Origin of the sequence: Microbulbifer sp. 2205BS26-8 (assembly GCF_030731025.1) — a bacterium.
Taxonomy (GTDB): domain Bacteria; phylum Pseudomonadota; class Gammaproteobacteria; order Pseudomonadales; family Cellvibrionaceae; genus Microbulbifer; species Microbulbifer spongiae.
In genome coordinates this window covers 57,672-114,905 of the sequence record NZ_JAVAMR010000005.1, presented here as the reverse complement: position 1 = coordinate 114,905, position 57,234 = coordinate 57,672, and the positions used below count along the sequence as shown (strand labels likewise).

Annotated in this window: 58 protein-coding genes and 2 pseudogenes (2 of these 60 running past the window's edge); 14 read left to right on the top strand and 46 right to left on the bottom strand. The window is 54.0% G+C overall.

Going from position 1 to position 57,234, the window contains the following annotated elements; translation table 11 throughout:
* Positions 1-160, bottom strand: the beginning of a protein-coding gene (locus Q5Y71_RS03180) for a glutamine--tRNA ligase/YqeY domain fusion protein (protein WP_306040012.1). It extends 1,514 nt beyond the left edge of the window; 160 of the gene's 1,674 nt are visible here — the first part of the coding sequence; its start codon is at positions 158-160; its stop codon lies off the left edge, out of view.
* A gap of 209 nt (positions 161-369) precedes the next feature.
* On the opposite strand from Q5Y71_RS03180, the gene Q5Y71_RS03175 reads away from it, so the two are divergent.
* The 5 genes from Q5Y71_RS03175 to Q5Y71_RS03155 all read left to right on the top strand — a co-directional run bounded on the left by Q5Y71_RS03175 (position 370) and on the right by Q5Y71_RS03155 (position 6,661).
* Positions 370-879 (top strand): peptidylprolyl isomerase, encoded by a 510-nt coding sequence (locus tag Q5Y71_RS03175; protein WP_306040010.1) that lies wholly within the window; start codon positions 370-372, stop codon positions 877-879.
* A gap of 36 nt (positions 880-915) precedes the next feature.
* Positions 916-1,641, top strand: a complete 726-nt coding sequence (locus Q5Y71_RS03170) for a UDP-2,3-diacylglucosamine diphosphatase (protein ID WP_306040009.1) — start codon at positions 916-918, stop codon at positions 1,639-1,641.
* Positions 1,642-1,818: 177 nt separating this feature from the next.
* Positions 1,819-2,970 carry a saccharopine dehydrogenase family protein gene (locus Q5Y71_RS03165; protein WP_306040007.1) on the top strand — a complete coding sequence of 384 codons (1,152 nt, stop codon included), beginning with the start codon at positions 1,819-1,821 and terminating at the stop codon, positions 2,968-2,970.
* A 258-nt stretch (positions 2,971-3,228) separates the two neighbouring features.
* Positions 3,229-4,908, top strand: a complete 1,680-nt coding sequence (locus Q5Y71_RS03160; RefSeq protein WP_306040005.1) for an FMN-binding glutamate synthase family protein — start codon at positions 3,229-3,231, stop codon at positions 4,906-4,908.
* A gap of 40 nt (positions 4,909-4,948) precedes the next feature.
* Positions 4,949-6,661, top strand: a complete 1,713-nt coding sequence (locus Q5Y71_RS03155; RefSeq protein WP_306040004.1) for a thiamine pyrophosphate-dependent enzyme — start codon at positions 4,949-4,951, stop codon at positions 6,659-6,661.
* Positions 6,662-6,763: 102 nt separating this feature from the next.
* Here Q5Y71_RS03155 and Q5Y71_RS03150 read toward each other — a convergent pair whose 3' ends face one another.
* The 17 genes and pseudogenes from Q5Y71_RS03150 to Q5Y71_RS03070 form a co-directional block, all read right to left on the bottom strand.
* Positions 6,764-7,099 carry a hypothetical protein gene (locus tag Q5Y71_RS03150; protein ID WP_306040002.1) on the bottom strand — a complete coding sequence of 112 codons (336 nt, stop codon included), beginning with the start codon at positions 7,097-7,099 and terminating at the stop codon, positions 6,764-6,766.
* A 12-nt stretch (positions 7,100-7,111) separates the two neighbouring features.
* On the bottom strand, positions 7,112-7,645 hold the full coding sequence (locus Q5Y71_RS03145) for a DUF3524 domain-containing protein (protein ID WP_306040051.1): 534 nt from the start codon (positions 7,643-7,645) through the stop codon (positions 7,112-7,114).
* A gap of 40 nt (positions 7,646-7,685) precedes the next feature.
* A pseudogene (gene tnpA, locus Q5Y71_RS03140) lies at positions 7,686-8,121 on the bottom strand (IS200/IS605 family transposase).
* 141 nt (positions 8,122-8,262) lie between these two features.
* Positions 8,263-8,550, bottom strand: a complete 288-nt coding sequence (locus Q5Y71_RS03135) for a DUF3524 domain-containing protein (RefSeq protein WP_306040001.1) — start codon at positions 8,548-8,550, stop codon at positions 8,263-8,265.
* A gap of 113 nt (positions 8,551-8,663) precedes the next feature.
* The gene (locus tag Q5Y71_RS03130; protein ID WP_306039999.1) at positions 8,664-9,545 is read right to left on the bottom strand and encodes an NAD(P)-dependent oxidoreductase; all 882 of its coding nucleotides are present in this window, start codon (positions 9,543-9,545) and stop codon (positions 8,664-8,666) included.
* 4 nt (positions 9,546-9,549) lie between these two features.
* Positions 9,550-10,347, bottom strand: coding sequence for an undecaprenyl-diphosphate phosphatase (locus tag Q5Y71_RS03125; RefSeq protein ID WP_306039997.1), 798 nt, complete (start codon positions 10,345-10,347; stop codon positions 9,550-9,552).
* 3 nt (positions 10,348-10,350) lie between these two features.
* Complete coding sequence (gene tsaB / locus Q5Y71_RS03120) at positions 10,351-11,052, bottom strand: tRNA (adenosine(37)-N6)-threonylcarbamoyltransferase complex dimerization subunit type 1 TsaB (RefSeq protein WP_306039995.1); 702 nt, start codon at positions 11,050-11,052, stop codon at positions 10,351-10,353.
* A 320-nt stretch (positions 11,053-11,372) separates the two neighbouring features.
* Positions 11,373-12,152 carry a hypothetical protein gene (locus tag Q5Y71_RS03115; protein WP_306039993.1) on the bottom strand — a complete coding sequence of 260 codons (780 nt, stop codon included), beginning with the start codon at positions 12,150-12,152 and terminating at the stop codon, positions 11,373-11,375.
* A gap of 265 nt (positions 12,153-12,417) precedes the next feature.
* On the bottom strand, positions 12,418-13,416 hold the full coding sequence (gene hemH / locus Q5Y71_RS03110; RefSeq protein WP_306039991.1) for a ferrochelatase: 999 nt from the start codon (positions 13,414-13,416) through the stop codon (positions 12,418-12,420).
* Between the two features lie 168 nt (positions 13,417-13,584).
* On the bottom strand, positions 13,585-14,238 hold the full coding sequence (adk, locus tag Q5Y71_RS03105; protein WP_306039990.1) for an adenylate kinase: 654 nt from the start codon (positions 14,236-14,238) through the stop codon (positions 13,585-13,587).
* 187 nt (positions 14,239-14,425) lie between these two features.
* A complete protein-coding gene (mazG, locus tag Q5Y71_RS03100; protein ID WP_306039988.1) occupies positions 14,426-15,256 on the bottom strand; it encodes a nucleoside triphosphate pyrophosphohydrolase in 831 nt (276 codons plus the stop codon).
* Between the two features lie 13 nt (positions 15,257-15,269).
* A complete protein-coding gene (gene relA / locus Q5Y71_RS03095; RefSeq protein ID WP_306039986.1) occupies positions 15,270-17,519 on the bottom strand; it encodes a GTP diphosphokinase in 2,250 nt (749 codons plus the stop codon).
* 488 nt (positions 17,520-18,007) lie between these two features.
* Positions 18,008-19,495 (bottom strand): ATP-binding protein, encoded by a 1,488-nt coding sequence (locus Q5Y71_RS03090; RefSeq protein WP_306039983.1) that lies wholly within the window; start codon positions 19,493-19,495, stop codon positions 18,008-18,010.
* Complete coding sequence (locus Q5Y71_RS03085) at positions 19,476-20,183, bottom strand: response regulator transcription factor (protein ID WP_306039982.1); 708 nt, start codon at positions 20,181-20,183, stop codon at positions 19,476-19,478. The genes Q5Y71_RS03090 and Q5Y71_RS03085 overlap by 20 nt, the downstream gene beginning before the upstream one ends.
* Positions 20,184-20,283: 100 nt before the next feature.
* Positions 20,284-21,018 (bottom strand): spondin domain-containing protein, encoded by a 735-nt coding sequence (locus Q5Y71_RS03080; protein ID WP_306039980.1) that lies wholly within the window; start codon positions 21,016-21,018, stop codon positions 20,284-20,286.
* Positions 21,019-21,040: 22 nt separating this feature from the next.
* Positions 21,041-21,742: a spondin domain-containing protein gene (locus tag Q5Y71_RS03075; RefSeq protein ID WP_306039979.1), complete on the bottom strand. Its 702-nt coding sequence runs from the start codon at positions 21,740-21,742 to the stop codon at positions 21,041-21,043.
* Between the two features lie 252 nt (positions 21,743-21,994).
* Positions 21,995-22,873: an MBL fold metallo-hydrolase gene (locus Q5Y71_RS03070; protein ID WP_306039977.1), complete on the bottom strand. Its 879-nt coding sequence runs from the start codon at positions 22,871-22,873 to the stop codon at positions 21,995-21,997.
* Positions 22,874-22,971: 98 nt separating this feature from the next.
* Between Q5Y71_RS03070 and Q5Y71_RS03065 the strand changes: the two genes are divergently transcribed.
* From Q5Y71_RS03065 to Q5Y71_RS03055, 3 genes are all read left to right on the top strand, one after another.
* Positions 22,972-23,301 (top strand): helix-turn-helix transcriptional regulator, encoded by a 330-nt coding sequence (locus Q5Y71_RS03065; protein ID WP_306039975.1) that lies wholly within the window; start codon positions 22,972-22,974, stop codon positions 23,299-23,301.
* A 324-nt stretch (positions 23,302-23,625) separates the two neighbouring features.
* On the top strand, positions 23,626-25,383 hold the full coding sequence (locus Q5Y71_RS03060; RefSeq protein WP_306039973.1) for a SulP family inorganic anion transporter: 1,758 nt from the start codon (positions 23,626-23,628) through the stop codon (positions 25,381-25,383).
* Between the two features lie 462 nt (positions 25,384-25,845).
* Positions 25,846-26,106 carry a DUF3081 family protein gene (locus tag Q5Y71_RS03055; protein WP_306039972.1) on the top strand — a complete coding sequence of 87 codons (261 nt, stop codon included), beginning with the start codon at positions 25,846-25,848 and terminating at the stop codon, positions 26,104-26,106.
* 8 nt (positions 26,107-26,114) lie between these two features.
* Here the strand turns inward: Q5Y71_RS03055 and Q5Y71_RS03050 are convergent, their stop codons facing one another.
* The gene (locus Q5Y71_RS03050) at positions 26,115-26,729 is read right to left on the bottom strand and encodes a tRNA-(ms[2]io[6]A)-hydroxylase (protein WP_306039970.1); all 615 of its coding nucleotides are present in this window, start codon (positions 26,727-26,729) and stop codon (positions 26,115-26,117) included.
* A 746-nt stretch (positions 26,730-27,475) separates the two neighbouring features.
* Between Q5Y71_RS03050 and Q5Y71_RS03045 the strand changes: the two genes are divergently transcribed.
* Positions 27,476-28,324: a DUF5996 family protein gene (locus Q5Y71_RS03045; protein ID WP_371876988.1), complete on the top strand. Its 849-nt coding sequence runs from the start codon at positions 27,476-27,478 to the stop codon at positions 28,322-28,324.
* Between the two features lie 135 nt (positions 28,325-28,459).
* Here the strand turns inward: Q5Y71_RS03045 and Q5Y71_RS03040 are convergent, their stop codons facing one another.
* The 6 genes from Q5Y71_RS03040 to Q5Y71_RS03015 all read right to left on the bottom strand — a co-directional run bounded on the left by Q5Y71_RS03040 (position 28,460) and on the right by Q5Y71_RS03015 (position 32,175).
* A complete protein-coding gene (locus tag Q5Y71_RS03040) occupies positions 28,460-28,984 on the bottom strand; it encodes a hypothetical protein (RefSeq protein WP_306039968.1) in 525 nt (174 codons plus the stop codon).
* A gap of 63 nt (positions 28,985-29,047) precedes the next feature.
* Complete coding sequence (locus Q5Y71_RS03035; protein WP_306039967.1) at positions 29,048-29,974, bottom strand: serine hydrolase; 927 nt, start codon at positions 29,972-29,974, stop codon at positions 29,048-29,050.
* 94 nt (positions 29,975-30,068) lie between these two features.
* Complete coding sequence (locus tag Q5Y71_RS03030; RefSeq protein WP_306039966.1) at positions 30,069-30,443, bottom strand: hypothetical protein; 375 nt, start codon at positions 30,441-30,443, stop codon at positions 30,069-30,071.
* Positions 30,436-30,990 (bottom strand): sigma-70 family RNA polymerase sigma factor, encoded by a 555-nt coding sequence (locus Q5Y71_RS03025; protein ID WP_306039964.1) that lies wholly within the window; start codon positions 30,988-30,990, stop codon positions 30,436-30,438. Before Q5Y71_RS03025 ends, Q5Y71_RS03030 begins: the two co-directional genes overlap by 8 nt.
* A gap of 11 nt (positions 30,991-31,001) precedes the next feature.
* Positions 31,002-31,691: a DUF6249 domain-containing protein gene (locus tag Q5Y71_RS03020; RefSeq protein WP_306039962.1), complete on the bottom strand. Its 690-nt coding sequence runs from the start codon at positions 31,689-31,691 to the stop codon at positions 31,002-31,004.
* Positions 31,692-31,869: 178 nt separating this feature from the next.
* On the bottom strand, positions 31,870-32,175 hold the full coding sequence (locus Q5Y71_RS03015; RefSeq protein ID WP_301418583.1) for a hypothetical protein: 306 nt from the start codon (positions 32,173-32,175) through the stop codon (positions 31,870-31,872).
* 446 nt (positions 32,176-32,621) lie between these two features.
* Between Q5Y71_RS03015 and Q5Y71_RS03010 the strand changes: the two genes are divergently transcribed.
* Both Q5Y71_RS03010 and Q5Y71_RS03005 read left to right on the top strand, forming a co-directional pair.
* Positions 32,622-33,239: a LysE family translocator gene (locus Q5Y71_RS03010; RefSeq protein ID WP_306039961.1), complete on the top strand. Its 618-nt coding sequence runs from the start codon at positions 32,622-32,624 to the stop codon at positions 33,237-33,239.
* Between the two features lie 311 nt (positions 33,240-33,550).
* The gene (locus tag Q5Y71_RS03005; protein ID WP_306039960.1) at positions 33,551-33,850 is read left to right on the top strand and encodes a YebG family protein; all 300 of its coding nucleotides are present in this window, start codon (positions 33,551-33,553) and stop codon (positions 33,848-33,850) included.
* Positions 33,851-33,987: 137 nt separating this feature from the next.
* Here the strand turns inward: Q5Y71_RS03005 and Q5Y71_RS03000 are convergent, their stop codons facing one another.
* The 3 genes from Q5Y71_RS03000 to Q5Y71_RS02990 form a co-directional block, all read right to left on the bottom strand.
* Positions 33,988-34,383, bottom strand: a complete 396-nt coding sequence (locus Q5Y71_RS03000) for an MAPEG family protein (protein ID WP_306040047.1) — start codon at positions 34,381-34,383, stop codon at positions 33,988-33,990.
* Positions 34,384-34,596: 213 nt separating this feature from the next.
* Positions 34,597-35,898, bottom strand: coding sequence for an amidohydrolase family protein (locus tag Q5Y71_RS02995; protein ID WP_306039958.1), 1,302 nt, complete (start codon positions 35,896-35,898; stop codon positions 34,597-34,599).
* Positions 35,895-37,310, bottom strand: a complete 1,416-nt coding sequence (locus Q5Y71_RS02990; protein WP_306039955.1) for an amidohydrolase — start codon at positions 37,308-37,310, stop codon at positions 35,895-35,897. The genes Q5Y71_RS02995 and Q5Y71_RS02990 overlap by 4 nt, the downstream gene beginning before the upstream one ends.
* Before the next feature lie 300 nt (positions 37,311-37,610).
* Between Q5Y71_RS02990 and Q5Y71_RS02985 the strand changes: the two genes are divergently transcribed.
* Positions 37,611-39,242, top strand: a complete 1,632-nt coding sequence (locus Q5Y71_RS02985) for a response regulator (protein ID WP_306039953.1) — start codon at positions 37,611-37,613, stop codon at positions 39,240-39,242.
* 101 nt (positions 39,243-39,343) lie between these two features.
* Here Q5Y71_RS02985 and Q5Y71_RS02980 read toward each other — a convergent pair whose 3' ends face one another.
* Genes Q5Y71_RS02980 through Q5Y71_RS02950 form a run of 7 tightly spaced genes read right to left on the bottom strand, consistent with a single transcriptional unit; the run spans position 39,344 to position 44,391 of the window.
* Entirely contained in the window at positions 39,344-40,510 is a 1,167-nt protein-coding gene (locus tag Q5Y71_RS02980; RefSeq protein WP_306040045.1) for a glutathionylspermidine synthase family protein, read from the bottom strand.
* A gap of 3 nt (positions 40,511-40,513) precedes the next feature.
* Positions 40,514-41,134: a DUF1190 domain-containing protein gene (locus Q5Y71_RS02975; RefSeq protein WP_306039951.1), complete on the bottom strand. Its 621-nt coding sequence runs from the start codon at positions 41,132-41,134 to the stop codon at positions 40,514-40,516.
* 12 nt (positions 41,135-41,146) lie between these two features.
* Positions 41,147-41,563, bottom strand: a complete 417-nt coding sequence (locus Q5Y71_RS02970; RefSeq protein ID WP_306039949.1) for a DUF350 domain-containing protein — start codon at positions 41,561-41,563, stop codon at positions 41,147-41,149.
* Between the two features lie 15 nt (positions 41,564-41,578).
* Positions 41,579-42,232, bottom strand: a complete 654-nt coding sequence (locus Q5Y71_RS02965) for a YjfK family protein (protein ID WP_306039948.1) — start codon at positions 42,230-42,232, stop codon at positions 41,579-41,581.
* Positions 42,217-43,275 carry a potassium channel family protein gene (locus Q5Y71_RS02960; protein ID WP_306039946.1) on the bottom strand — a complete coding sequence of 353 codons (1,059 nt, stop codon included), beginning with the start codon at positions 43,273-43,275 and terminating at the stop codon, positions 42,217-42,219. The genes Q5Y71_RS02965 and Q5Y71_RS02960 overlap by 16 nt, the downstream gene beginning before the upstream one ends.
* A gap of 19 nt (positions 43,276-43,294) precedes the next feature.
* Positions 43,295-43,990: a PspA/IM30 family protein gene (locus Q5Y71_RS02955; protein ID WP_306039945.1), complete on the bottom strand. Its 696-nt coding sequence runs from the start codon at positions 43,988-43,990 to the stop codon at positions 43,295-43,297.
* A complete protein-coding gene (locus Q5Y71_RS02950; protein WP_301418560.1) occupies positions 43,987-44,391 on the bottom strand; it encodes a DUF2170 family protein in 405 nt (134 codons plus the stop codon). Before Q5Y71_RS02950 ends, Q5Y71_RS02955 begins: the two co-directional genes overlap by 4 nt.
* Positions 44,392-44,539: 148 nt before the next feature.
* Between Q5Y71_RS02950 and Q5Y71_RS02945 the strand changes: the two genes are divergently transcribed.
* Entirely contained in the window at positions 44,540-44,854 is a 315-nt protein-coding gene (locus Q5Y71_RS02945; RefSeq protein ID WP_306039942.1) for a DUF6471 domain-containing protein, read from the top strand.
* A gap of 148 nt (positions 44,855-45,002) precedes the next feature.
* On the opposite strand, the gene Q5Y71_RS02940 is transcribed toward Q5Y71_RS02945, so the two are convergent.
* The 8 genes and pseudogenes from Q5Y71_RS02940 to Q5Y71_RS02905 all read right to left on the bottom strand — a co-directional run bounded on the left by Q5Y71_RS02940 (position 45,003) and on the right by Q5Y71_RS02905 (position 53,774).
* On the bottom strand, positions 45,003-45,305 hold the full coding sequence (locus Q5Y71_RS02940) for a hypothetical protein (RefSeq protein WP_306039940.1): 303 nt from the start codon (positions 45,303-45,305) through the stop codon (positions 45,003-45,005).
* 67 nt (positions 45,306-45,372) lie between these two features.
* On the bottom strand, positions 45,373-46,413 hold the full coding sequence (locus Q5Y71_RS02935) for a C-terminal helicase domain-containing protein (protein WP_306040043.1): 1,041 nt from the start codon (positions 46,411-46,413) through the stop codon (positions 45,373-45,375).
* A gap of 63 nt (positions 46,414-46,476) precedes the next feature.
* Positions 46,477-47,316: pseudogene (locus Q5Y71_RS02930) on the bottom strand (AAA domain-containing protein); the annotation flags it as partial.
* Between the two features lie 27 nt (positions 47,317-47,343).
* Positions 47,344-48,117: a hypothetical protein gene (locus Q5Y71_RS02925; RefSeq protein ID WP_306039938.1), complete on the bottom strand. Its 774-nt coding sequence runs from the start codon at positions 48,115-48,117 to the stop codon at positions 47,344-47,346.
* A gap of 78 nt (positions 48,118-48,195) precedes the next feature.
* Complete coding sequence (locus tag Q5Y71_RS02920; RefSeq protein WP_306039936.1) at positions 48,196-48,747, bottom strand: DUF1524 domain-containing protein; 552 nt, start codon at positions 48,745-48,747, stop codon at positions 48,196-48,198.
* 241 nt (positions 48,748-48,988) lie between these two features.
* Entirely contained in the window at positions 48,989-52,099 is a 3,111-nt protein-coding gene (locus Q5Y71_RS02915; RefSeq protein WP_306039934.1) for an efflux RND transporter permease subunit, read from the bottom strand.
* A gap of 42 nt (positions 52,100-52,141) precedes the next feature.
* Positions 52,142-53,107 (bottom strand): efflux RND transporter periplasmic adaptor subunit, encoded by a 966-nt coding sequence (locus Q5Y71_RS02910; RefSeq protein WP_306039932.1) that lies wholly within the window; start codon positions 53,105-53,107, stop codon positions 52,142-52,144.
* Between the two features lie 139 nt (positions 53,108-53,246).
* Complete coding sequence (locus Q5Y71_RS02905; protein ID WP_306039930.1) at positions 53,247-53,774, bottom strand: TetR/AcrR family transcriptional regulator; 528 nt, start codon at positions 53,772-53,774, stop codon at positions 53,247-53,249.
* Positions 53,775-53,945: 171 nt separating this feature from the next.
* Here Q5Y71_RS02905 and Q5Y71_RS02900 point away from each other — a divergent pair, with 171 nt between their 5' ends.
* Positions 53,946-54,326 (top strand): YchJ family protein, encoded by a 381-nt coding sequence (locus tag Q5Y71_RS02900; RefSeq protein WP_306039928.1) that lies wholly within the window; start codon positions 53,946-53,948, stop codon positions 54,324-54,326.
* A 198-nt stretch (positions 54,327-54,524) separates the two neighbouring features.
* On the opposite strand, the gene Q5Y71_RS02895 is transcribed toward Q5Y71_RS02900, so the two are convergent.
* From Q5Y71_RS02895 to uvrC, 3 genes are all read right to left on the bottom strand, one after another.
* On the bottom strand, positions 54,525-55,484 hold the full coding sequence (locus tag Q5Y71_RS02895) for a lipid A deacylase LpxR family protein (protein WP_306039926.1): 960 nt from the start codon (positions 55,482-55,484) through the stop codon (positions 54,525-54,527).
* A gap of 535 nt (positions 55,485-56,019) precedes the next feature.
* Positions 56,020-56,586 carry a CDP-diacylglycerol--glycerol-3-phosphate 3-phosphatidyltransferase gene (gene pgsA / locus Q5Y71_RS02890; RefSeq protein ID WP_301418540.1) on the bottom strand — a complete coding sequence of 189 codons (567 nt, stop codon included), beginning with the start codon at positions 56,584-56,586 and terminating at the stop codon, positions 56,020-56,022.
* A 104-nt stretch (positions 56,587-56,690) separates the two neighbouring features.
* Positions 56,691-57,234: the 3' end of an excinuclease ABC subunit UvrC gene (gene uvrC, locus Q5Y71_RS02885; protein WP_306039923.1), read on the bottom strand. The gene runs 1,271 nt beyond the window's last position; only the last 544 of its 1,815 coding nucleotides appear in the window; its start codon lies off the right edge, out of view — the gene reads right to left on this strand; its stop codon occupies positions 56,691-56,693.

The window sequence follows — 57,234 nt, the reverse complement described above, 5'->3', positions numbered from 1 at the left end:
CCAGACCGAAGTTCAGACAGATAGATTTGGCATGGCCAATATGCAGATAACCATTGGGTTCCGGCGGAAAACGGGTCGCTACCTGGGTTACCCGCCCCTCTGCCAGGTCTTCGCGGATAAGGTTCTGTAAAAAGTGAGCAGGCTTGCGCTCGGATGTCATAGGTTTTCCGTTACAACTGTGCGAATGTCAGCGGCGCATTATAGCCTAGTTGTGGCACAGAATATCCGATTTGAACGGGCGAGTGTCGATGAACCACATCAATAGTGCACACTTTTTAAGCAACCCTTACAGATATCTCGGCTTGACGTTTTACAGCCCCGGACTACAGGGTATCATGCCGCCCCAAACCAACCGTTATAGGGCATTTTATGATCACCCTGCATACCACCCACGGAGACATCACTATCAAATTGGATTTTGACAAGGCTCCAAAAACGGCAGCCAATTTTCTACAGTACTGTCGTGACGATTTTTATACGGGAACCATTTTCCACCGGGTGATCGACAACTTTATGATCCAGGGGGGCGGTATGACCCCCGATATGGAGCAGAAGAAAACCCGAGAAACCATCGAAAACGAGGCCAACAACGGCTTGAAGAACGACGTGGGTACCCTGGCCATGGCCCGCACCATGGACCCGCACTCCGCCAGCTCCCAGTTCTTTATCAACGTCAAAGACAACGACTTCCTGAACTTCCGCAGTCAAGACGCCCAGGGTTGGGGCTATTGTGTTTTCGGTAAAGTTGCCGATGGCATGGACGTGGTCAACAAAATCAAGAGCGTAAAAACCGGCAGCAAGGGTTTTCACCAGGATGTACCGCTTGAAACCATCGAAATCACCGGTGTCAGCCTCTCCGAAGACTACACCGATAAGTAATTCTACGGGTCACCGGGGACCTTAAGGCGGGGAACATTGTCCACTTATTTGATTTCTGATCTGCACCTCGATACGGGCCGCCCCAGGATCACCAGGGCCTTCTTTGATTTTCTGCGCGGTCCGGCCGCCGGTGCCAGCGCCCTGTATATCCTCGGCGACTTCTTCGAAGCCTGGGTCGGCGATGACGACGATGCCCCCCTGGTCGATGAGGTTGTACGTGAACTCAGCCGTTACAGTGGCAGCGGTGTTGAAGTGTATCTGATGCACGGCAACCGCGACTTTCTCCTCGGCGTCGATTTTGCCCAGCGCGTCGGTGCGGTATTGCTGCAAGACCCCACAATACTCTCCCTCGCCGGTCATCGGGTCTTGTTGATGCACGGCGACAGCCTGTGTACCCGAGACGAGGCATATATGACATTTCGCCGTCAGGCCCGCGACCCCAACTGGCAACAGGCGCTGCTGGCCAAGTCGCTGGAAGAGCGCCGCGCCATCGCGGCACAAATTCGCGCGGTTTCCAAGGCTATGAACAGCCGCAAGGCCGTGGACATCATGGATGTCACCCCTGAAGAAGTGGAAAGAATGATGCGCAAATACCATGTGGACATACTGATCCACGGCCATACTCACAGGCCCGGGCGCCACCACCTCACCCTTGACACCAAGCCGGTAGAACGCATTGTGTTGGGGGATTGGGATAAGTCTGGGTGGTGCCTGAAGGCAGGCAAAGATGCCCTTGAGTTAATGCGCTGGCCTATCGCCTGAACCAACACCACAGCCCACACAAAGAGTACCGGCTCCCATTTACGAGTTTCACTTGCCGAAAGGAAAGATCGGCCAGAGACAGCAGCGCCGTTCGGGACAAAGACAGATTTTCTTGATTTTTCACCTTGGACCATTGCATGATCAACGCCTACCTCGGGGGAGAGGAGTGCGACCCAGGTGATCAATAACCTGAACAAGCGTGTATTGATACTCGGCGGCTACGGCAGGCTTGGCGCACGCATTGCACAAATGTTGAGTGTTGAGCCAGAGATACAACTGATTATCTCCGGCCGCAACAAAGCGCTGGCCGACCGATGCGCGAAAAAGCTTGGCGGCATCGCTGAAGGGCTGCGTCTGCAGAGGGACGCCATCAACCTCGCCGCACAGCTCAAAGCCTTGCACCTGGACCTGCTGATCCACTGCGCCGGCCCCATTCAAAATGACTCCGACAACCGCGTTGCCAAAGCCTGCATTGAATCTCGCACGCCTTACATTGATATCTCCAATGCACGCCGCTCTGTCTGCGATTTTCACCGTTTGTCTCCTGCCGCCGAGGCTGCGGGTATTGCCATGGTGTCCGGGGCCGGTACCCTACCGGCATTGAGCTCCGCCGCCCTTGCCGAGATACAGAGGGAATTGCCGATTATCCACTCGGTGGAGATCGCCGTCGCACCGGCACACTACACAAACTGCGAGTTGGGCACAGCTGGAACAGGTTTAAAATCCCTGGGGCAGAGCTTTCCACAGCTGCAAAAAGGCCGCTGGCACGAGTCATTTAGCGGCAAGCACCTGCGCCCAGTGACCCTGGCGCACCCAGTGGGCAAACGCTGGCTAAGCGACTCTGATGCGCCAGATCTCGAACTCTGTCCCCGGCACTTCCCGCAACTGCACAGTGCGCGTTTCGCAACCGGCCTGGAACCGCGCACTGTGCAAGTCTGCCTGTCTGCCTGTGCCCACCTGATCCGCCAGCACCTACCGTTACCCACTACTCAACTGGCTGTACTCGGGTGCAAACTCAGTGCGCACTGGCCGGGCGGCAGCCCGCACAGCGGTATGGTCGTGCGTGCCGGTGGAGAAAACAGGCAGGGCGAAAGCACCACCAAGCAGTGGCAGATTCTCGGCTTAAACGGTGATGGTGCCTGGATATCTGCAGCACCGGCAGTGGCTCTATCCCGTCAGTTTTTACAGGGAAATGCGCCAAAAGCCGGTGCACAGGCCTGCTGGCAACTCCTGGACCTGGATGACATCCTGATGGAGTTGAACAACTTTTCTGTGGTGACTGCGCTGGAGACCTTGACCCGGGAACGCCTGCCGGCACTTACCTGCTAGGGGATTGTTCAACCGCCCAGCTGGTATTCCCTCCCCTGTGCCATTCACAGCCTTGAAACACCGCCACAATTGCGCGGTGCCGCCCGCAACAGCTCAACACCGGCGGATGCTCGTCAGTGCCACCATCGGCCGACAATCTATGTGGCTGCCAGATTAACGACAGCAAATCCCAGCGCAATCGCGGCAAAGTCGTCGCGAATGATCTAGGTTCAGTATCAGAACTCCCGGTAACGCCAACAACACGGCAACTGACCCCCTATGATGATATCCAATGCTTGGCAGGCCTTCTCCTGCAGGAACGGACTCAAACGTGCCATTATTCCACTGAGTGCCCTGTTCCTGACACCCTTTTTCCTGATACTCACGGTGACAGTAAGTAGTTGGTGGCTGATTGCCCTGGGGGGAAGCCTGACACTGTTGATCCTGGGCATTTACGATATATTCCAGCGCCAGTGGACACTGACCCGCAACTATCCGGTAGCCGCACGTATCCGCTGGATGTTCCTGAATTTGCGCCCCTATTTCCGCGCCTATATCGTCGAAGGCGATGAGGAGGGCCTGCCGTTCAGCTACGAGGCCCGTCGCCTGGTCAATGCCCGCGCCGATGGCTTCTCTGATATGCACCCCTTTGGAACCGAACTGGATGTCCAGGCCCCCGAGAGTACGTGGCTGACACACTCTATTACCCCGGCAGACAAAGTGGATGTGGGAGCGTGCATCAAGGTTGGGACAGAGCAGTGTTCGCAACCCTACAATGTCTCGCTGCTCAATGTCTCCGCGATGAGTTTTGGCGCACTCTCCGCCGTCGCCGTTGAGGCCCTCAATAAAGGGGCCGCGATTGGCGGTTTTTACCAAGATACCGGTGAGGGGGGCATCAGCCCCTACCACCGCAAGCATGGCGGCGATCTGGTATGGGAGCTGGGCTCCGGCTACTTTGGCACCCGCAATCCCGATGGCAGCTTTAACCCGGATCTCTTCCGCGAAGCCTGCGACGACCAGGTGAAGATGACGGAAATCAAACTCAGCCAGGGTGCCAAACCCGGTCATGGTGGGGTGTTGCCAGGGGTAAAGGTCACACAGGAAATCGCATCCACGCGAAAAGTAACACCCGGGATGGATTGTGTGTCTCCGCGTGCGCACTCCATGTTTTCCACCCCCATAGAACTGCTCCAGTTTGCCGACCAGATGCGCTCACTCTCCGGAGGCAAACCAGTTGGCATTAAACTCTGTGTGGGTCATATTTATGAAGTGATGGCCATTATGAAAGCCATGTGCGAAACCGGGATTTTACTCGACTTTATTGTAGTCGATGGGTCCGAGGGTGGTACAGGTGCTGCACCGCTGGAACTCTCCAACCATGTGGGTATGCCGCTTCTGGAGGGCCTGATCGTGATGCGCAACGCCCTGGTGGGGGCGGGCCTGCGCGATAAGGTCCGTCTCGCTGCCAGCGGCAAACTGTTCTCTGCTTCCGGCCTGGCGGCGTGCCTCGCAGTCGGCGCCGACTGGTGCAATGCTGCGCGGGCATTCATGTTTTCCATTGGCTGTATACAGTCACAGCGCTGCCACACCGACACCTGCCCCACCGGCGTCACCACCCAGGACCCCCGCCGCCAGCGCGGACTGGTAGTGGAAGTCCAGAGTAAGCGCGCAGCGGCATTTCAGGCTAAAACACTGGAGGCCCTGGGCAATATTGTCGCTGCCGCCGGCCTGAGTAATCCGCGCGACCTAAAACCCTACCACCTGTATCACAACCTCAGCAGCGGCGACTCAAAGCCCATCCACCATATTTGGCATTTTATCGATGAGAAATCTCTGATCGAGGCGCCCGAAGAAACGCCCTACGGACAGTGGTGGCTAGCCGCACAGGCGGACTCATTCCTACCCACCGTCAGGCTCGACATGGGATTGAAACAGTCGATTCGACGCAGTCCGTACTGAACACCATTTCTCTCTAACTGCCCCTTCTGCGGAGAACACTATGCTGACGGTCTCAGAAATCATCGCTGACACCCTGGTAAAAGCCGGCGCGAAACGCTGCTACGGTATTGTCGGCGATACCATCAACCATTTCACCTCGGCCGTACGACACTCCAAACTCGAATGGATCCACGTCCGTCATGAAGAGGTGGGCGCTTTCGCCGCCGGGGGCGAATCCTACTTGAGTGGCGAATTAAGCGTCTGTGCCGGCACAACCGGCCCCGGCAGCCTGCACTTTATCAACGGCATTTTTGAAAGCCACAGAAACGGTGCACCGGTGCTACTGATCGCTTCGAACATCGACCGCTCTGAACAGGGGCTGGGATACCCACAGGAAGTCGATCAGAAAAAACTCTACGAGCAGTGCTCCGTGTTCTGTGAACCCATTGCCCATCCGGACCAGGCTCGACGAATCGTGAGCCAGGCCGCTCAGGCTGCACTCAACCACCGCGGTGTGGCGGTAGTGGTGGTCAATGGCGACATGTTTAAAATAAAATCAAAGGACAGCATACCCTGGTCGGTCCACAGGCCACGGTGGCTGACACGTCCGGAAGATACAGCGCTGGACGCCCTGGCGGACAAACTCAATCGGGCGAAGAATATCACCATTTACGGTGGCATCGGCTGCCGCTTTGCCCACGATGCCGTGGTCGAGCTCGGCCAACAATTGGCAGCGCCGATAGTCCACACCACCCGGGCCAAAGAATTCCTAGACTACGACAATCCCTGCAATGTGGGTATGAACGGTCTCATAGGCAACCCGGCCGGATACCATGCCGTGATGACCTGCGATCTGCTGCTGTGCCTTGGCTCCGACTTCGCCTACACGCAGTTTTACCCGGAAAAGGCCACCATTATCCAGGTGGATATCGAGGCCTCCCACCTCGGCCGCCGCACTGCCGTGGACATGGGGCTGGTAGGCGATATCAACACAACGGTGTCAGCCCTGCTGCCGCGCCTGAAGCCCCACAGCGATAAGACATTTCTGGAAAGCCTGCGCGCGCGCTACAGCAGTGATCTGAAGCAGTTGCAGAAACGCGGCAACGAGCCAGACCCCAGCTTGATCCATCCCCAGTTTGTTGCCCAGACCCTGGACAAACTGGCTGGTGATGATGCGGCCTTCACCGCAGACGGTGGTTCACCAATGGTATGGATGTTGCGCCACCTACATGCCAACGGTAAGCGCGCCTTCCTCACTAGTCTGTCTCACGGCACTATGGCCAATGCCTATCCGCAAGCGCTGGGTATGGCCAAGGCATACCCCGGTCGCCAGGTGATCGCCCTGTGTGGCGATGGCGGCCTGACCATGCTGATGGGAGATCTGCTCACACTGGTGCAGGAAAAGATTCCTGTGAAGCTGCTGGTATTTAACAACCATTCTCTCGGTTTCGTGGAAATGGAACAGCGCATCGAGGGAATGCTGGACAGCTACACCGAGTTAAAAAATCCGGACTTCGGTCGCCTGGCGGAAGTCTGCGGTTTTTGGGGGGAGAAGGTGGACAAAGCCGGTGATCTGTCCGAGGCCATGCAACGCTGGCTGGCCGCAGAAGGACCCGCCCTACTGGATGTCACCGTGAACCGTATGGAATTGGTTATGCCGCCATCAATCAAAGCACAGCAGGTATCGTCCACAGCACTATTTGGCCTCAAAGCCATACTCAGTGGACGCGGGGACGAAGTGGTCGACCTGCTGAAAGACAATTTCCTGCGCTAACCCTGCTTAGGAAAAGGCATCCATACCATACCGTACTTGCATCGGTTCCCCCCTGCCGGTGACGACAGCCGTAATCGCGCCATTTCCACTGAGATACCCGCACTACTGAGCGGGATTGTTTGCTTCCAGGGGGTCTGTGTCAATCGTCGGCACATCGCCTTTCGCGCTTGCACACGGTGCTCTTGTTTTATTCCGTAAGTGCTCTTTCCGAGCCAGGCGATACAGGCAGTCGCTGTATGCCCGCCACTGCTGCTTCCAGGAAAACGCCTCAAATTCCACCTTTGGCAAAGGCCTGTGTTCTCTGACCTGAACGGCCAGGGATGCCAGTTTGACAAGCGCATCGGTAACACCGATATAGCGCAAGGAGTTGGGGTAGTATTCAGGGTAACACTGTTCATCCGGAACCAGTGGCGTGCACCCGGTTATCGCGGCCTCCATCACTGCCAGCCCCTAAACCTCATGTTGGGCAGTGGAGAGAAATACGTGGCTGTTTCTGAGGATATCGCGGTAGGTCTCCGCGTTTTGTACATATCCTACCACCAACAGGTGTTGGGCAAAATCCCGCTGAATGCGCATTAGTGCCTCGGGGCAGCTGTGGAAGGATTGGCCCATCAGGTTGAGCAGGAAATCCACCCCTTTCGATTTCAGCCCCCGCAGAATACACAATAGGCGTTCGGGGCCCTTGTCATATTCCCAGCGCGCAGCCCACCTGATAACCAAAACTCCTGGGGGAATTGCCCCCTGATAGCCCTGAGTCCAGCGATACTTCCGGGCCACACTGGGCTCTGGGGTGGCATTGCGGGCAGCGATAAACAGGGAATCTTCCAGGGGCACCGGCAGTACCCGGGATTTGCGCTCCATTTCTTCGCAGGCGCCCATCGGCACACCATCGGGGAAGCGCTTTAATAGCCTGGCGGCACCGTCGATCATGGTGCGGCGGTTAAATTCAGAGTTAAACGACTCCCGGCAAAGCCGGGAGCTTATAGGGTGACGCCCTCAAAGGGCTTTATTTGCACCCAAGGCACTATAGCCCCAGCATCATTTGATCTCGACGAACATCCTCCTGCTCTTGATTACGGATATATGCTCTAACCAGTTCCTCATCCAGACCTACTGTAGAGACAAAATAGCCTCTCGCCCAAAAATGCTCTCCTGCAAACTTTCTCTGTTTCCCCTTAAAGAAAGCGCCTGGCTATCATAATGGCACTTTTACCTTTCAAATATCCTACTACATTCGATACCGAATACTTCGGTGGGATACTGATACACATATGCACATGATCTGCCATTAAATGTCCTTCTTCTATCTTGCAACCCTTTCTACCAGCCAACCCATGGAAGACCTCCCCCAAGCCCTTGCGCAGATTGCCATATATCAACTTTCTTCTACGTTTTGGGATAAACACTACATGGTATTTACAATCCCAACTTGTATGCGTCAAACTTTTATAGTCTCTCATAGGTACACCCTTCTACTTCTTGGTCGAAATAGAAGGCTACTAGACCGTAGCAACGGTCGAACCTATTCAAGTCCCCCCGGCATAGCCGGGGGTTTACCTAATGATTAAATTAAAAAGCAACAAGTTTCCTGCCAGCGCCGTTTAGATATTCAGTATTTGCGGCTCTATGGATCGGGTGATATCGGCGCTTGCCAGGTAGGCAAACTGATTTTCATGAAAGTAGACAACAACAGGCACCCCGGCTATTTCCGGTACCAGCCCGCGCAAAGCACTGAGATCTGCCATCGAAGTGGCAATTATCAGGTCCCAATCCTGTCGCAAAGTCCGCGCAGCACCCCCTCTGGCCCAGGTGAGACTGTTGCCACGGATACGCCAACTGAAATAAGGCAGCAACCAGACCCTTGCGCCAGCGCCTATGGCTGTGGGCATCGTAGGCAGAGAGCAGGAGCGTTTTCATCGGGAGTCAGCAACAACTGTGCAGCATATAACCCGGGTCGGCCATACAAACACCCGGCCCGGGAACGAACGGCAGAATAAATAGATCATTCGAAGGGGCGTATCTTCATCAGTCGTGCAAAGAGGCTGGAAGTATCCCAGCGGGAGCCCCCGATGGCCTGTACCTCACTGTAAAATTGATCCACCAGGGCGGTCAGCGGCAACAGGGCACCGTTGCGCCGGGCCTCATCCAGGACAATTGCCAGGTCTTTGCGCATCCAGTCGACGGCAAATCCATGCTCGTATTCCCCCGCCAGCATGGTTTTCGAGCGATTTTCCATCTGCCAGCTCTGCGCGGCGCCCTTGGAAATCACACTGACAACTTCCCCCGCGTCGAGCCCCGCTGCCTTGGCAAAGTACAGGCCTTCGGCAAGCCCCTGGACGACGCCGGCGATACAAATCTGATTGACCATCTTGCACAGTTGTCCACTGCCTACCGGGCCCATCAACTTGACCGCATCTGCATAGCAATTGATCAAAGGGAGAACGCGTTGATAATCCGCTTCCTGACCACCCACCATCACCGTTAAGCCCCCCTTTTGTGCACCTGCCTGGCCACCGGATACCGGGGCATCGAGATATCCAATCTCCCGATCACGGGCGCAAACAGCGAGTGATCGGGTGATATCTGCGGATACGGTAGTGTGATCCACCAGCAGTGTACCCTGCCCCATAGCAGCAAGAGCGCCCTGCTCTCCGCGCACCACTTCGGACAAATCATGGTCATTTCCCACGCAGGTAAAAACCACCTCTGCACCGCGCGCGGCTTCCCCCGGGGTTGCAAAACCCCGACCAGTGTATGCACGCAGCCACTGATCTGTGCGGCTGAGCGTGCGATTATATACCCGTACACAGTGGCCTGCCCTCGAGAGATAGCCTGCCATGGGATATCCCATGACCCCGAGGCCAATAAACGCTACCGTTGCCATAAAACTACCTCCAGATCACCCAAAGTAGGAGTGCCCCCAGCGCCAGGCGATATATTGCGAAAGGTGCCATGCCTATGCGACTGATCAATTTGAGAAAGAAATGAATACATAAATACGCGCTGATACCGGAGAGCACCGCGCCGAGCAGTATGTCGCGCCAGGGCATGGTATCCAGTGCGAGCAAATCCATGGCAAGCCACAGACCACTCAGTGTAATGACCGGGATCGACATCAGAAAGGAAAACCGCGCAGCCGCTTCTCGCTTCATGCCCAGCATCAATCCAGCCGTCATGGTAATACCGGAACGGGAGGTTCCGGGAATCAGAGCAATCGCCTGCGCCATCCCGATCAACAGGGCTTTCTTCCAATTGAGCTGTGCGAGCGAATTCCTTCTGGCTCCCCGCACATCCGCCCACCAGAGCAGTATCCCAAAACCGATCATAGCAGCAGCGATCACAGTTGCGGAGCGCAGGTTCGTTGCAATGAAGTCATCGAATACCAGGGCGGCCAAACCAGCCGGAATGGTAGCGAGAACAAGCAACCAGGCGAGCCGTCCTTCAGCGGTAAAATGCCCATCGATAAATCCGCCCAGCCCATCTCTGATCAGCAGCCGGATATCCCTGCGAAAATAAAAAACCACCGCAATCAATGAACCCAGGTGCACAGCCACATCAAAGGCCAGTCCCTGATCCCGCCATCCAAGCAGCTCGGCGGGTAGAATCAAATGGGCTGAGCTTGAGATTGGGAGAAATTCAGTCAACCCCTGCATCAAGGCCAACACAACGATCTGAAAAATTTCCATAGACTACCGGGATCGAATTTTTTGTCGTTTTTGCCAAGTGATTTCGTTGCGCAGATATCTGGGCTCCAGCGCCTCGGCGGTTGTTGCCACGCCCGCCTGCCACAGGGGCATCGCCAATTGCAGGATATCCTCCGCACAAACCGGGGTATTCTGATCGATACCTGCAACCGGAACCGCACGCAGGCGGTTGTAGTGCCAACCGGGGCCGGCCCCATACAGTGGAGCAGGAAGTGTTGCCTTCTGCAGAGACAATACCATCTGCTCAGGGCTTGTCACCGCCTCGGGCAACAGGCTGTGATGGGGCGACTGTGCTGTAAAAACACCCCAGTAAACCTGCCCCATACGGGCATCCAGCACCGACACAATCGGGGCACCCCCCCACTCGGGATGTGTGCGCCTAGCACCAAGTGCTAGGGCGGACAGGCTGGATACCGGCACTACAGGTATATCGGCGGAATATGCCAGGCCCTGGGCGCAGCTGATGGCTATACGCAGCCCGGTGAATGAACCGGGCCCATGACTTACTGCGAGCGCATCCAGGTCAGAGAGGACAACGCCCGCATCGGCTAGCACCTCGTCCACCATTGGCAACAGCCGATGGGTGTGGCCGCGTTCGGCTTGCACGAAACGCGCGGTTATCTGGCCATTGCCATAGCAGGCTACAGAACAGGCGCTGGAGGTAGTATCCAAGGCGAGAATCTTCACAGCTGTCTCAAAGCGGGAAATTGCGAGCGGGGCATTGTGGCACGGTCATGACAGGGAGTCATGTAATTTATTCCCCCCCCACAGCTATAGAAATGGTGCCCCATAACGGCACGGGGTGATGCCGCCATGATTTCTGGAGAATGGGATACGCTCACTTCTGCTGGTCTTTTAAAAGGGGCAATCAGTTGGGCCCAGGAGGACCTTGCTCATTGCCGGGGGAATAGCTGTCTACCACAGTAAACAGAAAACCCCGGCCGCAGCCGGGGTTCACGATAGCCGATCCAGCCTCACCGCTCAGCAGTAGGCTGAACGGGACTGTATCAGGCTGCCTTCTTGCGGGGGCGACCACGGCGCGCTGTTTTCTTCGTTGCCCTGGTAGCCTTAGCGGAGGTCTTTTTGGGGCGGCCCACCCGTTTCGCGGCAGTGGTCCTGGTGGCTCTCTTGGGACGACCAGCCCGCTTTGCCGCTGTAGTGGCCCTCTTTGGCCGGCCTACTCTTTTTGCCTTGACCGCTTTCTTGGCGGTGGTCTTTTTCTTGGCAGTGGTCTTTTTCTTGGCAGTGGACTTTTTGGCCTCCGCCTTGAGCTTCGCTGCCGCCCTCTTCTCTAGCTCTCTGGTTTTTGCTGCCGCCTTCTTCGCAGCCGCTTTCACTTTGGCCTCGGCTTTTTTCTCGGCCGCCTTGATTTTCCTGGCGTGTACCTTGGCGCGGGTTTTCATCCAGCGGCTTTCAAACGCTTTCAGAGCCGCCGCCAGGTCCTTGTTCGCCTTGGCAGAAAGGCTCTCGGACAAAGCGGCAATCTTCTCTTTAGCGGCCACTTCTGCAACGCGCACCGCGTCCATGGCTTTGGCTTTGGCGAGATCTATCTTGACCACAGCCAGCTTGACGCGCATAGCTTTCGCTTTGCTATTGGCATTGGCCAGCGAGGTCTTCACGGCTACCGATTTACTTTTTTTGGCACGGGCTTTAGCCTTTGCCACACGATCCAGCTGTGCCGCCAATGACTTGTTCGCTGCAACCAGCGCCTTCTGTGCTCTCGCGACTATTGGCGACGCCGTGGTCGAGCCAGTCGTCCGCGTACTCTTTTTCGCTACTCTTGCCATCCCTTGTCTCCTCACTGAAAAAAGAAGTACTTCCGAAAGTGTGCCGGCAGCATTGCCTTTTTGCTATCGAATAAAAACTGCAATGGGCTGTTTTTATTACTTATGCATAGCGCCACACCGCCTATTTCGATACAACCATATCAAAGTTAATAAAAATATCCGGTATTGCAAGTCAAAAAGCAAATAAATAAAGGCTTTTCGGGCAAAAAGTAGATTTTTTTATCAAATTTCACCGCAGAGGCTCTCTTTGGCGCAGTGATGGAGATTATTTTGGTCCCGGCAAGCGGTTCTCAAGCACTGCAGCTAGCGCCTCAATATGATCCTTGCGCAGGTTCAATGCAGGAATATATCGGTATTCACTTCCCCCCGCATCGAGAAAAATAGCGCGATTCTCTACCGAAATTTCTTCCAGAGTCTCCAGGCAGTCCGCCGAGAATGCAGGACAGATGACATCTACGGAAGCCACGCCGCGTGTGCCCCATTCCGTGAGTGTTTTATCGGTATAGGGCTGCAACCATTCCGCTTTGCCAAAACGGGACTGGAAACTGACCTGCCAGCATTCCCCGGCAATTTGCAATTGATCCGCCAACAGACGCGCAGTCTCTAGACAGTGCCGATAATAGGGATCTCCTTTCTCAGTATTGGCCTTCGGGATACCATGAAATGACAACAGGAGTTTTTCGGCCGGCCCGTATTTCTGCCAGTGCTCGCGCACGGAATTGGCGAGCGCGTTGATATAGAGGGAATTATGATAATAATCCCTTACTAGCGAAATATCTGGAATATCGCGGCTCTTGAGAAAAATCTGCGCCACTTGATCGTAAATTGCCGCTGTGGTTGTAGCTGAATATTGTGGATACAGTGGGAAAACAACAAAGGATTCAATCCCTTTTTTACGCAATGTCTCCACCACCTGGTGTAGCCGCGGGCCGCCGTAGGTCATAGCATACTCAACCACAAGATCGCGCCCGTTACTATAAAAATGCTCCTGTAATAACTCAGCCTGTGTGCGTGTATAGTAGAGAAGTGGAGAACCTGCAACCCGAGCACCATCCACACCACGGTTCCATATTCCCTCATAGGCGGGCGCGATGCGCTTGGGGCGAAACGGCAAAACCAGACAGTTCAATATTGTGAGCCAGAGAGGGCGGGGAATTTCCACAACACGGGGATCAGAGAGAAAATCCCGCAAAAATCGCCTCACCGAAGCTGCAGTCGGCTGTGCGGGCGTGCCCAAATTCATCAAGATTACTGCCGTGGACATAGTCAAACCCGCCTGATCAGTAAATTTGTCGGTAAAGCCCGCCGAAAATAACTGGTTAAAGGGACACTCACAAGGAACAGAAATGCTGATCTTCCGCCAAAGGCGCAGTGAGGGTAATATAAAAAAGCTCCCGAGAGGGAGCTTTTTAGATGTATCGGCATCGACAACTCAGCACAGGGCCTCAAGTAGCTTACCGCGAATTTCCTCCATGCTGCCAACCCCGGAGATTTTCGTGTATCTGGGGGCTGTTTCCGGGGAGCGCGCCTCCAGCTCACGGTAGAAACCAACCAGGGGCGCCGTCTGCTCACGATAGACCGCAAGACGCTTGCGCACAGTCTCTTCGCTATCATCGTTGCGCTGAATCAGTGCCTCACCGGTCATATCATCCAATCCTTCGCGCCGGGGTCGATTGTAAATAATATGATACACGCGGCCAGAGCCCTCGTGTATGCGCCGGCCGGAGAGGCGCTTGACAATTTCCTCATCGTCAACTGCAATCTCCACAACGTGGTCGATAGGGATATCCGCATCCAGCAGGGCCTGGGCTTGGGGAATAGTGCGGGGAAAACCATCGAACAGAAAACCGCCTGCGCAGTCAGCCTTTGCAATGCGCTCTTTCACCAGGGCAATGATCAGATCATCAGAGACCAGTTGGCCTGCCGCCATAATATTTTTCGCCTGCAGGCCAAGAGGTGTGGCAGATTTCTCCGCTGCACGAAGCATATCGCCGGTGGAGATTTGCGGAATGTCGAACTTCTCTACGATAAATTGTGCCTGAGTGCCTTTGCCGGCTCCCGGTGGGCCCAAGAGAATAATTCGCATGTTCTGTAGCCTCCAAAACTGTCGACGTCCAACAGTCGCCGCACCAAAAGAGCGCTACCTTACACGCAGACCCAACATTGAGCAAGATTGCTGCTTATACCCCCCATTCCGGTAAAATTACACAGCTCCCGTCAGGTGCAGGACCCGGTGATTTTCGATCAAACCGGCACTCCATTTGCGTTTTGCGTCAGGGATCATGAGGCTTGGGCGTCTGCTCCGCTTTCGCCCGCTTCCAAAGCCGGTCCAATTCCCGCAGGCTGACATCCGCAAACCGGCGCCCCCGGGCCTGTAGCGCAGACTCTACAGCACCAAAACGCTGCTCAAATTTGCGATTACTGCGACGCAGTATCGCCTCGGGATCTAACTTCAAGTGACGCGCTGCATTTACACAGGAAAATACCAGGTCACCCAGTTCTTCCGCTACGTGCCGGCGATCGCCAAGCGCCACGGCCTCGCGCAGCTCGGTAATCTCTTCCTCGATTTTGTCGAGCACACCATGAATATCCGGCCAGTCGAAGCCAACTTGCGAAGCACGTTTCTGTAATTTGGCCGCACGCGTCATCGCAGGTAGTCCCACCGCCACTCCGGCCAGGACCCCGGCGTCACCCTTGACATTGCGCTCGGCAGCCTTGATCGCCTCCCAGTTCCGCTTCACCTGTACCGCATCCACATCGCCAGTGTCGGCTTCACCGTCTAGATTACCATCGGGAAATACATGGGGGTGCCTGCGCACAAGTTTTCGCACCAGGGTATCGACAATGCGCGGAAAGTCGAAACAGCCCTGCTCCCGGCCCAGTTGGGCATAGAAGATTACCTGAAACAGCAGGTCGCCAAGCTCCTCGCGCAAATGTTCGTAATCAGTGGCCTCGATGGCCTCGGCTACTTCATAGGCCTCTTCAATCGTACAGGGAGCTATGCTGTCAAACGTCTGTTTCAAATCCCAAGGACAGCCGCTCATGGGATCGCGCAGTCGGGCCATCAGGTACAGCAGGTCTTCCAGCGAGTATTCGTCTTGCACTTGCCCCTCTCTTTCAGTGCAGCATACGCCGCTTCGCCGAAGCGACATTGGGCAGGCGATTGATGCGGTGCAGCACACGACTCAATTCTTCAAAGTTGTGGATCTCTGCGGTGAGCACCATTTCCACGGTGTGTCTGTGCTTATTGGAGCGGGTCTGCATAGCGGTGACATTGACTTTATGGCTGTCCAGCATCACGGTTACATCGCGCAGCAGGCCATGGCGGTCGTAGGCTTCGATCACTATCTCCACCGCATAGAGTTCCTGTGGCTTCTCAGCCCAACTCACCTGTAGCACCCGGTCGGATTCCTCCGCCTGCATGCGCAGCATATTGGCGCAGTCTTTTCGGTGAATAGAGACTCCGCGACCGAGGGTGATATAGCCCATAATATCGTCGCCCGGCAAGGGGTTGCAGCAGCGTGCAATATGGGTGAGCAGGTTGCCGACGCCATCGATATACACATCCGCCTTGCCCTCCCCCCTGGCAACCGGTGCCGTGAGCGAGGGCACCTTGTCCACAGGTACCACCCTGACCATACGCTGGGCGGCATTCAAGACCTGGCCAACACCAATATCCCCGGCACCCACAGCCGCATAGAGATCCTCCAGTGAAGACATATTCAGCTTGGCCGACAGTTTCTCAAAATCGAATTCTGTCAGCGCCAGTTGCCTGAATTCGCTGTCGAGAATGCTGCGTCCATCAGCGATATTCTGGTCTCGCGCCTGCTGCTTAAACCAGTGGATAATTTTGGCCCGCGCCCGCGAAGTTGTGATATAGCCCATGCCCGAAGACAACCAGTCGCGGCTGGGGGCCTCCCGTTTGCTGGTGAGAATTTCCACCTGATTGGCAGTACGCAATTCGTGATTGAGGGGCACGATGCGCCCATCCACCTTGGCACCGCGGCAGCGATGGCCGATTTCAGTATGAATCTTGTAGGCAAAATCCAGAGGTGTGGCACCGCTGGGTAAATCCACTACGTGCCCATCCGGGGTGAACACGTAAATGCGTGTATCAACGTCACTGCTTTGCAAGTCATCCCGCAGAGGATTTCCGCCCACTTCCTCGTGCCAATCGAGCACCTGGCGCAGCCAGGAAATTTTCTGCTCGTAACTGTCCTGGCTGCCACTTTTCTTGAGATCGGTGCCTTTGTAACGCCAGTGTGCGCAGACACCATACTCGGCCTCCTCGTGCATGGCGAAGGTGCGAATCTGCACCTCCAACACCTTGCGCTCGGGCCCAATAACCGCAGTGTGCAGGGAGCGATAGCCATTTTCCTTGGGGGAGGCGATGTAATCATCAAACTCATTGGGTATGTTGCGCCATAAATTATGCACTATCCCCAGCACCGCATAACAGTCCCGTATCGTAGGGACCAGTATCCGCACTGCGCGAATATCGTATACCTGTGAGAAACCAATGTTCTTATGGCGCATTTTGCGCCAGATACTGTAGATATGCTTTGCCCGACCGTAAACATCGCCCTCAATATCTGCACGCGTCAGCTCGCCACGGAGCAGGTCCAATACCGCATCGATATATTTTTGTCGCGCCAGGCGCTTCTCATCCAACAGGTGGGCAATCTGTTTATAATCTCCCGGCTCCAAGTAGCGGAACGAAAGATCCTCCAGCTCCCACTTGATATGGCCAATACCCAAACGGTGCGCAAGGGGGGCGTAAATATCGGCCACTTCACGGGCCACGCGTGTGCGCTTAGGCTGCTCGGCATTCTTTGCCGCGCGAATCGCGCAGGTGCGCTCCGCAAGCTTGATTAACGCCACCCGCACATCATCTACCAACGCCACCAACATGCGGCGGATATTCTCCGAGTGCTCTTCTACAGCACCGCCTCTACCCTCATCACCGGTACCTGCACTGCGACTGCGAATCGCTGCCATACGCAGGACTCCGCGGATCAGCTTGGTCACTACCGGGCCAAACCCCTCCTCCACCACCCCAAGTGGCAGGCGTTTCTCCCGCACCGCTCGATACAGTACAGCGGCAACCAGTGCCTCGGAATCAATTTGCAAGTCGGCCAGTATCTCGGCCATTTCCAGCCCGGTGGCAAAACTACTGGCACCTTCCGCCCAGATGTGCTCCACCGCGATGGACCGCTGCTCTGCCTCGGCACTCATCTCAGCAGCGCGGCGCAGCGTCACGAGCTGGGCGCCATTCAGCCCGGCCAGTTTCTGCATATGGCGCAGCCAGGACTCCAGATCGAGTTCGCGCTCAACACCGTAGGAATGATGTTTTCTGACTTGAACCATGCCTTATCGGACCATAACAGGGATTTTTAACGCAATTGACCTCATTTACCGGCCCCAAGCGGGGCTTCTATCATAGGTTTGAAGCCGTCAAAGTCCAAGATTTTCTTTATATTTTTCAAGAAGCTGCGTGCAAATCAGAAACGCCCTGTGGCGGCGTCCCCAGGGTGTGAAGCCATGCGGCGGCCCAAAGCGGGGCCAGCGGCCTGCTATATGTCCCGGCCCCCCATAGCATCAGTCCCTCCCCTCTGAGACAGGATGGGTATCCACGCTACATGCGCCCACATAAAGGGGGGACCTATCTCCTGGGCAAAGCCACTGCACTCAGCTGGATGCTGCTTTCGCTCTGTAACCGAATCCATTGAGGGGAGCTGTCGGGCAGGAGACTGGCCGGACCTGGTGCCACACCATGCAATCCGGCATCAGAAAAATACCGGGATAGCCAGAGGCCGACAGCAGAAATGTCCGACCATATCCAAGAACAACGCACATCAGCTACAGCGCAGTTGAAACTCAAAGGCGGTACCGTGATTTTCCCTGCTGCACACACTGATATCAACCTGGTGCAGTGCCAGCAACCTTTTGGTGATTGCAAGCCCCAGCCCACCCTGCCCACTGTTGTCGGGTAAGCTGTTGGCCGCCCTGTAATGGGCCTCGAATATATGTGGCAGATCATCAGCGGGTATTCCGCAGCCGCTATCTTTCACACTGACCAGCACTTCTTTACCGCGGGGCTGCAATTGCACAATGATCTCATCACCGCGGCCGCAGTGGCGCAGGGCATTTTCCACCAGGTTGGAGAATACCCGTTCGAGTTTTTCAATATCGCCGTGTACTACAATGGTTGAATCTTGCGGGGTCACATCCATTCTTACACAGTGCTGGCGGGCTTTCAGGGCAAATTTCTGCAATACATCCTGTATCAGTTCTGCCAGCACAATTTCCTCAAAGTGCATGGGTACATCGGCACTTTCCAGGCAGGCCAGTTCGAACAATTGTTCCACCAACCGATGCACTTTTTTGCTATTGCGATAAGCCGTCTCCACATAGTGCCGGCTATCGTCCGGGTTCAGTTCTTCGCGCTTGATCAACCAAGTTTCCAGATACCCCCGCAAGGATGAAAGCGGCGTGCGCAGGTCGTGAGAAATATGGGCCAACAGTTCCCGGCGCATTTCATCGACGGTTTTTATACGCAGGTACTGGGCCCGCAGCGATGCAGTCAATGCATTGAAGGCACTGCCCAGGCGGTGAACCACATCATTGGCATTGGCATCCCAGGGCGTTGGCGACAACTCCCGTTGCAGGCCGACAGCTCGAAAGCGCTGCATATCCCCGGTGAGTTGCCGCAGTGGGCGGGTGAGCAGGCCAAACACCCATAGAGAAGCCATCAAGCTGAGTATCAGGCCACCGAGGAAAACCACCACCACCCAGCGCAGGATCTGATTCTGCCACACACCTTGCGCCACATTATCAAACACCTCACCGCCAATAATCACATACATATAGCCTTTAAGCTGGCCATCCCGATTTACTGGGGCCGCGGAAAAGATCTTACGTCGCTCGCGGTCGCGGGGGTCCGCGCCATATATTGTGCGCTGAATTTCAGTGGGACTGCCGAGAAACGTGCGAATGGGTCCGATATCGATATGCCGGCGCTTGATCTGGGCCGGATCGGCGGAATAGGCGAGCACTTCGCCCTGTGGGTCCAGCAGATAGAATTCAAAGTTCGGGCCCAATACCATCAGGTTGTGAAACAGGTGATAGAGGCCCTCTTTATCCGGCTGGCCGTCAATAAATAATGCATGTTGATCGACTAGATGGCGAGCCAGATCGCGGTGCAGGTTTTGCGCCACTTCATTTTGATGGGCGCTGACTACATAGCGCATCAGCAGCAGAAACAGCGCGCCCACAATAACAAAACTGCACAACAGCAGCAGTGCCAGGCGCCGGAAGAAAGCATCACGCAGAAACTGCATCATTAAACTTATAGCCCACACCCCATACTGTCAACACATATTCCGGTTGCGAAGGGTTCCGCTCCAGTTTGCTGCGCAGGCGATTGATATGGGAATTCACCGTGTGCTCGTAACCGCTGTGTTGGTAACCCCAGACCGCATCCAGAATCTGCGCTCGGCGAAAAACTCTGCCGGGGTGACTGGCAAGGTAACAAAGCAGGTCGAATTCCCGCGCCGTCAGCTCCAGTGACCGCAAATCCAGCGTTGCGAGCCGCTTGGTACAGTCGATGTGCAGGCGGCCACAGGTAATCATTCGATCCACCCGGTTTTCCACCTGGGCGTTCAGTGCGGTACGACGCAACAGAGCTTTGACGCGGGCCTGCAGCTCGCGTATGCCAAATGGCTTGGGAAGATAGTCATCGGCGCCCATTTCAAGCCCCAGCACCCGATCCAGTTCGGAACTGCGTGCGGTCAGCATCAGAATCGGAAGGGCATTGCCGGCATCTCGCAAACGGCGGCAGACTTCCAGCCCGTCCAGGCCCGGCAGCATCACATCGAGCACCAACAGGTTGAATTTCTGGTTGAGGGCCCGCATCAGCCCCTGCTCCCCATTGTCACAGGAGGTGACCAAGTAACCCAGTGCCTCAAGATGCATGCGCAACAAGCGCAATATATCGTGATCGTCCTCGATTATCAGAATACGCTTGCTCATAGCGACCCACCGGTTCAAAGTCTTTTCCCTGTCGCAGCTCTCCCTCCCCGGGATGAGCTGCACAGGTCCTGGACAGTTTGTCGCAGCAGGGCCGCAATTATTACTCGGTCCGGGTGATGCTTAGCAGCATGGCTGGCTGATCAAAACGGTGGGACTGGTTGAGAACCGATTCGGTGTATCCATCTGCCCGACTGACAATGCCGGGGTGACGTGCGACAAAATTCGTATCCTCCCGTTCAGCGTTGAAACCCTCGCCACCATCAGCGGGACCAGGTATGGTGCCGGCCAATTCGCTGTTAAACTCGGTGCCTGCATCGTATACCGGTGCCAATCGTTGCAGTGACTCTCCCACCGCCAGGGCAGAAATGTCGATTCGAGTGACCCCGCTGAATGCATCGTTGGTATTGACCAGCATGGTGGCGACCGTCAGCAGTATTTCCTCCTCTTCGGCAAAGCTCAGAGAAAAGCTATCTGTGCCGCCCGGACCCAGCGGCGCTTCTGCACTGATTGAGGCAAAGTTGCCGGCATCCTCAAACGCCATCAGGAATTCGCTATTGTCGCCACCTTCGGCAAGCAGCTCAAGGCCGCTGCTGGAAGGTTCGCCGACAGTCCAGCCCTGCAGCGTGCTGCCGTGGGCCACCACCGCTATCGGTGACAGGGGCTGCCCGTGAGTCAGGTTGGTAACCGTTACTTCAAACCCCACCGTGACAGGTTCAGGCTCAGGTACAGGGTTGTCCGGCACATCGACACGATCATTGTTATCGCTGTCGCAGCCGGTCAGCAGGGCTGAAATAGCCAAAGACACCAGCAGAGCGCCCAATTTCAATCTTTTCATGGTGAATTCTCCCCTTGCCACCCTACTGGATAGTCACTACAACCTTGGCCACGGGATTCAGCCAGCGATGAATACGCGCATCCAGATCACTGGTACCGGCAACCGGATCGGTATCACCGATATTGCCACGGTGAATATGTACCCTCTGGTTGACTTCTTCGGTCGTAACACCAGTGCCACCGGCCCCCCCATTGCCACCAGGATTAGCGGGGATTCCCGCGACAAATGGCGCACCGCTACCCGCCACCACCCGCTCGTCGTTGGCTTCGGTACCGGCGTCATAGGCGTTGAGGTACAGGGTATAGCTGCCGGGTTCCGTGGGGATTTCCCAGGCATCAAGCCCGACAAAGCCGTCATTGGTAGGCAGCAGCATGGCGGCTATGGAAAGAAATCCGTTGTTGCCACTATCAAACGCCTCCAGGCTGACGCTGGTACCAGGCCCCAGCAGACCAGCGGCAGGATTTTCCACATTAGTCGCCCCTACGGATTCAGCCTCGGCAACCAAACCACTGATATCTCCGCCCTCGGCCATCATTTGCAGCGCAGGCGTGGCAGCGGTACCGATTTCAAACAGGTGAAATGCGTCCGCGTGGGCAGAAACCAGCAGCGGTGTAAAATAAATGCTGTGGGTCAGATTGGTGACTTCCACTGAAACCGTTTGTGCGTGGACGCCTGTCGCAGCAGCAGCCAGCGTCAACGCGCCTAGAATTGGTTTGATTTTCATAGCTATCCCCAGAGTCTGTAGTTATACAATTAAAAGACCGAAGAACTTTGTTCAGGCTAAAGGGGAAATATCCACTGGCGATCACTAAATCATCACGTTTCTATCACAGTGACAAAGGCTTCTCGAATCTGATGAACTCAGGGCTAGCGGTATCAGGGCAAAGGCCAGCCTGTATGATTCATCCGCCTCCGAGGCAGACAAACGGAATAACCGCAATCGGTTGGGAGGATACAGCGGCCCTGCAGCACAATCCTAGAGTTGATTGAGTGGCACCTTCAGATAGACAGCGCCATTGGGTTCCGCCGGGGGAAGCTGTCCTGCGCGGATATTGACCTGTACCGAGGGAATAATCAGCTTTGGCATGGCCAAATCCGCATCGCGCTTATTGCGAATCTCGACAAACTCCGCTTCACTAACCCCTTCGCGCAAATGGATATTGTCACGACGCTGGATACCCACAGTCGTTTCACACTGGTAGCCGCGCTTGCCTTTGGGCGGATAGTCGTGGCACACAAACATGCGGATTTCTTCTCTGAGTCCCAGGATTTTTCGTGCAGAATGATACAATTGAGAGGCATCACCACCAGGAAAATCGCAACGGGCACTCCCCACATCTGGCATAAACAGCGTATCGCCGACAAACAGGGCGTCACCGATCAGCCACACCATATCCGCAGGAGTGTGCCCGGGGGTGTAAATCACCCGTGCTTCCAGCGCTCCTAACTGGAAAATCTCACCGTCTTTAAACAAATGATCAAACTGACTGCCATCGGCCAAAAATTCCCGCTCTAGATTAAACACCTTGCGAAAAATCTCTTGCACTTGGCAGATCTGCTCCCCAATGGCAATGCGCCCCCCCAGTTGGCTTTTGAGGAAGGGCGCCCCCGACAGATGATCCGCGTGCGCATGGGTCTCCAACATCCACTCCAGCACAAGCCGCTTGCGCCGGATAAATGACACAATCTCCTCTGCACCCCGGTTACTGGTGCGTCCGGAAGCAGCATCGTAGTTGAGTACGGCATCCACCACCGCAGCAGAACCGCCCTCTCGATCGTATACCACATAGCTCCAGGTCTCCGTATCCTTGTCAAGAAACGGTTGTACCTGAGTGACCTGCTTTTTCTGCGGCATCACATAACCCCCAAAAATCAATTGGCCCAGCAATATACAATTTGATAATATATAAAACAATATATTGTGCTTGTGAACACTGTCATTAACTGAACCCCATGCCAGATACCGGCAAACCCGACCTCAGAAAAATGCGCGAATCCGCCGACCAGGCCACCGCCATGCTGCGCTCCCTGGCCAATCGGGACCGCCTGCTCCTGCTGTGTCAACTCAGCCAGGGAGAACTCAATGTCAGCGAACTCGAAAAGCAGCTGGACATTCAACAACCCAGTCTCTCCCAGCAACTGGGCGTTTTGCGCCGCGAGGGCCTGGTGGCCACCCGGCGCGAAGGCAAACATATCTACTACCGGGTTGCCGCTCCCCAGGCTCTGTGCCTGCTGCAAACCCTCTACCACCTCTACTGTGCGGAGTCATCCAATGTCGATTGAATGGCTGGCCTTGATCACGCCCACCGCCCTTTCTGACAACGCCCAGATCCACTCTCCATGCTATTTGTGGCCGCCCTGTTGGTGTGCGAACTGGCGAGCTTTGTCACCATTTGCATTCTGTACCATTCACCAACCAGCTGAAAAGATCGATATGATGAAAACCCACTTTACTGCACTACTCACCACTGAGAACATTTTCAACTGAGTCTCAAAACAAACACTCTGCACCCGGTTTATCCGGGGAAGCCCGGGGCCCTCCCATTGCGCCCGCCTGGCTTTTCGCTGCAGTGCTACTAGGGGCCGCCAACGCCTAATGGATACAATATGCGGGTGCACCATCTGATTCCTCCCTGGTTCAAGCACTACCGACCCGAATGGCTGGCGGGTGATGCCATTGCCGCGTTTATTGCCAGCATGATGCTTGTACCCCAGGCGCTGGCCTATGCGGCCCTGGCGGGACTGCCGCCGTACCTGGGGCTCTATGCTGGCCTGCTGCCACTGGTGGGTTACGCCCTGTTTGGTTCAAGCTCGGTACTGTCAGTGGGCCCGGTGGCTGTGCTGGCCCTAATGACCGCCTCGGCCCTCAGCCCTATCGCCACACCGGGCAGTGCCGAATACATCAACAGTGCCATCCTTCTCGCTCTGTTGAGTGGTTTGATACTCCTGGCGATGGGATTTCTCGGCCTTGGCAGCTTGTCCAATCTATTGAGCCTGCCGGTTGTGGACGGTTTTATCTCCGGTGCAGCTATCCTGATTATTGTCGGTCAAATCGCTCCTTTGCTGGGGGTGGAGAACAGTGGTGATACCGCCCTGGAGATACTGCTAAGCACCCTTAGCAACATTTCCAGTACGGACCCGCAAACCGCCATCCTTGGGGTCACCGCTCTGCTGAGCCTGATCTGTGCGCGGCTGGGCCTGCCCGTTGTATTGATAAAAATGGGTATCACCCCCCCCAGGGCCAGACTGCTGTCGCGCCTGGCTCCCATGCTAATTGTCTTGCTGGCAATTTTGTTCACCATTCTTTTCCATTGGGGAAAAGAGATACCCGTGGTTGGTGATATTCCGGGCGGCCTGCCAGAATTGAAGATGCCAACTTTCAGCCTGAGCCTGATTCACCAACTGATGCTGCCGGCACTGATTATTGCCCTGCTCGGGTTTGTGGAAAGCCTCTCCATCGCCCATGCCATCGCCTTGCGCCGGGGGGAAAAACTCAATGCCAGCGCCGAGCTGCGAGGCCTGGGCGCGGCCAACTTGCTCAGTGCTTTCTCCGGGGCTTTCGCAGTCACAGGCAGTTTTGCACGCACTGCGGTGAACGATGAGGCTGGTGCTAAATCTCCATTGAGCGGGGTGATCGCTGCCGTGCTGATTGCCCTGGTCCTGTTATACGCGGCCCGGATATTCACGGAATTGCCAGTGTGTGTGCTTGCTGCGACCATTATCGTAGCGGCCGCCAATCTCATTAATCTCCGCGCCATGGCCCTGCACTGGCACTACGACCGTACCGACGGCCTCGCTATGGCCGGCACTCTGCTGGGTGTTTTGCTGTTCGGTGTCGAAACCGGTATTGGGTTGGGTATCGGATTGTCCTTCGCTACGCTTATCTGGCGCACCAGCAGACCCCACATTGCCGTGGTCGGACGCGTGCCGGGCAGCGAGCATTTTCGCAATGTGCTGCGCCACACAGTAAAAACCCAACCGGGTATCCTGTTCCTGCGTATTGATGAAAACCTGTTCTTCAGCAATATCAGCGCCGTAGAGGAGCGCCTGCTGATCGAGATCAAACGCCACCGGAACCCCCATGACCTGGTACTTATTCTCTCTTCGGTGAACCGTATTGACAGCACCGCGATAGAGCGGTTACAGCAGGTTAACCGGGATCTGAGGGAACACGACATCCGCCTGCATCTGGCGGAAGTAAAGGGGCCGGTGCTGGACCGCATGGGGCGCTCTAGACTGCTGCAGGAGTTGAGTGGACGGGTCTTTCTGTCTTCCTATATCGCCGAGTTGGCCCTGCGTCGCCACCAGATCAATGTCGACGACAGTAAATCCAATGATTCGCTACCTCCTGCCAAATCCACCTGAGACAGGTGCAACCCAAAACAGCCTCACCCCCTTTAAACGGGGGCAGGCTTGCAGGGATTCACCGGGAATTACAAAATATCCGCGATACGAATTCGATGATTTGATTGCGTCACAACATGCAATCCGCAGCAACTGTGGAGCGAGAGAGAACACCAAGGGGCCGAGCAATTCAACGCACCCCCATATAACTCTGGGGAGGAGCTAAGGAAGCCAACACCAAAACCCCGCATCCCATCAGGCCCACCGCTTTACGGAGCCTGCTACTGCCATGTCAGCATCTGTCCCCCTGTGTGCAAGCTGGGGTTACGACAAACCTGACCACGGGCAGGCATAGAATAGTAAACTAAACACAAGTCCACTGCTGAGCACTATCCGTACTTAGGCTGCCATGGCTTTCCGTTCAATCCAGGAAGGAAGTTGCCACTATCCACACATCCCGCTTCACCACACAGAGAGGCTGCTATGGAAGAGGAGCACAAAGTCGACGTCAAACAAGCCCTGCGGGTATTCAACCGGGTCACCAGGGATGGTCGCAAAACGCACGATGGCTGGCACTACCAAGGGCTGACGGTGAGCACCGATTTTGACGGTTACACGGTCTTTATCCATTCAAACAGGGTGAAGCTCTCGATCTTTTTCCACAATAAATTCTCGGTGGATTATCAGAATAGTAACGACTTACAGGAGTTTTTGGACCTGCTTGCCCGCCTGGACAGGGATTGACAATGGAATTACATCGGGATTCCGCTGTGGAAACGGAAAATGCTGTCACTGCGCTCTACCAGCTCCCGTTCCACCTGCAGCAACGCCTGGACCCGAGATGCCGTGTCCTCACCGGCAGCCTTCTCGGCAAGATACAGATAGTCACGAAAATGACGAGCCTCAGATTTCAAAAGAGAAAGGTAGAACCTCTGTAATTCTTCATCCAGAAAGGGGGCGATTCGGGCAAAACGTTCACAAGAGCGCGCTTCAATGATCGCTCCACAAATCAGGGTATCCACCAATCGCCCCGGTTCAGTCGTGCGCACCTCAGCGCGCAGACTCGCCGCGTAACGGGAGGCACTGACATGGGGATAGGCGATGCCACGCTTCTCCATAATCGCCAGCACCTGCTCAAAATGGCGCAATTCTTCTCGGGCCAGGCGCGACATCTTGTTTAGCAGCTCGAAGTCATTGAGGTAACGAAACATCAGATTCAACGCTGTACCCGCCGCCTTCTTCTCACAGTTTGCATGGTCCACCAGCATCAATTCCGGCTCGGCAAGCGCTGCATGAATCCAGGCCTCCGGAGTTGGGCACAGTAGAAACCCGTGAATGGCGGAAAGATCGGGGGATTGACTATTCATAGGGGGCACTTCAATAAGGGAAACTCACTTGGCGCGGGATTATAGCGATCCAGCATAAGAAGGGCAGCCATGCCAGCGGTAAGCCCGGCAGCTTGTGTAAACTGAAGTGGCCTGAGCAGAGCCGGTATCACCCTCTTTGTGCCAGGCGGGAGAAGCCCGATATAAAGGGGGATGTGCGCCTGCCGGAGCAGATGCCCAGCACTCCAAACGTAACAGTCCGCGCGCCAGAAAAAGGCGCACCGATTGCAGCAGATCCCAGATCCTGGAGGCACTGACCGGCGCTCTCATAGCCAAACCGTTTGTCCCGGCGGTTCGGGAAGTTCTTGAGCATCACACAGTGAACTGCCCAGTACCATAGGTTGCACAAGTATGGCGATCCCTATTAACGGGAAGTGCAACCTCTATTTGTCCAGCTATACCTGTGCCGGCACCCCTTGGAAGATGACAAGTGCAGGTCCAGTACAAGAGTGCTATCTTCGATAGTGACCAATGTATCAGCCAGGTTCTCATTTCACAAAGCGGGTATTCACTGAAACCTCAAACCAGCGTGCAAATCGGCTGAGTACGGCTTTGCGGGGATACATCCATCTATTTGATAAAAGGCTGCACAGCATTGTTGCAGCTTAGAAAGGCAGGAGGCCTGATCGATGTTGCGTTTTCCAAACCGATCCAAGACCGCCGACTGGCCGGAACTCCCCTTTAAAGACTGGTCGAATACGGCGGCGACACTCCATATGTAGACCCAAATAATCGGAAAGATTCGACTCGCGCAAACTCCGTGGACAAACCACTCCTGGCATGTCCCCTTCTACATAACAGCACGCGGTCTCAGTACGTCGCTGATTCCGTATGATGGCAGGGCATTTGAAATCATCTTCAACCTGCTCAACCACCAACTTGTAATCCAGACAACCAACGGCGGCCAACAATCCCTAGCGTTGGAGTCCCGTCCTGTGTCCAGTTTTTATCAAAATGTTCTCAAGGCACTTGCGACCTTGGGTCTTGACATCCAGATCTTTACCACGCCCAGCGAAGTAGCCGATGGCATTCCATTTGAAAAGGACAGTACGCACCATCACTATGATCGCGAGTTTGCCACGCGATTCTGGCGCGCTTTGGTGCAGATGGATCGCGTGTTCAAGGAATTTCGCTCCCGCTTTTTTATAGGAAAATGCAGCCCTGTGCATTTTTTCTGGGGCAGCTTCGACCTGGCCGTGACACGCTTTTCGGGTAGAGAGGCGCCGCTGCATCCGGGAGGTGTCCCCCATCTTCCGGATTGGGTTGTCCGCGAGGCCTATTCTCACGAGGTGAGCAGTGCGGGATTCTGGCCAGGTGGCGGAAAGATTGATACCCCATCATTTTACTCCTATGCCTATCCAGCACCGGATGGATTCTCCAAAGCCCAAATCTCACCCCCGGAAGCCTATTACTCGGACAAGTTGGGCGAATTCATTCTTTCCTACGACGACGTGCGGACATCAGAATCACCTGACGATAAACTGCTGGAGTTCCTCCAAAGTACCTATGAGGCGGCCGCCAATCTGTCTGACTGGGATCGCACTGCCCTGGAGCGTGAACTTGTGCCAAACCCTTGACCTCACAGGTATGATGACCTTGATTGATTCAGTGAAACCTGCACAAACTGCACATGAGCGGCTTCGCAACACATTGTCTAGTAGTATGGCAACGCCCTGCAATTCGTATCGGAAAGCAAACAGTACTCTTGATCGTCAAAGGGACATCCCGCGAGCCAGTTTTACCTGCGTTGAAGCTTTGCCTGACCCGCCGGACTCCTGAACACTAGCGCCTGGCTTTTTATAAATCAGTGAGCCATTTTTAAGCGTAACTGTATTGTTTTGCCCTGGGATAATTGAAATCTTCCTGTTGAACACCCCAAAATGGGCGTTATAACCCTGCTCACCTTTCAATAAGATACCCTGAAGACTACCCCAATTTATTTTCACCTGACCTTTGGCGATATAAAGTTCATGTTCCGGCCAGCCTTTATTATTTCTGTAGGTTCCTATTAGATTAGACGGCAACTGCCCAGCTTGTACTATGAGATCACTGTCGGGTGCACTCACCAATTCTGACCTGATTGATCCCGCTAACCGTTTCGACTCCCGCTCCAGCAATTCATCTCGATTGTCTTTTTCAAGTACAGAATTATAGGTGTAGTTAGCAATCACATGAGGCAGGGTGAAGGCAATATCCTGATTGGTAAAGGCTATGACCCCAATTTTCCGCTCGGGCATAAAGGACACATGAATGCTGTAACCTCCGTAATTACCAAACCTCGTCAACAGGATTTCACTATTTTATTGCGCAACATCCCACCCCAGGGTATAACCATCACGTGCATGCGTAAAATAGGTTTTCTGTTGAGCAACCTGTGCCTTGTGCAGTTTTTCAAAGATATCGCCCTTGGATAATTTTGATACATCCTGATTGATATTGGTTTTCAGCCAGATAGCAAGATCGTTTGCTGTAGAAACCAGCCCACCTGCCGGATGCATCGTGGCATTTGTCTTGTGATGCCCATAATTAAAAATACTGCCATCTTTTGCAGTGGTAATTGCAGGCAATATGTTCTTAACACCAGCAATATCCGCAGTAGTACCAGTCATACCTAATGGATTGGCAATATACAATGAAATGAGTTCAGCCCATTGCTTATTCATAACAGACTCCGCAAGCATTGAAGCAACAATTGGGCCTGTATTTGAATACCTAAACTGATGGTCCGGCGCAACAAGCATATGCTCATTCAAAGACCTTATTAATTCAACCTGATCGGCGTAACCTAGAAAAGCCGTCTTAAAGACAAATGGAACACTCGTAAAACCGGATGTATGTGTAAGCAGTTGTTTAACTGTAATCTTGTCAGTATCAACTTTTGTGTTGGAAATGAGTGCAGGATCATAATAAGATACGGGCTTGTTTAAATCTATCCTTTCAGCATCATGCAGAACAGCCAGTAATGTACCGGTCAACGCCTTAGTATGAGACGCGATAAGAATTGGGGTATCTTTACTTAACTGGCGACTCCCTTTTGAATAGGCATTGAAAAAAGCAAGTCCATTCTGATCTACAAGTGCAACAAAATATGAGCCAGTTAAATTATTGTTATCAGCCAGTTCTTTTAACCTAAACGCTACATCTGATTTTACGTTTTCTTTATCTGCAAAGCAGTCATAAGCAGCCACTGACAAAACTGCCACACTTAACAACACTTTCCACTGCATGGATATTTTCTGTTTTTTTATTTTTTTCAGTGAAATGGGAAGGCAAAAACATTTGCCCCCTTTACGCCATGACCATCTTGGCAATAAATAAGGCTTAATGGCGGGCAGCGAGAATACCGCCGACCATGGCTACCAGGGAAGAGAGCATTCCCATACCAACCAGGCTGTAAAGGCTGATAGATTGTCGTGCGGCTTCGCTCAATACCTCTCCAAAGGGAAATTGCCAAGCAACAATACCAGAGGCAGCCAGCACAGCGAGATACTGGAATCCACTGGCACGGCGTTCAGCCCGCTTTGATGACACCGGCAGCTCGGCCATCACCCGATCACAGAAGCCATTGTCATCCAGGTAGGGCTCCCCGAATTGCAGCTGTTCACTCAACCAGGCATCGAACATCGGATCTTTGCCCTCTATCGCTGTATCGCGCAAGGCGTTGCCCTTTGTGTGACGTTGTTCAAAATTAACCATTGACCACCTCCTCGCGCCAGGGTTGCAACAAACTGCGCAGCTTGGCTCTGGCGCGATTGATATGAGATTTTACCGTACCCAGTGGCAACTTCATGATATTCGCCGTTTCTTCATGAGAAAAACCCCGCTGCAGGCATAAATGTATGGCCTGGCGTTGCACATCACTGAGCGATTCCATGGCGGAGTCGAGATCCCTGGCCATAACCAGTTGCTGTGCCTCTTCCACACGCTCCTCAGCCTGGGCCTTATCCACCGCCTCCTGGTCCACTTCCGGCGCATTCTTGCGCTTGTGACTCATAACAAGATTGTAGGCAATACGGTACAGCCAGGTGCTGAAACGGGCATCTCCCCGAAATGCCGGCAACGCCTTGTAGGCCTTGATAAATGCCTCTTGGGCCATATCATCTGCCAGACCCTGGTCACCACCACACAGCTGACGGAGCGAGAATCGCAGCTGAGACTGATAGCGACGCACCAGCTGGGCGTAGGCCCGCTGATCCCCATCTTCGACGGCGCGTCTGATCAACCCCTCATCATCGAGGTCCATATTCGCTGTCCTTACGCCTGCTTTTTATCCAGCTTCCAATTGATAAAGCGGGCCAGACCGATAAAGAGGGGGATTAATCCCAGACTGCCCACTTCAATGCCCGCCAGGGCTGTGAGCCATAAAAACACTGCCGCGCCAACAGCTATCAGGGTGATACCGCGGTCTTTGGAGCTACTCGGACCATTGCCCTCCAGGGCATCAAACAATTCCGGCGGAACATCCCGGCCCTCTGCCACCATGCGGTTGATGTTGTCCATCAACAGTTGCTTTTTGCGATAACTATTATGGGTGACCAACCATACGATCAGCACCGGCATGCCAAATACACAGAGCAGGGCAACAACTGGTATCAACAGCTCATTGAGCCGCTCAACCTCATGATCCCTGAACCACTGACTGCCAGAGTGGTCGTAACGCCGAGACAAGCCGATTTCCACATTTTCCGGGACACTGTCAAGCGCCTCCTCAACCACCTGACCACGCTCATCGAGAATCCCCTTGCTTTCGAGTTTTTCAATGATACGCTGGCTCAACGGACCACCGAATTCCTCACCAAGGTCGACCCGAACCTCACTGCGTTCACCATCCTCTCCACGGGTTTTGATGGTGAGCACGCCGTTTTCATCACGCAGAATGCGCACACGCGACGGGGCCTCCGGGGCTTCAATGTCCGCTGCAGGAGGGGCTGGGGGCTCCGACATAGTGGCGGTGTCCCCCTGCGCCCAACTGCCCGGGACGACAAATAAGACCGCCATAACCATCAACCAATGGACGCCTGCCGGCATTGAAAAGCTAGTTCTCGCTCTCATTGTTTGCTCTCTAATCGTTCTCTTTACCTGCGTTGTTGCACCGCCTGACCAGCGTTAAATCCCGTTGCCGTTACATTACCGTAAGCCGGCCTTTTGAGTAGGGCCCCGGTGTCGCGCCGCGCGAGGACTTGTCCTCGGCAATTCGCGCTGGATAGGGAAAATTGCTGCCCTGGATGATATGCTTGGCTCGCCACTGATTAAGCATGTCAAGCTTCAGCAGGACCTGTTGCTCAATCTTCTCAGCAAACTCATGGTTAATCTCCTCTATGGAGAAACCCAATTCCGTTGCCCTACTCTGAGCAACTGGCAACGCACCGAATACCAATACCAAAATGGCGCAAAATTTTACATTCCTGAATGATACCGCAGTGAACATTGTGACCTCCAGATCGCTTTTTCTTGTACACTTCTGAGACGGGATCAGGCTTGGCTTTGGATGCAAGCGGGTATAATTTTTCTTTTAATCCCCCATAAGCAATACTGTTCCATTTTGGCTCAATCCAGTGGTATAAACGTCGCCTCTGCCCCTTCTGAACGCACTCTATCCAGTGGGGCTTTCAACGCAGTTGCCTCGGCATACCTGGCCAGCACAGTGGGAGCCTCTCTGTATACGCCCCCTCCGTGGCATCATTCGCCCATGCGCAGCGGCAGGCTGGAGATGGCCTGAGGGCTTCTCGGTGTTCCACCTCTGTCGGTCTTGCGTCATTAAGTGCTTGGCAGTAATTGAGGGGGGTTGAACAGCACCTAATTCGCGATGAGACCCCGGGACTGCAAATCTACTGCAAGCGGTCAGTAATTCAGGCACAGAGGAGAGTGAACATCATGGATTTACTCAGTTGGTTGTCTCTTGCAGGTATCTGCGCACTGGGAGCCATGTCGCCCGGTCCCAGCCTGCTGATCGTGTTGCGCAGTGCCGCTTCCGGATGGCGGCAGGGACTTGCCTGCGCCATTGCCCATGGCGCCGGTGTCGCAATCTATGCAACACTGACCGTTTTTGGCTTGGCAGTGCTCATAATCCGCTCTGAGCTTTTATTTGGCATCCTGCAGTGGGCTGGTGCCGCCATGTTGGTGTATCTGGGTTGGAAAGCTCTGAGCGGCACCGCTCAGGGTTACCGTGCAGTCAATCTGGAAGCCAATCACCAGAGTCTTCGGCGCTCGATCGCCCAGGGTTTCGGCGTTGCCTTTTTTAATCCCAAAGTTGCTATCTTCTTCACCGCCCTGTTCAGCCAGTTCGTGTCAGAGCAACAGACACTGGCGACCAAACTGGGCATGGCCGCTTTGGCGTCCGGAGTGGATGCACTTTGGTACTGTATGATTGTTCTGGCTGTTCACGCCAGCCGCAAGCGGCAACTGCTGAGTAAACCCCTGGGACAGCGTATACAACAACTGTTTGGCTTGTTACTGATTGCCCTTGCCGCACGGCTCCTGCTGTCTGTTTAATTTTCTGGTAAAACGCCGATTATCCCTTGTTAATGCGTCCTGCAAAATCCATGAACCCCTTTGCCGCCTGCGCCTACAGAACGCACACACCGGCGGCGCTAATTTATAGATCCGAAAGCCTAATTCTGAACATTGGATTGCCAGAGCACCATGATAGCCCATCACTCTGGTAGCGATCGGCTTTCGCAGCGGCAACAGCATCCGACACAGCTATCTTTTTTTGACGCACTATTGACACTGATTATTTATACAGTTACTGTATACATATACAAATAATTTGAACTGTCTGCAAGACAAGTGGGAGTCATATCATGGCCGTAGTAGCTGTTTGGAAATGTGATCGAGACGGAGCAATGTTCGACAACAAAAAAGAGGCTGAAGAACACGACAAAATGCTGGAGTTGGCCGCCAACATTACCGCGCTGATTGAGCGCCATATTGACGGCATCAATGAACAGGCCGGAGAAGAGATAGGCTTGTTGTTGGCCAGACATCGCGACGCACTGGCCAAGGCCTGCAAGGGCAAACCGGAGGTTCTGCTGGAACAAAAAGAGAATAGTGCGCAGGAAGGCGGGGAGGAAACCGTTACCCCATTTGCGGCAAATCAGTAGGCGCTTGGATTTTTATCCCTGTACTCTGCCCGGCTCTACCGGGCTTTTTTATCGCCGACAAGCCCTGGCCTCCAGCTTGAGTCGCCAGCACTCAGGCATAATCGCCCACAGATCCCAGACAATGGTAAAACGTCCGATTACAGCGCCATCACAGCCATAACGATATTGACGATCGCCAGAGCCACTATTACTAGCCAACTGATCAGCGTACCCCAGAAACGCCCCATATGAGTCCCACCCTTGCCTGCTGTCAGACCATAGGCGTGGCATATCCTGGACAGAAGAAATGCAATGCCAAATATGTGTAGCCATACCGCGGCCAGACCGCCCAACTCGGCGACCAGCAGCAACAGTAGTGCTATGGGAATATATTCGATGGCATTGGCATGCACTCTCACCCGAACCTCATTGAACAGATCATTACCGCTCCCCATTCCGACCTTTTTCATGCGGCGAAACTGCACCACCCTGCTGGCAAGATAGATCATTAAAATTGCGCAAAGACCAGTATAAAGAGCTGTTACATTGACTATCCTGTGATTCCTTTTTTACTCATCAGTTGGGCACAACAATATTTATTACCTCAATCCGCTCACCAACCATACAGATAGTATAAAAGAATATGATCCCTTGGCGCATTATGCCGTTGGCAAACGGCATGCACGGCTTGAAATACCTCGGTAAAAAGAGCGGATTTACTGTCTGCTCTTTTTACTGGCTATCACTTCATCAGATATTGCGTGCAATCAATGCCGATAGCCAAACTTGTGGCCCTTGGATGGCTTCAAGTAACGGTCGCGCAGGCGGGTGGAGCGGGTCACCAGAGACTGGGGAACCCCGGCAATCAGCACCTGTTCCGGGTAACTGGTGACTTCCAGTGGGTCTCCGCTCCAGATAACAATATCCGCAACAGCGCCCGTTTCCAGGGTACCGCCATCCAAGCTGAAGATATCGGCAACATTGCTGCTGATGGATTTAAGTGCTGCCTCGTAAGGCAGACCATGGGCGACAGCGTTACCTGCGGATTGGCGCGAGAGATAGAGATTGTGTGTGGCGGCATAGTCCGGGCCGCTGATCGCCACCTTGACTCCAGCTTTGGTCAACAAAGCGGCATTGTCCAGGCGTGCACCCAGGCTTGAGAAGGAGATCGGCAGGTTGTTGATCGCATCAATCACCACCGGCACCTGGGCTTCGGCAAGTTGATCCGCCACCATCCAGCCCTCTGCCGCGCCCAACAACACCAGTTTTACGTCAAAGACTTTTGCCAGCGCTAGGGCTGCGAGAATATCACTGGCCCGGTTCGCAGTAACCACAAGGGGGGCCTTGCCATCCACTACCGGCTGCAGGGCTTCCAGATCGGCCAGATTGTAGTCCAGCTGACGCCACTCGCCACGGCGAATAGCCGAACGGTTTTCCCGGTACTCCAAGGCCTCACGCAGAGCGCTCTCCACCTTGGCATAGGCACTGGCACGGCTGCCACCGGCCAACTCCGCACCGGCCTCTCCCAGATAGGCCTTCTGGGCAACATCCCTGGCCTCGACACTGTCGAACTCACTATTTAACTTGATGGCAAAACTGCGCCCGGCGAATACCCGCTGGGCTTCCACCGCTCCGCCGTCCCAGGGACTAATGCTGGGAAACACCACAGCACTGGTGACACCACCAGCGCGATTAAACGGTATCAAGGTAGACTTGGGATTATAAGCCGGTAATGGATTGAAGGCACTGCCGATACTCTCACCAGTGACCGACTGGTCATTAGTGGTGCTCGCGGCACTGATTTCCACCAGGCCCAGTTCGGAGATCGGTGCGATAATCCCCGGAGTCACAACCTTGCCACTGGCATTGATTACCCGCTCAGCAGAGGCATCCAACGAGGAACCCACCTGCACAATGCGGCCATCCGCAATCAAAATATCGGCGGTGTCCAGGCTACCTTTATCGGACAGGGTATGAACCTTAGCACCTTTGATCAGGATGGTTTCGGCCTGGGCGCTACCGAAACACAATCCCAGGGCCAGAATATAAAAAACAACTAGTTTATTCACAGTCGCTCTCCCTCGGCATTGAGAATACCCAACTCAAAATCACTGCGCGGTTGACGCTTAGCATCGGCGTGGTCGTACATCAGCTCACCATCGATAAACACCTGCTCCACCTGGGTGTAGACACTAAAGGGGTTACCGGACCAGACCACCACATCAGCCATCTTGCCGATCTCCAGGCTGCCGGTCTGCCCGTCGATACCCAGGGCCCTCGCCGGGTTGAGTGTCATCCAGGCAACGGCATCTTTGGGTTGAATATCGAAGCCCGCTCGCTGGCCAGCAGCCATTGCCTTGGCCACCTCTTGATTCAGATGCTGCACACCCACACCGGAGTCCGAGTGAATCATTGCACAGGCCCTGGCCTGATCGACAATGGCGATATTGGCCTCTGTCATATCAAAGGCCTCATGCTTGAAACCCCACCAATCTGCCCACATAGCCGCACAAACGTTGTGCTCAGCAAGCAGGTCCGCCACCTTGTAGGCCTCGACAGCATGGTGGAATGTGGAGATGTGGAAATCGAACTCATCGGCAATATCCAGCATCACGGCCATTTCTTCTCCGCGATAACAATGGTTGTGCACCAGGATATCGCCGTTGAGTACACCGGCCAGGGTCTCGAGCCCCAGATCACGCTTAGGCTCTTCACCACCGTTCTCGACATAGTCTTCCCACTTCTTCTTATAATGACTCGCCTCTATCCAGGCACTGCGATAGCCGGCTACATTCCCCATGCGGGTGGCAGGGGAAGTCCCCTTGCCACCGTAGACGCGTTTTGGGTTTTCACCACAGGCCATTTTCAGCCCGTAGGGAGCTCCGGGAAATTTCATATCCTGTACGCTGCGGCCCGGTACGTTCTTGAGAGTGACACTGCGTCCGCCAAAGAGATTGGCAGAGCCGGGAAGAACCTGGAGAGTGGTGACGCCACCGGCCAGGGCCAGGGGAAACTGCGGGTCCTGGGTCCATACCGAGTGCTCTGCCCAAACCTGCGCCGTGTTGGGGGAGGTCATTTCGTTGCCATCCTGGGAGGACTCGATGGACGGTACCGGGTAATCCCCCAGGTGGGAATGCACATCAATAATACCGGGGGTGACCCATTTGCCCTCACCATCAATGATTAAGACTCCTTCGGGCGCCTTGAGGGCTTTGCCAATCTGGGTGATTTTGCCACCTTCCAGCAACAGGTCCGCTTTTTCAACTTGCGCACCGGTACCGGTGAGTAATGTAGCTCCCTGAATCAGGACAGGGCGAGACTGGTTGATCGCATAGGTGGAGGGAAAAGTATCGAGGCGGGCGAAATCCAGGGATCTCTGCCCGTGCTCACCACTTTTCTTCTCACCGCACGCAGACAGCAGCACCGAGGTAAAAAGCACAACCGCGATACTGCGCCCGAAAACTCGAGAATACAGCTGCATAGGAATTCATCCAGGTGTTTTGAATAAGATGATACATGCTATCAGGTTGTCTGGTGATCGCCACTACTTCAACATGCAAATTGAAACCTTTGCTCCCAATGGGCCCCGATCCAGGCCTTCCAGAATCGCAAGTGCGACCGATGGACCACAGGCATGACAACCGGTAGCCTAAATAGCGGCCTGACGACATGAACTGGGTAGTGACTGAAAAAACACGGCAGTCCCCTATATACTTTTTCCGCTCTTTCTGGTGCAATTTCTGGTGAAAAAATACACAACATTTACTCAGGAGGAGAACAGATGATCAAGGAAGATAACTTGCCAGTTTTCCCCTCCTCCCCAGTCATCGCCTCCGCCCAGGCAATGGACTCAAACCAGATTTATGAGGCACTGCGCAAGAGCGAAGAGCGCTACCGAGAGCTGGTGGCCCATGCAAACTCGATTATCATGCGCTTCGACAGAAACGGGCGGATCACCTTTTTTAACGAATACGCACAGCAGCTGTTTGGCTACTCGGAAGACGAGATTATTGGGCAACATTTGATTGGCACTATTGTACCGGCCAGCGAAACCAGTGGCCGCGACCTGCGCAAGCTGATTGAACACATCTGTAATCATCCCCAGGAACACCGCTATAACATCAATGAAAATATCACTAAGTGTGGTAAGCGGGTTTGGATTGCCTGGACCAATAAACTCCTATCCCATGAGAAAGGGCGCACCGGGGGTATTCTCAGTATCGGTACCGATATTACCAAGCAGCGCCTGCTGGAGGAGGAATTACGTCAGGCACAAAAAATGCAAGCTATTGGCGAACTGGCCGGCGGCATCGCCCACGATTTTAACAATATGATTCACGGTATCAGCGGCTATGCAGAGGTTATCCAGAAAGTCTCTCAGAACCCCCTGATCAGTGAGTATAGTCAGCATATTCTTACCACTGCGCGTCATGCAGCGGAATTGACCAAGCAATTGCTTACCTTCGCACGCAAAGGCAGCTATCAGCTCAAAGAGTGTAACACCCATGAAATTATACGCGATGTCTGCGCCATGCTAGGACGTACAATCGACCGTCGTATCCGCATAGAGCAACAGCTTGTAGCCAGCTGCGCTCATATCATCGGCGACCCGGCCCAGCTAAAGAGCGCTTTACTCAATATTGGCATCAATGCAAAAGATGCGATGCCCAATGGCGGTACACTGCGCTTTGCAAGCGCTAACACCTCCATGAAGAAAGTCAGCACTATTGCGGATTTTGAAATCCAACCGGGCCAATATCTGGTCATCGAAGTCAGCGACAGTGGTACCGGCATGCCACCCGAGGTATGCCGGCGTATTTTCGAGCCCTTTTTCACAACCAAGGAGAGTGGGCGCGGCGCCGGACTCGGTCTTGCCGCTGTGCACGGTACCATTCATCTGCACAAAGGCGCCATTCAATGTCACAGTCACGAAGGCGAAGGCAGTTGCTTTAAACTCTTCCTGCCCATTGCTGAAGCCAGCACATGCAGGCAATCCAAACCATCGGCTGCATCCTTAAAAGCACGCAAGCTCCGAATTATGGTGGTGGACGATGAAGCCATTATTCGCAGTTATTCCAAGGCGATATTTGAAATGCATGGCCACAGGGTGGAAACCTTTGCTACAGCGGAGCAGGCAATTACCTATTATCGACGGAATTGTGACAATGTAGACCTGATCTTACTCGATATGATTATGCCGGGTATGGACGGACAGGAGCTCTTTGCATTCCTAAGGCGCATTAACCCCAACGTCAGAGCCATTCTTTCCACAGGCTACAGTGTCGACAGCAAAGTCCAGGAGGTGATTGCGGATGGGGTGATCGATTGCATTCAAAAACCCTTTACGTACGAAAAGCTCAGTAAAAAAATTGAAGAGATGATCGCCAGTGGTCAACTGGCCCCATCGAACTAATCAACAGGACAAATGCATGCTTAGCAGAAGCGCCTCAATCTGCCCTACTGAGGTTGCATCTGCGGTTTAACCGGAATTCTGATGACTGTAACCGATCAATACTAGAGAATAATGTGAGGTAAATAGCGGCTCATATCCTGGGTCACCATGGTACGATCCTCCCGGATTGACAGGCCGGCGGCCATATCGCCCACCAGCCAACTGCCAATCAGTGTAAAATGGTTGCCGAACTTCGGTAACGGGTGCATTTCCTGGTATATATACCCCTCCTCACCATAAGGGCCATCGGACAGGGGTTGGACTCCTCCGCTGCGCACAATAGAGATATTGGCACCTTCACGGGAAAAAATCGGTTTTTTTACCAGATCGCACACGCCTCCGGCCCGCTCCAACTCATCCTCAAAGAAAGAGGGCAACAGATTAGGATGACCGGGAAACAGTCTCCACAACATCGGCAGAAGTGCCTTGTTGGATACGATAGCCTTCCATGGGGGCTCCAGCCAGCGTACATTGTTGGTGCCCAGTAACGCACCAAAGTCCTCGCGGAACATAAATTCCCAGGGATACAGTTTGAACATCCAGGTGATCACCTGATCCTGCAGATCCGTGAAGTACCCTGCAGCATCTCGGCCAATATCGTCTATAAAAACAAAATGGCTCTCAATACCCGCCTCACCGGCGCAGTCCTTGAGATATTGCACGGTACCAAAATCCTCTTCGCTATCCTTGCAGCAAGCGAAGTGCAATGGGCGATCAGGAGTGAGAATCCGCAGGTCGTAAAAGCGATTCACCAGCTTTTCCTGCAGACTGTTAAACTGGTCTGACTGCAGCGGCAAAACGCGCCTGTTTACATTGTCCTGCAACCAGAGCCACTGCCAGAAACCGGTCTCGTATATACTGGTTGGAGTGTCCGCATTGTTTTCATAAAGTTTGGCGGGTCCCTTGCCGGAATAGGCAAAGTCCAGGCGGGAATACAGGCTGGGATCACCGTTTTTCCAGGAACTGCGCACAAAATCCCAATGCTGTTCAGGAATACAGAAACGCCGCAGCAATTCCTCATCCTCAAGCACCAATGCCACCACCTCCAGACACATCTGGTGAATTTCCTCGGTGGGATCTTCAAGATCCTTTTCCACCTGCTCCAGAGAGAATTGATAATAGGCACTTTCATCCCAGTAAGGCTCACCGTACAGGGTGTGAAAATGAAAGCCAAACTCTTTCGCTCGCGCTTTCCAATGCGGGCGTTCACCAATGGGCAACCTCAGCACCAATCAGCCTCCCCAGCCACGGGAACGGCTGCTGGAGCGGCCACCGCCCCAGTTGGACTTGGCTGAGGCCACTGCACCAAAGCCGCCCCTGGATACCGTTTTGGTAACCTTGGGCTTGGGCTGGGTGGTACTCTTGTCAACCCTATAGCTTGTTTTTCCAGAACGCCCGATAACCTGACCATCGGCAGTCATCAAGCGATCGTGGTAGCGAGAGCCAGGCGCGGAGTAACGATAGACTGGATTATAGTAGCCGCGGGAATGATAGCGTCGGTCGCTGTCATTGAGTATGGAGGCAACCATAAACCCGGTCATCAGCGGCATCCAGAAACCACTGCTGTTTTCCCGGCAATGTTCAAATTCCCCTTCACACTGCGCCAAGGAAGCATATTTGGGACCGGTGCGTTCGGCCTCCGCGAGAGCACGCTGATAGGCTGCCTCGCACTGGGCTTCATCCAGCTGGGTATTGTCTACACAGTCCTCTATCGAGGCAACAACCTTAACCTCCTCATCCGAAGAGCATCCCATGAGTACTGCAGCAACACTGATCGCCAAAGGGCGCAATAAAAAGCTTGGTCCCCTGCCCTTACGCATACGCGAGAGATCAATAGTTCTTGTACGTTTCATCACCACCCCCAGTCAGTAGCTCATGCAGGCGGCATTGAGCACACCAACAGAGATTGTGGTTGCGGCCAGCATAATACCCGCACTTATTTCGCCCTCTTCAATACGCTCTACAATACGCGGCATAAAACCAAAGCGGATAATTGCAAAGGCAAGTAACTGGGCAACTAACGCCACCACAGCCCAGGTGGCGAAATCAATAAGAGTGACAGAGTTACTCGCAGCGCCGGCGACAGCGATGGCAAAGCCCAGTATCGCCCCACCAAACCCAATAGCTGCTGACACATTTTTATTTTTGCGGATTAATTTCCACTCGTCATGAGGCGTCACCATTGTGTAAAGAAACTTAAACACGATCAAAAATACTAATGACAGGCCAAAGTAGGCCGCAAAATGTACGATACCAGTCAGTAAATCATAGGGCTGGCCCATTGATACTTCTCCTTATTATCCGTGAATAGTCAGCTGTGAAGATGTCAGTGTAATACCGGTACTGATCACCAGGCTGCGGCTCAGATAGCCCGCAGCCTCCTCCTTCTCTTCTGCGGAGAGAAAAAGGGATTCGGTGCGCTGGTCGGACAATTCACGCTCGAACAGCATGGTGAATTGATCCGTTACCGAATAGTCTCCGCCCACGTCATAGGTCTTTTCGGACATATGTACCGGATTGTGGTAGTCACCGGCTGAAGTCCAGACTCTACTGTAGGATCGATCCCGCAATTGGTAGCGTTCAGTACCTATCTCCTGTTTCAGAAGGTTGTCCCAGGCTTGTTGATCGGCCACATCCAGGGTGTCGTAAAAATGGAACAGCTTGACATCCACCACATGCTCGTCTCCCTGGCCACCTTCCGCCACCACCTGAAGCCAGGCATCATCGTCTGTATAGAAACGGTAAACCCAGGTACCATCGAGCTCTACAACCCCCGCAGCCCTGATGATTTGTGTGGGGGAGCAGGATTCAATCGTGAGCTCATCCAGTATCAGGCGAATTGCCAGAGGATCCAGCTCAAAACTGGCTCCCAGGCGCAACCCCATAATCTCCGGTGTTTTCACTGTCGGGTCCCGCTTCCCCTTCAATTGATCGATCAGTTTGGCAAACATGTACCAACACCTTCCCCTTCATTCATTTTTATATCGAAACAGCGCTTCTCATCCAGGCGCTTGGCGGAGATGTAATACAGCATATCCCCTTTGCCCACCTGATCTGTCAGCGCAGGATTCACCTCAATTATTACTACACCCTTGCGGCGCACAGCGATCAGGGTTGCCGACAGGTCCCGCTTGAAATGATCAAACAGAGCAGCAACAGGCAAAGGCTCCTCACCACAGTACTCTACACTGTACTGCGTCATTCCATAAGTACTATCCAGCAATTGCCTGTGCAAGCGGGCGGATCCGGGGTCCAGAGAGGATTTTGCCAGCAACTCCACGGCTACCGAGGGGATACATTCAATATTCGGGCAGTGTGCGCGCAATAATTCACCAACATTTTCGTCCTGGAAATAGGCAGTCTTATGACTACTGGGACTGTACTTGTCGCAGAACAAAGCCGTGGTAAGCGTTACATCATCAAGCGGGTTGTCAATAATAATCCGTGCTGCATCGGCCAGACCGGCTCGTTGCATACCCTCGATATGGGAAAAGGATTCAACCCGCACAAAATCAATCTTGCCGGGCATGGGGTTTTCAATATCGGCCTCTACGCAGAGTACGATTTCAGCGGCAGTTCCATTGGTCTTTGCCAACAGAAGCTCGATTAGGCGCAGGGTCCGCGTTCCGTTCCAGCCGATAATGACCGTGTGATTTACATGATTCGTCATGCGCAACCCTCTTTTTCCTCTGTGTACAAACTCCGAAACTGCAAAACCCACCCGGGTAACCACCAGTGCAAACAGGCTCAGGCCCAAGGGGATCACCCAGGCAGCCACCACCATTTTTCCCGCCGGTGTCACTGGCGAGAAATCGCCGTAGCCCACCGTCGATGCGGTCACTACCAGCCAGTAGAGGAAGTTATCGGGGGCGATTATCTCGCTTTCCCCAGCGGCACTCAGCAGCAAGTAGCTGCCCGCTACATAGCTCAAAACGGCGACGAAAACAGTCGTTGTACTGGCTTTAACAAAAAGCGACGCCAGAAGGCGTCGCACGCGAAACAATAGCACCGGTTCAGGCCTTTTCGTGGCTCGCCAGCAACTGGGCCAGTTTGTCACTGCCGCTGACCTGGCCACCGGGTTTGATACCCGCTGCCTTCAGCTTGGCATCAAGGCTGGAGCCACTCTCTTCAGAGGCCAGCTCTTCCGCCGCTTCCAATTCGGCTGCACGTTCCTGCTGCTTGCTCTTGATTCGGTCAAGACTGTCCAGAGCGGTCTTGATCCTGCTGTTGGCCCCCAAGTGGCGGGAAGAGACAGCGACCTGGGCTTTCTGCACAGATTCAGTGGCCTTGATCTGGTCGATCTGCTGTTCCATGCGGCGCACATTGGTCTTGGCCTTGGCAATATTGCCCTTCAGGGAACGCTCTGAGTTCAGGAACCCATCCAGCAGGCTGCGCTCGGTCTGGAGCTGCATCTCCAGCTCAGAAACCCGCTCGGCACACTCCAGAGCCAGGTTATTATCACCCTTCTCGCTGGCACTGACAGCATGGGCGCTATAGGTTTCAATATCCGCACGCAGGGATTCCACTTTGCCCTCCGCCAGCTTGCGCTTGGCCATGATCTTGGTCAGGTTCTCGTCACAGGCTTTCAGTTCGGCCTTCGCCTCGCGCAACTCCTGATCGAGAATACGGATTGACTGGCTGTCCGCTACCGCTTCAGTGCCTTCATTGACCGCCCCTTTCAAGGCAGTCCAGATTTTTCTCAGGCTCATGCTACGCCCTCCATTTCAAAATGCTCCGCGTACAAATCCAAGAAGTCACTCACATTGGAAAACAGAGTCTCCACCTCCTCGATAACAACTTCATCTTTACTGGAAACAGAGAGCGCTCCAAAGGCAACGTAATAGTGCTCACCGCCAATATTCTTAACCGCGATAGCAGTCAGGGGAACCAGCTGATGGGTTTGTAGCACCATCTCATTGAGCGCAGCCACATCGCCAACCTGGCTCACCGGAAACAGAATACTCTCGACAACGATCTGCTTTTCACCCACATAGACAAAGGCATCAACACCCTCATCGTTGGAAATACTGAGGCAGTCCCCCTCAGGCTCCACTACCCAGCCGGTATGGCTTTCTGCCAGCTGGCGCAGGCTCTCATTGTTCCAGGTCATTTCAACCCCCTTACTGTGGAATATTGGTCACGAATATAGCATCAAAAAGACAACAGTCAATAGATTACTTCAAACTTATATTGCAAATAATACACAAAAAGCTACTATTTGCCACTTATCTGATTTCAACCAGAATGGAGTAAAGCTCATGGACCACAAGCAAAGCCTTGGCAATCAGCAGGCACTGGCTCCCTACAAGCAGGCCATTGCCCGCTATGTGCGCGCCTCCATGGCTTTGAAGGGCATGCGCTATGGTGATCTGGCCCAAGCCCTGGCCGAAAGGGGTATTTCAATGACCACGGAAAACCTGCGCAGCAAAGTGAGCAAATGCATGTTTTCAGCGGATCTGCTCGCGGCCATCATTGACGCCTTATCCCTAGAGGACAGCGCCATACCTGAAATCCTCAAACAGGCCCGGGAATTGCGGGATCAGGGACTCAACACCGGTCAGAAGGAAAGCTAACATCTTCTACTCTCCCGGGCCAGTACACGGAATCACACACGATGCAGCCGCCGGAAAACCCATACCCAGCCGGGATTTCAGAGCTGTTTCAGCCTTGAAAGCTATTGATTCCATTGCGGGGAGACACCCGGGGGCTCCGAAATCCCCACTAGTAGTGGTGGAGTTTGTACACGGGCTCCCCGTTGCCGCACTTGCCCACAATTTTCGGCTCTGACAGTTTTGCCCCGGCCGGAATTATCTTGTCAGTGGGCCACCAGGCAAAGCAGGCATAGCGAAAGTTGACCGCCCAGTTGCAATACAGGCGACCATCATCTTCCTCGTAAAAGCGCGCCTGGCAAAAGCTCAAAGTCGGACTTCGTTGGCCCTGTTCCTGCTGGGCATCCGCAACCATGAGATCCATAGCCACTACAGCAGATACCCAACAACAGGGAATCAACAACCACAGTTTCATAGATGCACTCGGTGAAAGTCACAATTGGACTCCCTTAAAGCCTAGCAGTCCCGGCGTATCTTTTAGGTCAAGGAGCCGCATCAATCACTCTGTGATGGCCTCCGTCTCCACTTTCCCGCACTGCTCCCCCCCGCAAAACCCCGATAATTCGCGCGATGCACTCCCGCTTATCCCTGGACCATTGCAGATAGGGCAGCGGCAGAACCCGGATGCCAGCCCGGTGTAGAATCTTGTAGTTTCGGATCGTAAGGTGCTGTTGATATTCTCCAGGGTAGCCAATCAAGTCCACCCCCAGAACGCAACCCCGATGCTCACACACGATATCGATACGCCGGCCTGCGATGGGGAAGTCGACCCAGTGCCGGATACCCGCCGCCTCAAGGCCTGCACTGACCGCCCTGGCAAATTTACAGGAATAATCTCCCTCTTGGTAACTACAGACTGCACCATGACTGTAGGATACATAACGGCGCAGCAAGTGATCTGATGACAGCAGCTCGGGACTGATAGAATAAGCCACCCGTTGCTGTTCCTTGGCCCGAGTAATCGCCACATTAAACATATCGGCACGATTGAGATAGGTTGCCGCCCGCAGGGATTGGTTATCAATGGTCATTGAGAGCAACATCACATCCCGCTCCTCTCCCTGAAAACCATAGGGTGTGGCGACCCGTACCAAAAAGCTGCGCCGCTTCTCAGGGGAAAATACCCTGGACACCTCATCGGCCAGATAGTTGGCCTGTTCCCGAAAGGGAGACAACACCCCCACAGACGGCTTTAGCGGCGCATTTTCGTAGCGGTTAAAATGCTCGCGCAACTGGGATATGACCCAGTCTTTCTCAACCCTGTTTCTGCCGTTTCTGGCCCTTCGCCCCTCCAGCCGGTGAAAAGTCAGCGCCGGCGCACGGGAGTTCCCTGGCCGCGCCTGCATAACCTTGAGACGATCGGCATAAAACGCATGGTTACTGAAGGCGATCAGCTCGGGTTGGCTTCGATAGTGCTCATCGAGCAGGGTCACCGCATCCTGACTGTCAAGGGCATCACATACCAAATCCAGCAGGGATTGGTCCCGGTAACTAAATACCTCCGGTAACTCGCCGCACTGCACCACTGCCTTCCACAGGCGCTGCTGCTGGTTTGCCGGAAGAAAGGAGACATGTCGCAGCTGCTTGCCGTCCCCCACCACAACCGCGCGTTTTGCCCGGTAGAGTGCTGGAAGCGCATTTGCAATATCGCACTGGGTGGATTCGTCAAAGATCACCAGGTCAAACATGCCACCTGAAAGCGGCAATATTTCATTGAGTTCGTCCAGACTTGCAAGCCAGACAGGGTAGGCTTGTAGGACAAGTTGCATATTCGTCTGCGCAAATCGTTCCGCCTGGGTTTTTGAATTCCTCGCCCGCAGTGCTTGATGAAAGCTGGCCAGGCTGCGCCGCTCATTACTTAATAACCGGGCAAGCTTTTCCTGGCGATAGGCATTGATGTAACGGGCAGCCTGGCGTTCAAAACAGTGACGCAGCTGGCTGATAACATCCTGGAAGTCCCACAAGTCTTCTGTCCGCAGGTCCCGGCCAAACAGTGGTGCCCCTATACGCAATACCCAGGCTACCCAGCGTCCGGGGCCGAGAACCTTGGCCAGCCACAGCGCCCGCGCAAAGCGACGCTCGGCCTTGCGCAATAATTGATTCGTAGCTCTCAGGTTGCGTTTTAACTTGGCGGCGCTCACCTCCGACAAATCAACCCCCTCCTTGAGCAGGGTATCGAGGCGGGCCCTTAAACTGCGAACAAAACTTTGTTCGCCCGCATGTACATAGCCCTCAGTCAGCCCATAGGGCTCCTGTAACTTGTTTCTGACAACATCAATGGCTTCGGAGGTTTTTGAGACAACCAGCACTGAGTTGCCATGCAGCATTTGGTCGATCGCCATAGCGGCAATGGTAAAACTCTTGCCCGTACCCGGAGGGCCTGACACAAGGCTGAGCGGTAAACGTGCCGCATTGCGCAATGCCCCCTTCTGGGCATCACTGAAGAGCCCCGGCTACATTTCAGGCTCGCTGTTGCTTTCAATAACCTGAGCAGGCTCTCCTCCCAAGGCAATCTGTAAAGGAGCCGGGAGATTGCGTGCCTGGGCCAATTGACCAAGTTCGTGCAGAACTCCGCGAGAGCCCCTGGACCTGTCCGCCAGAATCAACGCACCGGCACTGACTGGCCCCAGTTGTGATGTCTTCATCCGTTCCTGCACCAGTGTCCCAGGCTGAAAGTTTGGCCAGCGGACCAGTTCCTCAACCTCTGCCAACAGACTGTATTTCTGCAGCCAACGCCCCATATCCGCTACCTGGGAGGCATCCATGGGAAGCCGGGGCAATGGAAAAGTATTCATCACCACCGGGTCGATATCCGGCTTCAGAATCAATCGCAGCAGGGGCAGATTAATGCGGATATCGGTGGTATTTATCTCGGCAAAATAGTCATCTTCGCGGTAAATTCGAGCGGGAAAATACAGAAGTGGTGAACACAGTGTGCGCCTGCTGATAAAGCCTCCTTGAGTGGTAAGCGTGCCGCAGACAAAAAAACAGGCATAAACCAGACGGCGCTCTTTTCGATAAGTATCGGCCAACTGCGCCAACTTTGCCGCAACAGGGCTGATCAATGGTATTCGAGGCAGTTCGCCGCTGCTGAGGTAATCTTGCTCTTCCAAAAACAAACGGCGGTTAGTGGGCAATCGGATAATATTGGATAGTGACAGGTCGTGGCTGTCCGCCAGATAGCAGCGCCGAAAATATTCAATAAAGACTGATAAACGTGCCCGCATAATCGCCCGTTGATTCCAATTTACAACAAAATACCATCTAAAATCACAAGACTGGGACAGATAGCCACTCTCCGCACCTCAGGGTTCACCCGCCAGTGCCGAGAAATGCTCGTACTCCACTACACTCAGGTGCAAGTCATACTTTTTCACAATAGCCATAAAACGTCGAACATAAACTTTTCCCACCGGTGCGTAAGGCGGCATCCATTGATCGGGGCCTTTGTGCCCCTTGCTCTGGTTGTGTCCATCATCCACCAGCCACAGGTTTTCCATATCCTCCGCAAATTGCCGTTTGCGCTCACGGCTCCATTCTGCCCCACCGTGATCATGGGCCCATTTCAAAGGTACTATATGCTCCACATCCAGATCTGATGCCTTATTGTAAAAATTGCCGGTATAAGGGTCCAACCACAATCCAGCATCCACCTTACAGCCATTGTTGTGGGTAAAACGCACCGGGGAGAGGGAGAAACGAATTAACAGTTCGTGGCGGGTATCCTGGCAGTCGTTGTCGAAATCAGACCAGCGGGGCAGCCACTCTGTGCATTTATAGGGTATCGCTGCCGTAGAAAAACCAAATAAAAAGAAAGACAGAGCCACCAGTGGCTTCGAAATTGACCGAACACTCATACAACGACTACCAATCAAATCCAAATGAGCAGCTTAGAGGAAATATCTCCTTAAGGCTATCGCTTATACTTCAAATTTCAACCGGTAAGTATAGGCTTAAAGCAGGAATCGTTTATGCGGAAATTTCAAAAAGAATAAATTCAGCTCTGGGAATATGCCTAGTAATTAAACGGGAGCAAAAGTCAGCCTTTCCCCCCCGATTTACCCCGTATGCCGGTTTTTCCCCGGGCCCTCCCCTAGTCTAGGCAGACACAGGTTCTGTGCAGGGTTGCCGCTGCAGATCTCGCCTGGAATACTCTTCATCAGCGGTTACCTCAGTGGGTTTTACCCTGTGGAAAACTGCGTAGAAAACCGGCACCGCGATCAGAGTCAGCACCGTTGCAAAACCCAGTCCACCCATGATCGTTACTGCCATATCGGCAAAGAATGCATCAAACAGTAGCGGCGACATACCCAGTATGGTCGTAACCGCAGCGAGAAATACCGGGCGCAAACGACTGACACTGGCGCTCTGGATTGCCGTCAGGCGCGGAAGGCCCATTTCGGTCTGCACCTCAATTTCATCCACCAGTACCACGGCATTTTTGATCAACATGCCGGACAGGCTCAGTACGCCGAGCAGCGACATAAAACCAAAAGGCAGCCCTGTCAGTAACAGACCAACCACCACGCCCACCAGAGACATAGGCACAACCAGCCAGATGATCAGCGGTTCACGCACGGTGCCAAATAGCAAAACAGAGACCAGCACCATGACCAGAAAGCCAAGTGGCAGCTTCTTGCCGAGGGATTCCTGTGCATCAGAGGAACTTTCATATTCACCACCAAACGCCACTGCATAACCCGCGGGCAATGACAGGCTCTCCACACCCTTCTGGATTCTACTGAATGCGGCCATGGCAGTTACGCCCTCGGGCGCTTCCGCACTGATTGTAATAGTGGGTACCCGGTTGCGACGCTGTATCAGGCTCTCTTCCGCCGTGGTCTCAAATTCCTTAACCAATTGACCGGCGGGGATATACCCCTGCTCATTGGGACTCCATACAAGCCGGTCGGGCAGGGAGCCAACCCGGTTGCGATCCTCCTCAGGCATACGCGCAACAATCGGGATAATCCGGTCTCCACTTTCGAACTCCCCCACACGGTAGCCAGATGTGGCAAACTGGATAGTGCGGCTGATATCCGTATTGGTCACCCCTGCTACACGCGCCCGCTCAGGGTCGAGATGCACACGTACAGTGGGTGCTCTGCTGCGCCAGTTATGTCGGATATCTTCCAAATCGTTTTCCCGGAAAAGCTGCTCCACCTCCTCAGCCAGAGCACGCAGGGTATTGAAATCCTGACCCGAGATACGCACTTCCACATCCGCACCCCCGCCGGGGCCAAACACCAGGCGTTTGAAAGTGATCAAGGCCTCCGGTTGTGTGTCGCGCAGTGCGGTTCTGGCACGCTGAATCAACCCCGCAATCTGCTCACGATTCTCCGTACGCACGATTAACTGCCCATAAGCTGAGTTGGGTGGCTCAGAAGCGTAAGTCAACATAAAACGGTCCGCCCCCCTGCCGGCAACGGCTGTTACGGAAATTACTTCATCCTGCGCCAACATAAACTCGGTGGCCTTCTGCAGCGCGCTTTCAGTGCGCTTGATATCGCTGCCCTGGGGCAGGAAGTAGTTCACATAAAACAGGGGGGCGTTGGAGTTAGGGAAAAAGCCCTGTTTGACAAAACCAAAACCGATATAACTGAGCAATGTCACCACAACCAGCACGGAAATAGTGCGGCCGCGTCGATTCAAGGCACCGGTCAGTGCCCGGGCATACATGCGATAAAAGCGTCCACTGTAAAGATCCTCATCACTTTTGGCAGTTTTTACCGGCCTGAACAGGTGATATCCCAGATAAGGCGTAATCGTGATTGCCAGCACCCAGCTGAGCACCAGGGAAATACCAATCACTGCAAACAGAGAGAAGAGAAATTCACCAGTGGCATCATCGGATAAACCGATTCCGGAAAAGGCCATAATACCGATGATGGTCGCCCCCAGTAGCGGCCAGAATGTCTGACGTACCACACGCTGGGCAGCACTTTGGGGGGCCTCTTTCCGCTGCACTCCCATCAGCATCCCTTCAGCCACCACAATGGCATTATCCACGAGCATCCCCATGGCGATGATCAGGGCACCGAGAGAAATGCGCTGCAGATTCAAGCCAAACAGATTCATAATCAGTACGGTACCGAGCACAGTAAGGCCGAGCACAACACCGACAACCACACCAGAGCGCCAGCCCATAAACATACAGAGTACGAGGGTAACAATCACTATGGAAGAAACCAGATTGAACAGGAACCCCTTGACACTTTCCTCCACCACTATGTGCTGTTCGTAAACCGGGTGAATTTCCACACCCAGGGGCAAGCTCTGCTTGAGTTCAGCCAGTTTCGCTCCAACAGCCATCCCTACATCGACGATATTGGTGTCCACAGCACCTGCCACACCAATCAAAATGGCCGGTTTACCATTAAAACGCGCGATAAAATCCGGATTTCCATTGTAACCCAGAGAAACATCGGCAATATCCCGCACTGCCAGCATAGCGGTGGAACCGGGAACACCCACCAGAATATTGCGAACTGCTCCCAAATCACTGGCCGGATTGTCCACCACAATACGGGTGCGCAGGTCCTGTTCCCCAATTTCCCCCTCTTGTTGCGTGGCGCTTTCCCCCTGAAGCACCTGGGCCAGATCGTCCAGGGAGAAACCAAACTGCGCGAGGCGGGATTCATCAATATCCAGGTAGGCCACATCATCAATAATGCCAGAGCGAGATACCTTGGCCACCCCTTCAACACCCAGTAGCTCGCGGTGGATGGCTTTGGTGATTTCGCGCATCTCCGCCTGCGAAAAGCCGTCACCGGTCACAGCATAGTAAATGCCGTACACTTCACCGAAATCGTCGTTGACCACAGATCGCATGGCACCATTGGGCAGCTCACTCTGCGCATCGTTGACCTTGCGGCGCAATTCATCCCAAACCTGTGCCAACTCCTCCGAATTATACTGATCCTTGATCCGCACCCGAATTTCCGACATGCCGGGACTGGAAGTGGACGTCACCTTATCCAGCTGTCCCATCTGCTGGATCGCAACCTCAAGCTTTTCGGTCACCTCCTCTTCGACACGCTGAGCACTGGCACCGGGATACAGGGTAAAAACACGGGCCTCTTTAATGGTAAAGGCAGGATCTTCAAGACGGCCAATATCTGTCAATGCCCAGAGACCACCGATTAGGCAAATCAGTATCAACAGCCAGCTGTATACAGGCCGCTGGATAAATACGTCAGAAATTTTCAAGATACCTCCCCATCCGTACCAGGCCCACAGATCAAACGAATTTTAATCCTGCGCATAATTGCGTACTTTTGCACCTTCGTAGAGATGTTGACCGCCAGCGGCCACTAGTTTCATCGCAAGTGACAAGCCTTCAACGACTTGTACCGATTCCCCATCTGTGCGTCCGAGGGCGACAGGAGCCCTGGATACAGACTGGTCTGCATTGATCTGCCAGACATAAGGATTGCCATCGGCACCAGTCTGGACCGCTGCCAGCGGAACCCACAAACCGCCCTTCTCCTCTTTCAGCTTCACCTTCACCCGTGCCGTCATACCGGGGAGAATTTGCACATTCTCTGGACGCGGCATGCCCAGTTCAACGATATAGGTCTGGGTCACGCTGTCCGCCTCTGTCTGGTGCTCCCGGTATTCAAGGGCAAACGCCCGTTCCGGCAGGAATTCAAATTCTGCATTCACCGAACTGATCCGGTCTTTGCTGACAGTTGCCAGCATTTTTTCCGGCACTGAAATCTGTATGCGCACTTCAGAAATATTTTGCAGCCGAACAATGGCCTGACCGGGCTGTACATTGGTATAATTTTCCACAAGCTGACGGGTAGCAAGCGCATCAAAGGGCACGCGCAATTTGGTATAGGCCAAGTCCTGTTCAGCCTTTTCCAAGGCCACTTTTGCCAGATTGAAATTACTCTCGACTTCGTCGAGCTGTTGCTGGGATACCACTTTTGATCCCGCCAGAGAACGCTGCCGTTTCAGGGTCTTCTCCAGTAGCTCTACATTGACACGGGCCTCTTTGACCCTGCGGCGGTAATCCCGATCGTCCAACTCCGCAATCAGAGTACCCTTGGGAAGAATTTCTCCCTCGAGAAAATTTAGCAGGTCCAGCTTGCCGCCCACCTGGAATGAGAGATCCACACTCTGTACCGCTTTTACCCGCCCGGCAAACTGACGACCGGTAGATTCTGCACCACTGGTGACAGTGGCCACCTTGACCGGCAACAGGTACTTCATCTGTTGTTCATCTGCTTCCGAGCCGGAACATCCTGCAAAAAGAACAACAGCTGCCATCAGTAAGAACAGAGAGCAACGACAATGTATCGACAAATTCATAGTCCTTATCCACAAACTTGGTTGACTGGAAATCAAAGCTCTAGGCGAGATCGGAGGAAAGCATCAGCAGGCGTTTGTGCAAGCGCTCGAATACTGGGTCCTCAATCTCCAAAATCCCCAGTACACGTCCGAGAAACATCCCCTGGGCCGCCAGGATCAAAAGCTGGGCCAACTCAGGATCACGATAGGTTTCAGTCAGTTCACTGCGCAGCGCCGCCTGCTTGGCCTTGAGGGGGTCGAGCAGTGCCGGATTCTCTGCCACAGCCGCTATCAGAGATCGCGGCAGGGACTCATCATCCTCCATCAGTTCAAAAATGGCATTGAGCCGGGCGATCAGCAAATCGGCCCCCGACGCGACGAAGGCCTCGGTACTGGCATACTCCCTGTCAACGGCTGCCTGCAGCATGGCCTTGATGAGCGACTGCTTGGTAGGAAAGTGATGGATGAGGCCCCCCTTGCTGAGGCCGCAGTGATCGGCCACTGCATCCAGGGTAAGCTTGCGCGCGCCCCGCTCCCGCACCACCGCTTCTGCCGCACGCACTATCGTAGTCTTATCGACTTTCGGCACATGGCCTCCTGGGGATCCTCAGATAAAAACCGACTGGTCGGTATATTATCTCAAGCCAGGACAATGTCAAGCCATGGTACTCTATGACCCAATCATCCAGGGTTAAGTAGTGTTTAGGGCACTCTGTGACCAAATGGACACTGCCCTGCAACTGCCTATCTGGAGTATTTGATGACGGTGCTACCCTGCCCCTGCGACTCAGGCAAAAATCTGAGAGCCTGCTGCGGCCTCTACCTGTCCGGCAAAGCCTACCCAAATACAGCCGTATCTCTGTTGCGCAGCCGCTACACCGCCTATGCCACAGGCAATCTGACCTATTTACACAAGACCTGGCACCCCGATAGCCGCCCAAATCTCCACCTGGAAGACCTGACAACCCAATGGACACATCTGCGGATCATCCGGGTTAAGCCAGGGCTGAAGCGCTCTGCCGCGGAGTTTAAAGCACTGTACCTGGATGGTAACCAAGTGTGTGAGGTTCATGAGATTTCCCTGTTCAAACTGTACAGGAAGCGCTGGGTCTATTTGCAAGCCTGTGCGGATTGGCCATAAACGTTCAGCAGTACTACAGTAATGGATCGGCAAGAATACATAAGCCGAGCTGGCTCCCTGGGGCTGCGCCACCACAGCATTTTTTGATACCCAGGCTTTACTCACAATTTTTTGCGCTGGCAGGGCAAACGGCGGTCCGGTCCTATGGTTCACCGGCTTTTCAAAGTGCCTTTCAAGCAGGCTGTGAGTAGCTCGATTTTAAAAAAATTTTTTAAAAATGACAGACATCACAAAGTTTCCCGAGGGTGTGCCGCCAATTAAAAAGCTGCTATTTATATGGCCTTGTGATGCATAGGCTTTGGAATTATACTGTATATCCACACCCGCCTCATAAGAATCAAAACCCCAAAATACTCCCAAATTAGCCACTGCAAGCGCTTTCTCTGGAATTACGCCATAACTGTATTGCTTTACCCCGTTCCTTACTTTTGAATTTCCCTCCAGAAGAATATTTCTCGCTACTGCCGTATATTCAAGACCGACCCGAAAAAACCAATAAAAGTCACCATCGGGTTGGGTTGCGACGTTGCTGAAAACCGGCAGTTGACTGCCCAACATCAAGCGAACTCCAACCCCGTGGTCTCTGATAATATTACCGCTTCTCCAGCGAAGATAAGGTACTACACGGTATACCAGTCCCCCTTTTTGAAATGCGGACAGAGGGAGCTTGTAGTCCAGCTTTAACTCAGGCATGAATCCCCATTCGTTATGCATTTGGGACTGCCAACCTTTGGGGACCGTGGACCCGGTAGCCCTGTGTATCCACTCTTGCATCACCCGCGCGCCGGATCTCGGGCCTGTGCTGCCAATATCCAGCGTTACATCAGCGCGCCAGTTCGCAGAAATCTGGTAGAGGTAGTTGACACCCAAATAGGTCCAACCGCCATAGGGGTGCTCACCATCGACTGGTGTGGTCGTTGTAAGATCTTCTGGAGTATAGATGTCCTGACCCAAATGCAGCGTAAACGGGCTATTTGCGGGCCTCCAGGCTAAATGAAGCCCGCCGGTATAATCTCTATCCGTCTGGAAAGGCGCGTCGTTCGCCACTTCGATCTGAAGCTGACCTTTTGCCGTGCCGGCCGCTCCAACGGGTAGCGAACCCAGGGCAGAGAGCAAAACAACAACTAACGACAGGAAACTCTTGGCACTGTACTCCATATGCCACTCTTACTTCACCTGCTCCCTCAGAAGCCAAACCCGGTTTCGCTCTGTTGTGCTTCCGGGTTACCGGTTGCAACAACGATATCCCGATCACCTCTCCAGCCCTGCCGCTTACTCGGTGGCAATGCCAGTACATGACTAGCGCTTTTTCCTCAAAGCCCCGACTGGGAGAAGCCCTAACTATCTGCCATCTCTCGCCTTTTCGGTGTCAACAGCTCAATTGGGCCCCTTACAGTCCGCCTGTTTGCCCAAAGCCCGGGGGAAACAGTGTCCAGCCCCAATGAGTCTGCCCTTCACTGGCACAGTTCGGGTTCCATGGCGGGCGCAACAGCGATTAACTGGCTCCTGAATCAACATCACGACACAAATACTCGTGGCTCAATGTGAACTCTAGAAGATTGACAACAAAAGGATGAGGTGAGAAACGCCCGTTCAATCATCACAATGGGCGGCGACGGGCATATTGCGGCTGCAGTAACGCCTTCGCCACAGGCGCCAATGGGTAACGACCGTGACTTGATCAGACAGTGGACTAGGAGGGGTTGTGATGATTTGCCATCAGTGCCGGCCAGGCTGCGCGCAGGTACATAACCATGGTCCACAAGGTCAGGGCAGCGGCAATATACAGTAGTAGATACCCGAGCGTTTCCATCAGCGGATACTCCCGCACATCGAAGGCAAGCAGCACAATAATTGCCGCCATCTGTGCCGTAGTCTTGACCTTGCCCACATAGGATACGGCAACACTGCTGCGTTGGCCGAATTCCGCCATCCATTCCCGCAGTCCAGACACCGCAATCTCCCGGCAGATAATCACTGCCGCTGCAATAGTGAACCAGGCATTCTTATGCAGGCCCACAAGTAGCACCAGGGCGGTAGCCACCATCAGTTTGTCTGCGACGGGATCCAGGAAGGCGCCAAATGCCGTACTCTGATTCAGTTTTCTTGCCAGGTAACCGTCGAGCCAGTCGGTTGCGGCGGCAGCGGCAAAAATCACTGCCGATGCCACATAGCTCCACTGATACGGCAGGTAGAAAACCACCACCAAGACAGGTATCAAACCGACACGAAGCAATGTCAGCTGGTTGGCAAGTGTCATATTTTTCTCTGTTCTTGTGAGGGGACATACGTTAACAAGTCGTTGCACAAAATGAAACACCCGATGAAATAGCCGGGCAATAGTTCTTCAGTTCTATCGCACGACTATTCCTGATGCAGTACCGAGTATATAGTTTGTGCGAGTTTGCGGCTGATTCCCTCCACACTGGCAATTTCTGCCGCTGTGGCCCGTTTGACTTCCTGCAGGCCACCAAAATGGCGCAGCAACGCCCGCCGGCGGGCGGGCCCCACCCCGGCAATGCCCTCCAGGGGTGACTCCCGCCGCTTTTTGTCCCGGCGCGCCCGGTGACCCACAATGGCAAATCGATGTGCCTCGTCGCGAACCCGTTGAATCAAATGCAAAGCGGGCGAGTCGGCAGACAGTACAAGCTCTTTGTTACTGGAAACCACATACAGGGTCTCAAAGCCCGCTTTGCGCGTGGCGCCCTTAGCAATGCCAATAATCTGTACGCCAACCACACCCAGCGCATTGAGCGCGTCTAACGCTTGGTTAACCTGGCCCTTTCCGCCATCAATCAACAGAATATTGGGGAACTTGCCCTCGCCTCCCGACAAGCGGGTATAGCGTCGCTTGAGCGCCTGACCCATGGCCGCATAATCATCTCCAGCCTGGATGCCCTTAATATTG

Excerpts from the sequence above, each read along its gene's own strand:
- Q5Y71_RS03175 (WP_306040010.1), top strand. The coding sequence starts at position 370 with ATGATCACCCTGCATACCACCCACGGAGACATCACTATCAAATTGGAT.
- Q5Y71_RS03160 (WP_306040005.1), top strand. The coding sequence starts at position 3,229 with ATGATGATATCCAATGCTTGGCAGGCCTTCTCCTGCAGGAACGGACTC.
- Q5Y71_RS03155 (WP_306040004.1), top strand. The coding sequence starts at position 4,949 with ATGCTGACGGTCTCAGAAATCATCGCTGACACCCTGGTAAAAGCCGGC.
- Q5Y71_RS03150 (WP_306040002.1), bottom strand. The coding sequence starts at position 7,099 with ATGGAGGCCGCGATAACCGGGTGCACGCCACTGGTTCCGGATGAACAG.
- Q5Y71_RS03135 (WP_306040001.1), bottom strand. The coding sequence starts at position 8,550 with ATGCCCACAGCCATAGGCGCTGGCGCAAGGGTCTGGTTGCTGCCTTAT.
- Q5Y71_RS03130 (WP_306039999.1), bottom strand. The coding sequence starts at position 9,545 with ATGGCAACGGTAGCGTTTATTGGCCTCGGGGTCATGGGATATCCCATG.
- Q5Y71_RS03125 (WP_306039997.1), bottom strand. The coding sequence starts at position 10,347 with ATGGAAATTTTTCAGATCGTTGTGTTGGCCTTGATGCAGGGGTTGACT.
- Q5Y71_RS03115 (WP_306039993.1), bottom strand. The coding sequence starts at position 12,152 with ATGGCAAGAGTAGCGAAAAAGAGTACGCGGACGACTGGCTCGACCACG.
- hemH (WP_306039991.1), bottom strand. The coding sequence starts at position 13,416 with ATGTCCACGGCAGTAATCTTGATGAATTTGGGCACGCCCGCACAGCCG.
- adk (WP_306039990.1), bottom strand. The coding sequence starts at position 14,238 with ATGCGAATTATTCTCTTGGGCCCACCGGGAGCCGGCAAAGGCACTCAG.
- relA (WP_306039986.1), bottom strand. The coding sequence starts at position 17,519 with ATGGTTCAAGTCAGAAAACATCATTCCTACGGTGTTGAGCGCGAACTC.
- Q5Y71_RS03090 (WP_306039983.1), bottom strand. The coding sequence starts at position 19,495 with ATGATGCAGTTTCTGCGTGATGCTTTCTTCCGGCGCCTGGCACTGCTG.
- Q5Y71_RS03085 (WP_306039982.1), bottom strand. The coding sequence starts at position 20,183 with ATGAGCAAGCGTATTCTGATAATCGAGGACGATCACGATATATTGCGC.
- Q5Y71_RS03080 (WP_306039980.1), bottom strand. The coding sequence starts at position 21,018 with ATGAAAAGATTGAAATTGGGCGCTCTGCTGGTGTCTTTGGCTATTTCA.
- Q5Y71_RS03075 (WP_306039979.1), bottom strand. The coding sequence starts at position 21,742 with ATGAAAATCAAACCAATTCTAGGCGCGTTGACGCTGGCTGCTGCTGCG.
- Q5Y71_RS03070 (WP_306039977.1), bottom strand. The coding sequence starts at position 22,873 with ATGCCGCAGAAAAAGCAGGTCACTCAGGTACAACCGTTTCTTGACAAG.
- Q5Y71_RS03065 (WP_306039975.1), top strand. The coding sequence starts at position 22,972 with ATGCCAGATACCGGCAAACCCGACCTCAGAAAAATGCGCGAATCCGCC.
- Q5Y71_RS03060 (WP_306039973.1), top strand. The coding sequence starts at position 23,626 with ATGCGGGTGCACCATCTGATTCCTCCCTGGTTCAAGCACTACCGACCC.
- Q5Y71_RS03055 (WP_306039972.1), top strand. The coding sequence starts at position 25,846 with ATGGAAGAGGAGCACAAAGTCGACGTCAAACAAGCCCTGCGGGTATTC.
- Q5Y71_RS03050 (WP_306039970.1), bottom strand. The coding sequence starts at position 26,729 with ATGAATAGTCAATCCCCCGATCTTTCCGCCATTCACGGGTTTCTACTG.
- Q5Y71_RS03040 (WP_306039968.1), bottom strand. The coding sequence starts at position 28,984 with ATGCCCGAGCGGAAAATTGGGGTCATAGCCTTTACCAATCAGGATATT.
- Q5Y71_RS03035 (WP_306039967.1), bottom strand. The coding sequence starts at position 29,974 with ATGCAGTGGAAAGTGTTGTTAAGTGTGGCAGTTTTGTCAGTGGCTGCT.
- Q5Y71_RS03030 (WP_306039966.1), bottom strand. The coding sequence starts at position 30,443 with ATGGTTAATTTTGAACAACGTCACACAAAGGGCAACGCCTTGCGCGAT.
- Q5Y71_RS03025 (WP_306039964.1), bottom strand. The coding sequence starts at position 30,990 with ATGGACCTCGATGATGAGGGGTTGATCAGACGCGCCGTCGAAGATGGG.
- Q5Y71_RS03020 (WP_306039962.1), bottom strand. The coding sequence starts at position 31,691 with ATGTCGGAGCCCCCAGCCCCTCCTGCAGCGGACATTGAAGCCCCGGAG.
- Q5Y71_RS03015 (WP_301418583.1), bottom strand. The coding sequence starts at position 32,175 with ATGTTCACTGCGGTATCATTCAGGAATGTAAAATTTTGCGCCATTTTG.
- Q5Y71_RS03010 (WP_306039961.1), top strand. The coding sequence starts at position 32,622 with ATGGATTTACTCAGTTGGTTGTCTCTTGCAGGTATCTGCGCACTGGGA.
- Q5Y71_RS03005 (WP_306039960.1), top strand. The coding sequence starts at position 33,551 with ATGGCCGTAGTAGCTGTTTGGAAATGTGATCGAGACGGAGCAATGTTC.
- Q5Y71_RS02990 (WP_306039955.1), bottom strand. The coding sequence starts at position 37,310 with ATGCAGCTGTATTCTCGAGTTTTCGGGCGCAGTATCGCGGTTGTGCTT.
- Q5Y71_RS02985 (WP_306039953.1), top strand. The coding sequence starts at position 37,611 with ATGATCAAGGAAGATAACTTGCCAGTTTTCCCCTCCTCCCCAGTCATC.
- Q5Y71_RS02975 (WP_306039951.1), bottom strand. The coding sequence starts at position 41,134 with ATGAAACGTACAAGAACTATTGATCTCTCGCGTATGCGTAAGGGCAGG.
- Q5Y71_RS02970 (WP_306039949.1), bottom strand. The coding sequence starts at position 41,563 with ATGGGCCAGCCCTATGATTTACTGACTGGTATCGTACATTTTGCGGCC.
- Q5Y71_RS02965 (WP_306039948.1), bottom strand. The coding sequence starts at position 42,232 with ATGTTTGCCAAACTGATCGATCAATTGAAGGGGAAGCGGGACCCGACA.
- Q5Y71_RS02955 (WP_306039945.1), bottom strand. The coding sequence starts at position 43,990 with ATGAGCCTGAGAAAAATCTGGACTGCCTTGAAAGGGGCGGTCAATGAA.
- Q5Y71_RS02950 (WP_301418560.1), bottom strand. The coding sequence starts at position 44,391 with ATGACCTGGAACAATGAGAGCCTGCGCCAGCTGGCAGAAAGCCATACC.
- Q5Y71_RS02945 (WP_306039942.1), top strand. The coding sequence starts at position 44,540 with ATGGACCACAAGCAAAGCCTTGGCAATCAGCAGGCACTGGCTCCCTAC.
- Q5Y71_RS02940 (WP_306039940.1), bottom strand. The coding sequence starts at position 45,305 with ATGAAACTGTGGTTGTTGATTCCCTGTTGTTGGGTATCTGCTGTAGTG.
- Q5Y71_RS02925 (WP_306039938.1), bottom strand. The coding sequence starts at position 48,117 with ATGCGGGCACGTTTATCAGTCTTTATTGAATATTTTCGGCGCTGCTAT.
- Q5Y71_RS02920 (WP_306039936.1), bottom strand. The coding sequence starts at position 48,747 with ATGAGTGTTCGGTCAATTTCGAAGCCACTGGTGGCTCTGTCTTTCTTT.
- Q5Y71_RS02910 (WP_306039932.1), bottom strand. The coding sequence starts at position 53,107 with ATGAAGTACCTGTTGCCGGTCAAGGTGGCCACTGTCACCAGTGGTGCA.
- Q5Y71_RS02900 (WP_306039928.1), top strand. The coding sequence starts at position 53,946 with ATGACGGTGCTACCCTGCCCCTGCGACTCAGGCAAAAATCTGAGAGCC.
- Q5Y71_RS02895 (WP_306039926.1), bottom strand. The coding sequence starts at position 55,484 with ATGGAGTACAGTGCCAAGAGTTTCCTGTCGTTAGTTGTTGTTTTGCTC.
- pgsA (WP_301418540.1), bottom strand. The coding sequence starts at position 56,586 with ATGACACTTGCCAACCAGCTGACATTGCTTCGTGTCGGTTTGATACCT.